This is a genomic window from Pseudomonas sp. H3_E04 (assembly GCF_054668915.1).
In genome coordinates this window covers 3400001-3456517 of the sequence record NZ_CP162797.1, presented here as the reverse complement: position 1 = coordinate 3456517, position 56517 = coordinate 3400001, and the positions used below count along the sequence as shown (strand labels likewise).

Sequence of the window (56517 nt, the reverse complement as noted above, 5' to 3'; positions counted from 1 at the left end):
GTTGCGCAGGTAGATCATGCGCTGCTTGGCGTCCGGCGCGTAGCGGCTGTTCGGGTAGCGGCTGGTCAGCTGCGCGAACTCGTTGTACGAGTCACGGGCGGCGCCCGGGTCACGCTTGGTCATGTCCAGCGGCAGGAAGCGCGCCAGCAGGCCGACGTCCTGGTCGAACGAGGTCAGACCCTTGAGGTAGTACGCGTAATCCACGTTCGGATGCTGCGGATGCAAACGAATGAAACGCTCGGCGGCAGACTTTGCAGCTTCCGGCTCGGCGTTCTTGTAGTTGGCGTAGATCAACTCCAGCTGAGCCTGATCGGCGTAGCGACCGAACGGATAACGCGACTCCAGAGCCTTCAGCTTGGCTGTGGCGCTGGTGTAGCTGTTGTTGTCCAGGTCAGTCTGAGCCTGCTGATACAGCTCGGCTTCGCTGAGGTTTTCGTCTACGACTTCCTTCGATGAGCAAGCAGCGGTCAATGCGAGGATGGCGATCAGCAGCAGGTGTTTCACTTGCATGGCGGCTTGCGTCCCTATGACGGCCGCTGTCTTGGGCGGGGCCGTCCTGTTATGATGAGCGCCCCGTTGAAAAGCCTCGGGGCAAAAGACGCCGTATTTAACCACAAGCGCGCAGCCGAAACCAAAGGCTGTGCCGACGCCCAGTCCGAGCATGTCCGATAAAATTGAACTTCGCGCAGAGGTGCCGTCCGAATTGGGCGGCCAACGCCTCGATCAAGTCGCCGCCCAACTCTTCGCTGAGCACTCACGCTCGCGCCTTTCCGCCTGGATCAAAGAAGGTCGCCTGACTGTGGACGGGGCGGTCATCCGCCCGCGTGACATTGTGCATGGCGGTGCCATCCTTGAGCTGACTGCCGAGCAGGAAGCCCAGGGCGAGTGGATCGCCCAGGACATCGAGCTCGACATCGTCTATGAAGACGACGACATCCTCGTGATCAACAAGCCTGCGGGCCTGGTGGTGCACCCGGCTGCCGGTCACGCCGATGGCACTCTGCTCAACGCTTTGTTGCACCATGTGCCGGACATCATCAATGTCCCGCGCGCCGGTATCGTGCATCGTCTGGACAAGGACACCACCGGTCTGATGGTGGTGGCCAAGACCATTCAGGCGCAGACCAAACTGGTCGCGCAATTGCAGAGCCGCAGCGTCAGCCGCATCTACGAGTGCATCGTGATCGGCGTGGTCACCGCCGGTGGCAAGATCAACGCACCGATCGGTCGTCACGGCCAGCAACGCCAGCGCATGGCGGTGATGGAAGGCGGCAAGCCAGCCGTCAGCCACTACCGCGTGCTCGAGCGTTTCCGTTCGCACACCCATGTGCGGGTGAAACTGGAAACCGGGCGGACCCACCAGATCCGCGTGCACATGGCGCACATCAACTTCCCGTTGGTCGGCGATCCGGCGTATGGCGGGCGTTTCCGCATTCCGCCAGCGGCCAACCCGACCATGGTCGAGTCGCTCAAGCACTTCCCGCGTCAGGCGCTGCACGCGCGCTTCCTTGAACTCGATCACCCGACGAGCGGTGAGCGCATGAGCTGGGAATCGCCGCTGCCGGAAGATTTCGTCTGGCTGCTGACCCTGCTCAAGCAGGATCGCGAGGCCTTCGTCGGATGAACTGGCTGACGCCGGACTGGCCTGCGCCGGCCAGCGTCAGGGCCTGTGTCACCACCCGCGAGGGTGGTGTCAGCGAGGCGCCGTTCGACAGTCTGAATCTGGGCGATCACGTCGATGACCGTCCCGATGCCGTCGCCGAGAACCGTCGACGCTTGACCGAACACTTTTCCATACAGCCTGCCTGGTTGCAGCAAGTGCACGGAATCACCGTTGCCCATGCTGATCCGGGCATTGTTGCGACGGCAGATGCCAGTTGGACGGCAACGCCGGGCATTGCCTGCACGGCGATGACCGCAGACTGTTTGCCAGCATTGTTCTGCGATCGTGCCGGCACCCGAGTAGCGGCGGCCCATGCTGGTTGGCGTGGCTTGGCGGCGGGGGTACTTGAAGCCACTCTCGATAGCCTCGATGTTGCACCTGAAGAAGTGCTGGTCTGGCTCGGTCCGGCGATTGGCCCGCAAGCCTTTGAAGTCGGCGCGGAAGTGCGCGAAGTCTTCGTCAATCAGTTGCCGGAAGCAGCGACAGCCTTCGCACCGAGCAGCAATGCCGGCAAGTTCATGGCCGACATCTATCAATTGGCGCGCCTGCGTCTGGCAGCCCGTGGTGTAGCAGCGGTTTACGGCGGCGGTTTCTGCACCGTGACCGATCCGCGCTTCTTTTCTTACCGCCGTGCGTTGCGCACCGGTCGTTTCGCCTCCCTTGTTTGGCTCACCCGCTAAACTCTCTGATCTGCATCAACCCTCTGACGCTTGAATCTTGCAGAATCGACCGCATCTACAGTGGTATCTGGCAGGTTTCTTTATTCAGGATGGTTTCTTAGGTCCGGCCTGCTCAAAAGGAAGGTGACCCATGCGTATTGACCGTTTAACCAGCAAATTACAGTTGGCCCTGTCCGACGCCCAGTCGTTGGCGGTTGGCCACGATCATCCGGCCATCGAGCCGGCGCACTTGATGCAGGCCATGCTTGAACAGCAGGGCGGTTCGATCAAGCCGTTGCTGATGCAAGTAGGCTTCGACGTCAACAGCTTGCGTAAAGAGCTGACCAAAGAGCTCGATCAACTACCGAAAATCCAGAATCCGACCGGCGACGTCAACATGTCGCAGGATCTGGCGCGCCTGCTCAATCAGGCCGACCGTCTGGCCCAGCAGAAGGGCGACCAGTTCATTTCCAGCGAACTGGTGCTGCTCGCCGCGATGGACGAGAACAGCAAGCTTGGCAAGTTGCTGCTCGGCCAAGGCGTGAGCAAGAAAGCCCTGGAAAACGCGATCAACAACCTGCGTGGTGGCGAAGCGGTAAATGACGCCAACCACGAAGAGTCGCGGCAGGCGCTGGACAAATACACCGTCGACCTGACCAAGCGCGCCGAAGACGGCAAGCTTGATCCGGTGATCGGCCGCGACGACGAAATCCGTCGCACCATTCAGGTTCTGCAACGCCGCACCAAGAACAACCCTGTGCTGATCGGTGAACCTGGCGTGGGTAAAACCGCCATCGCCGAAGGCTTGGCTCAGCGCATCATCAACGGCGAAGTCCCGGACGGCCTCAAGGGCAAACGTCTGCTGTCGCTGGACATGGGCGCGCTGATTGCCGGTGCAAAGTATCGCGGTGAGTTCGAAGAACGACTCAAAGGCCTGCTCAACGAGCTGTCGAAGCAGGAAGGGCAGATTATTCTGTTCATCGACGAGCTGCACACCATGGTCGGCGCCGGTAAGGGCGAAGGCTCGATGGATGCCGGCAACATGCTCAAGCCTGCGCTGGCTCGCGGGGAGCTGCACTGCGTTGGCGCGACCACGCTCAACGAGTACCGCCAATATATAGAGAAGGATGCGGCGCTCGAGCGGCGTTTCCAGAAAGTCCTGGTGGACGAGCCGAGTGAAGAAGACACCATCGCGATCCTGCGGGGCCTTAAAGAGCGTTACGAGGTTCACCACAAGGTGGCGATCACCGACGGCGCGATCATCGCCGCGGCCAAGCTTAGCCATCGCTACATTACCGATCGGCAACTGCCGGACAAGGCCATCGACCTGATCGACGAGGCCGCCAGCCGAATCCGCATGGAAATCGACTCCAAACCGGAAGTACTCGATCGTCTGGAGCGGCGCCTGATTCAGTTGAAGGTGGAATCCCAAGCGCTGAAGAAAGAAAGCGACGACGCGGCGAAGAAACGCCTGGAAAAACTCCAGGAAGAAATCGAGCGTCACGAGCGTGAGTATTCCGATCTGGAAGAAATCTGGAACTCGGAAAAAGCCGAGGTGCAGGGTTCTGCGCAGATCCAGCAGAAGATCGAGCAATCGCGTCAGGAGCTGGAAGCCGCGCGCCGCAAAGGCGATCTGAACCGCATGGCCGAGTTGCAGTACGGGGTGATTCCCGATCTGGAGCGCAGCCTGCAAATGGTCGACCAGCACGGCAAAAGCGAAAATCAGCTGCTGCGTAGCAAGGTGACCGAGGAAGAGATCGCCGAAGTCGTGTCGAAGTGGACCGGTATCCCGGTGTCGAAAATGCTTGAAGGCGAGCGCGACAAGCTGATGAAGATGGAGAGCCTGTTGCACAAACGGGTAATCGGTCAGGAAGAAGCGGTCGTGGCTGTGGCCAACGCCGTGCGGCGCTCCCGCGCCGGATTGTCCGACCCGAATCGTCCGAGCGGCTCGTTCATGTTCCTCGGCCCGACCGGTGTCGGTAAAACCGAGCTGTGCAAGGCGCTGGCCGAATTCCTCTTCGATACTGAAGAGGCGATGGTGCGGATCGACATGTCCGAGTTCATGGAGAAACATTCCGTGGCTCGTCTGATCGGTGCGCCACCGGGCTACGTCGGCTATGAAGAGGGCGGTTATCTGACTGAAGCGGTGCGTCGCAAGCCGTATTCGGTGATCCTTATGGACGAAGTCGAGAAGGCGCACCCGGATGTTTTCAACATCCTTCTGCAAGTGCTCGAGGATGGCCGTCTGACCGATAGCCACGGGCGCACGGTGGACTTCCGCAACACGGTGATCGTAATGACTTCGAACCTGGGGTCGATGCAGATCCAGGAACTGGTCGGTGATCGTGAGGCGCAGCGTGCTGCGGTGATGGACGCGCTGACGTCGCATTTCCGTCCGGAGTTCATCAACCGGGTCGACGAGGTGGTGATCTTCGAGCCGCTGGCGCGAGATCAGATCGCCGGGATTACCGAGATCCAGTTGGGCCGCCTGCGCAGCCGTCTGGCCGAGCGCGAGCTGAAGCTGGAGCTGAGCCCGGAAGCGATGGACAAGCTGATCGCCGTCGGTTACGACCCGGTGTATGGCGCACGTCCTTTGAAACGGGCGATCCAGCGCTGGATCGAAAACCCGCTGGCGCAGTTGATCCTGTCGGGTCATTTCATGCCGGGCGACACCGCCACCGGCAAGGTCGAGAACGACGAAATCGTTTTTGGCTAAGCCTCAGCGGCAATGAAACCGGGAAGGCCTCGCATTGCGAGGCCTTTTTTTCGCCAGGCTGTTGAACTCAAAGGAAAAGGCTTGTAAAGTGCGCCCCGCAGTCAGTCACCGGCAGCGTTTCAACCCACTGGGTTGGAAACTGAAATAAGTTGCAAATCATTAACTTGAAAGCAATTTAGGGGGTTGACAGAGGTGTTCTAGGTTGTAGAATAGCGCGCCTCAGACACACGAACGCAGCGATGCGAACGGGTGGCGAGATGCAACAAAGCTTCACCGTTGTAAATTGAAATATGTAGTTCCGTGATAGCTCAGTCGGTAGAGCAAATGACTGTTAATCATTGGGTCCCAGGTTCGAGTCCTGGTCACGGAGCCAATTTCAAACCGGGGTATAGCGCAGTCCGGTAGCGCGCCTGCTTTGGGAGCAGGATGTCAGGAGTTCGAATCCCCTTACCCCGACCATATTTGGGTCGTTAGCTCAGTTGGTAGAGCAGTTGGCTTTTAACCAATTGGTCGTAGGTTCGAATCCCACACGACCCACCATTTTTGAAACCAGTTTGCGCTGGGATCGAATCTTAAGATCAGAGGCCAAAAGCGCTGATCGAAGAAGGCGATCTTTGAAAGGTCGCCTTTTTTTTACCGGGGTATAGCGCAGTCCGGTAGCGCGCCTGCTTTGGGAGCAGGATGTCAGGAGTTCGAATCCCCTTACCCCGACCATATTAAAAATCCTCGTATCGAAAGATACGGGGATTTTTTTTGCCTGCCCAAAGGCGAATCCCTTCAAGTCGTCATACAACCTGCCGATAGCCCGCTAACACGAGGGGACTGCCAACGCTTCGCCCCTTGATCTGGCCATTACAAGAATAAGGGCGTTCGTCATGTTGCTTCGTCAGTTGAATATTGCTCCCCGGGCTGCCTTGGGATTTGCCCTGATCGCGGTGTTGGTGGCCTTGCTTGGCGTGTTTGCGCTGGGGCAGATGTCGAGCATTCGCGACAGTGAGGTGGCGGTGGAGAATCGCTGGTTGCCGAGCATCCGTGGCGGCGACGAGATCCGTGAACTGATGTTGCGCATCCGCACCATCTCCCTGCGCATGGCGCTCGATCAGGATCCGGCCAACATCGCCACCTATCGCGGCCAGATGGACACCCGTGACAAGGAGCTGAGCGAGAAGATCGCTGCCTACGACAAACTGGTCGACACTGCCGAAGGTCAGCAGCTGTATGACCAGTTCAAGAAAACCTTCGCCGCCTATCGCACCGGCATTGCCCAGTCATTCACCCTTGCCGAGCAAGGCAAGCGTGACGAGCTGACCAAATTGCTCCTGGTTGACATGAAGACCGTGGTCGACGGCTCCGGCAAGCAACTCAACGATCTCGCCGATCTGTTCGCCCGCCAGGTCGCCGCCGAAAGCGAAAAGTCCGCTGCGCATTATGAAACCTCGCGGACCATCGTGACCCTGTTCATTGCCTTGGCAGCGCTGGCCACAGTGGCGCTGGCGATGTTGCTCACGCGCAGTATCGTCCGGCCGCTGAGCAGCGCCGTAAGCGCCGCTGAAAGCGTGGCGCAGGGCGACCTCACCCGGCCGATCGAAACCCATGGCAACGACGAAGTCAGCCGCTTGCTCAAGGCCCTCGCGACGATGCAACAGAACCTGCGCGAGACCCTGCAAGGTATCAGCGGCTCAGCCACGCAACTGGCCACCGCTGCGGATGAACTGAGCGCCGTCACCGTCAACAGCACCCAGGGCCTGCAAGAGCAGAACAACGAAATCGAGCAAGCCGCCACTGCGGTCAACCAGATGACCGCTGCGGTGGAGGAAGTCGCACGCAACGCGGTGTCGACGTCCGATGCCACGCGCCAGTCCAGTCAATCGGCGCGATTGGGCCAGGAGCGCGTGAGCGAAACCGCCAGCGCGATCAATGCGCTGGCCAGCGATGTGCAGAACACCGGTGAACTGGTGCAGTCGCTGGCCAATCAGTCGCAGGACATCGGCAAGGTTCTGGACGTGATTCGCGCCATCGCTGAGCAGACCAATCTGCTGGCGCTCAACGCTGCCATCGAGGCAGCACGAGCGGGCGAAAGCGGTCGAGGTTTTGCGGTGGTAGCTGATGAGGTGCGCGCGCTGGCGTATCGCACCCAGCAATCGACGCAGGAAATCGAACAGATGGTGCAAGGCATGCGCAGCGGTTCGAGCCAGGCGCTGGAGTCAATGCAGGCCAGCGCCTCCCGCGCGGCAAGCACTTTGGTTCTGGCTGAGCGGGCGGGCGAGGCGCTGGTGACGATCACAGCGTCGGTGCACGAGATTCACGAGCGCAACCTGGTGATCGCCAGCGCCGCTGAAGAACAGGCGCAAGTGGCGCGGGAAGTGGATCGCAATCTGGTGAACATTCGCGACCTGTCGGTGCGTTCGGCTGCGGGGGCTGATCAGACCAGCGCATCGAGCCATGAACTGTCGCAACTGGCCAATGCGCTACAGGGCATGGTGCGGCGCTTCCAGCTCTGATGAACAGCGATTCATTGCAGGCCTTCGCCTACTGATTTGAGAACAGCACGCAACAATGTGGGAGCGAGCCTGCTCGCGAAGGGGCCGGATCATTCAACGACAGTGTTGACTGACCAACCGCTTTCGCGAGCAGGCTCGCTCCCACGGGTTGGCGCTTTAGTGCAGTTTCAGACGCGGCTCGGTGCCGCGACCAATCTTGCTGCCCAGCATCAGCATCGCCGTGCGGAACGGGCCGTACAGTGCCATCTGGTGCATGCGGTACAGCGACACATAGAACATCCGCGCCAGCCAGCCCTCGAGCATCACGCTGCCGGTCAGGTTACCCATCAAGTTACCCACAGCAGAAAAACGCGACAGCGAAATCAGCGAGCCGTAGTCGGTGTATTTGTACTCCGGCAGGGTCTTGCCTTCGATGCGCAGTTTCAGCGACTTGGCCAGCAATGAGGCTTGTTGATGCGCCGCTTGTGCACGCGGCGGCACGTTGCGATCAGTGCCAGGTTGCGGGCAGGCCGCGCAGTCACCGAAGGCGAAGATGTTTTCGTCGCGAGTGGTTTGCAGAGTCGGCAGCACTTGCAGCTGATTGATACGGTTGGTTTCCAGACCGTCGATGTCCTTGAGGAAACCCGGTGCGCGAATGCCGGCAGCCCAGACTTTCAGGCTGGCTTTGATCTCGTTGCCATCGGCGGTGATCAGGCTGTCCGCAGTCACTTCGCTGACTGCTGCGTTGGTCATCACATTGACCCCGAGCTTCTCCAGGGTCTTGTGCACCGGCCCGCTGATGCGTTCCGGCAGGGCCGGCAGCACCCGTGGGCCGGCTTCGATCAGCGTGATGTGCATGTTTTCCGGTTTGATCCGGTCCAGACCATACGCGGCCAGTTCATGGGCGGCGTTGTGCAGTTCGGCTGCCAGTTCGACGCCGGTGGCGCCAGCGCCGACGATCGCTACGCTGATCTGCTCGACTACGTCGGTCTGCCCGGCGTGGGCGCGCAGATAATGATTAAGCAATTGCTGGTGGAAGCGCTCGGCCTGTTTGCGCGTATCGAGGAACAGACAGTGCTGCGCTGCGCCCTGGGTGCCGAAATCGTTGGTGGTACTGCCGACGCTGATCACCAGCGAGTCATAAGCCACTTCACGCGCCGGCACCAACTCGACGCCATTTTCGTCGTAGGTTGCGGCCAGCTGGATTTTCTTCTGCGCGCGATCGAGCCCGCTCATGCGCCCGAGCTGGAACTCGAAGTGGTTCCATTTCGCCTGGGCGACATAGTTGAGTTCGTCTTCGGAGGAGTTCAGGGAACCGGCGGCCACTTCGTGCAGCAGCGGTTTCCAGATATGGGTCAGGTTCGCGTCGACCAGCATGACGCTGGCCGTGCCGCGCTTGCCCAGAGTCTTACCCAGACGGGTAGCCAACTCCAGACCGCCGGCGCCGCCGCCGACAATGACAATACGATGGGACATAGGGATTACTCGCAAGGTTTTTAAAGGAAATCTTTTTCGCCGTTACCCAAGCGAGCGCCAGGCAGCTCATAGCGTCAGATAACTGATAAATCGGCTCAACAGGCCTAGACCGATGGTCACTGCCAATACCAGCACCAGGAGCATCCATGGCCGGAAAGGCCGGCGCTCGACACGGTGTTGGGACAATTGCAGGTACTCTTCGACATGCTTTTGGTCTTCGGGGTTCAGGCGGCTGGTCATATTTGCCTCGTCAGGTAGACGTTACTGAATGAGCACAGGCTACAGCGGTTTTCAGCCCGGGTTGAACGCAGCGTAGCCGCTGTCCGGAACCGGTTCGACGCACACGCTATCGTCGATACGAATGATGCCGCTTTGTAACACCCGGGCGGTGATCCCGCCATGCCCGCGCACGGCCTGGAAAGTGCCCGGGCCCAGATTGTTCTGCAAACGTGCGCAGGGCTGACACCAGCCAGTGGTTTCGAGTATCGCCTGCCCGATGCGAAAGCGCCGCCCCTTCAGGCTAAACAAATTGATTCCGCTTATAACGAGATTGCGCCGCAGATCTTCAGGCCGGATCGGCTGGTCATCGGGACGGCCCATCAAGGCGTTGATCACCGCCAGGTGCTCCCACTGAATCAGCGTCACCTGCCGCGCATTGCGAATGCCCGGACGGGCGTGGTCGCCGGTAAGCCCGGCTTCCAGCCGCGCTTCGACCGCGTCGAGCTCGAGCATCGGCCCACGGGATTCCGGACGCACACCGATCCAGCGCACACGACCGGTTTGCGGAACCTCGGCGATCAACTGCTGCAGCGGCGTCACAGGCTGATGCCCACGTCGAACACAATGCTGCGGCCGAGGTTGCTGCGCAGAAAGTCCGGTGCGTCGGGGTGGGCGAACAGCACGCGGGCGAATGTCGGGCCGACCAGCGACAGCGAGCGCCAGCCCTGACGCAGATATTCGGTCGGTGGCGGGAAATGACTGTTGAGATCCAGCACTTCGCGCTTGAGGCTGGCGAAGGCGATGATGTCCAGCTCACCCAGATCCATGCCGCGTTCCTTATAGTTGTGCGCCTTCTTGCGCAGGGTCGGCGCCAGGCGCAGGAGAAATTCATTGGCCGGGATGCGTTTGGGCTTGGCTTCGCGGCGTACCAGTTGGCTCAGGGAAAACGCGCTGCGCCGACGCTGCAATTCGTCGCGCCACTCGTCATTGAGACGCCGGCCTTCATCGAGGACGAAAAAAACCTCGAAATTGGCATCGCGGAACAACACGTCCGGCGGCTCACCGGCCGGGGCGAACTCGTCGGCGCGGTAGGGGATGTTCAAACCTTGCAGCAGGCGCTGGCAGACCCAACGCTCACGCTCCCATTTGCGGGCATTGGACAGGAACGCATTGGCCTGCTCGGCCGCGATGGTCAGCAGGCGTAAATAATCTGAATCATCCATAAGCCCAAGCTTAGCGTCCAAATGCGACAAGCAGATAGCTTTGCATCGGCCCAGATATGAAGGTCGTGCGATTGCGCCCTTGTAGGAGCTGCCGAAGGCTGCGATCTTTTGCTCTTGTTCCTCGAAAGTCAAAAGATCGCAGCCTTCGGCAGCTCCTACAAAAAAGCGTGTCGAGTAGCAGGTGAGGGAATCATGATCGGTGCCGAACTGCTTTCAACGGCAAGCCTGACGCTCGGCTGGCTGATTTATCTGCCGGTGCTGCTCTGGGCGATCATGCGTGCGCCATGGGTCGAGCTGTTCAGCGACAGTCGCCGGCAGCACTTGCTGTTCGGCACGGTATTCGCGCTGTTTCTGCTGTGGCTGGTGCGCAGGGATTTCGACACCGGCGTGTCTTATCACTTCATCGGCATGACGGCGGTGACGCTGCTGCTCGATTGGCCGCTGGCGATCGTCGGCGGGCTGGTTGCGCAGATTGGCCTGGTGCTGTTGGGGCGTCAGGACCTGGCTGCGGTGGGCGTCAATGGCGCGTTGCTGATTCTGCTGCCAGTGCTGATCACCGAATGCGTGGCGATTCTGGTCGAGCGTGCGCAGCCACGAAATCCGTTCGTTTACATCTTCTGTTCCGGTTTCTTCGCCGCTGCGTTGTCCGGCCTGTTGTGCCTGATCCTCAGCCTGACACTGCTGTGGTACGACGGCCTCTTCGGCATGCCGGAATGGCTGGAGGATTTCGTCGGTTACTTGTGGCTGCTGCTGTTTCCCGAGGCCTTTATCAACGGCATGGTCGTCAGTGCGTTGGTGGTGTTCTGCCCGGAATGGCTGGAGACCTTCAACCGCACCCGCTACCTGTCGGCGCCGTGGAAGGACGACGATCCGAAGTCCTGATCCACTCCGAAGCGCCATCCCCGTGCGGGTTTTATGCAACCTGATCGGCGATCAGTGACGCGGATCGAAATCGCCGGAAAACAGCTCGTCTTCGGCATCCGGGGCGACCGGAATCTTGTGCTCTTCCGAGGCCCAGGCGCCGAGGTCGATCAGTTTGCAGCGATCAGAGCAGAACGGACGGAATTTGTTCGCCGGGGTGAATTCGACGGGGGCGCCGCAGGTCGGGCATTCAACGGTTGGAATCTGGCTCATGCTTGGCCTCCGGATAAAGTCAGGTAAAAGTGATGCAGACGCTCGACTTCGCTGTGCAGCCAGGCGAGGTCGCGGTCGTTGACGATGACATCGTCGGCACGGCTCACGCGATCTTCACGGCTCAATTGCGCCTTGAGGATCGCCTGCACTTGTTGTTCGCTGGTCTGGTCACGCTGCAGGGTGCGTTCGATCTGCAGTTGTTGCGGCGCATCGATGACCAGGATGCGCTGGGTCATCGCGTATTGCCCGGACTCGATCAGCAATGGTGAAACCAGAATCGCGTAAGGCGATTTTGCCTGCGCCAGATGATGAGCGATTTCTTCGCCGATCAACGGATGCAGCAGCGCTTCAAGCCAACGCCGCTGTTCAGGGTCTTCAAAAATCAGTTTGCGCAGGGCGGCACGATCCAGCGTGCCGTCGGCCTGCAACACGCCGGAGCCGAAGTGCTCGGCGATTTTCACCAGCGCCGGACGCCCCGGCTCGACTACCCAGCGCGCCGCATGATCGGCATCCACCACATGCACACCGAGATCGATGAAGTGCTGCGCCGCCGCACTTTTGCCGCTGCCGATGCCGCCGGTCAGGCCGAGAATCCAGGGTTTTTCCACAGGGGTATTCATTTCAAACCGACAGACTGCCAATAGAAGTCGGTTATTTGACCACCCCAGAGCAAGGCAATCCAGCCGGCAATTGCCAGAAAGGGTCCGAAGGGGATCGGTGTAGAGCTTTCCTGAGCGCGCAGGCGCAGCATGACCACGCCCAAAATCGCCCCCACCAACGATGACAACAGGATCGTAAGCGGCAGAATCTGCCAGCCACCCCATGCGCCGAGCAAGGCCAGCAGCTTGAAATCGCCATGACCAATGCCGTCCTTGCCGGTGAGCAGTTTGAACAGCCAGAACACCGACCACAGCGCCAGATAACCCGCAACCGCGCCCCACAACGCATCGGGCAACGCCACGAACACGCCGAAGCTGTTGACGATCAGCCCCAACCACAGCAACGGCAGCACCAGCACATCGGGCAGCAACTGATGCTCGCAGTCGATCAGACTCATCGCCAGCAAGCCCCACGTCAGCAAAATCAGCAAGCCCGCCGGCCAGCCGAAGCCCAGATGCCAGGCGATGAATGCCGAGAGCAGGCCGCAGGCCAGTTCGGTCAGCGGGTAACGTTTACTGATCGGCGCCGAGCAGGCCGAGCAGCGCCCGCGCAGCAGCAGATAACTGAGCAGCGGAATGTTTTCCCACGGGCGGATCCGGTGTCCGCAATGCGGGCACGCGGAGTGCGGCAGCATCAGGTTGTAGGTCGGCACGGGCGTTTCAGTGGGCAGGCCGAGCACATCATGGGCTTGCTGGCGCCAGTCGCGCTCGAGCATTTTCGGCAAGCGCCAGACCACAACATTGAGGAAGCTGCCGACCACCAGCCCGAGCAGCAGCGCGCTGACCACAAAGGCCAGCGGATACACGGCAAACAGTTCATCGATAGGCATGTCAGATCGCTGAGCCGAGTTGGAAGATCGGCAGGTACATGGCCACCACCAGTCCACCGACGATGACCCCCAGCACCACCATGATGAATGGCTCCATCAGGCTGGTGAGGTTGTCGACCATGTTATCGACTTCCGCTTCATAAAAACCGGCTACTTTATCGAGCATGTCATCCAGCGCTCCGGATTCCTCGCCAATGGCGGTCATCTGCACGGCCATGTTCGGAAACACACCGGTGCTGCGCATCGAGAAATTCAGCTGCATACCGGTCGAGACGTCCTGCCGAACTCGCAACACCGCGCGCTTGAACACCACGTTGCCGGTGGCGCCGGCGACCGAATCGAGCGCTTCCACCAGCGGCACGCCGGCCGCGAAAGTGGTCGACAGGGTGCGGGCAAACCGTGCGACGGCGGACTTGTACATCAAGGTGCCCACCAGCGGCAGTTTCAGCAGCCAGGCATCGCGACGGTCACGCAGGGCCTGCGATGTCTTCAACGCGTGGCGAGTGCCGAAAAACGCTGCCACCAGTGCAAGAAGAATCGCCCACCACCACTGCTGCATGAACTCCGACAGGCTGATGATCATCAGCGTAAAGCCGGGCAATTCGGCGCCGAAGCCGGAAAACACCGACTGGAACTGCGGCACCACTTTGACCAGCAGAATGCCGGTCACTACTGCCGCCACCAGCACCACGGCGGTGGGGTAGGTCATGGCTTTCTTGATCTTGGCCTTGAGCGCTTCGCTTTTTTCCTTATAGGTCGCCACACGTTCAAGCAAGGTGTCGAGGGCACCGGACTGTTCGCCGGCGTCGACCAGGTTGCAGTACAACTCGTCGAAGTATTGCGGCTTCTTGCGCAGGGCCGTGGCGAAGCTGTTGCCGGCGGCGACCTCCTGTTTGACCTCGTCGACCAGTTTGCGCATGGCCGGGTTTTCGAAGCCTTCACCGATGATGTCGAAGGACTGCAACAGCGGTACACCGGCCTTCATCATGGTCGCCATCTGCCGGGTGAACAGGGCGATGTCCTGCGGTTTGATGCGTTTGCCCAAGGTCAGCAGGGAGGCGGACTTCTTGCGCACCTTGCCCGGGTTGATCCCCTGTTTGCGCAGCTGCGCCTTGATCAGTGCGGGGTTCTGTCCGCTCAGTTCGCCGCTGACTTTACTGCCTTTGCGGTCGGTGCCTTCCCAGGCGTAAATGCTGACTTTTGCTGCCTTGACCGCCATGTTCAATCCTTGGTGACCCGGTTGATTTCCTCAAGGCTGGTGATGCCTTGCATGGCCTTGTGCAGCCCTGAGGTGCGCAGATCGGCGAAACCGTCGCGACGCATCTGGATGTCGATTTCCAGCGAATTGCCTTCGGCCATGATCAGCCGTTGCAGATCCGGTGTGTTCTTTACCACTTCATAAATCCCTACGCGTCCTTTGTAACCGCCGTTGCAGTGATCGCAACCGACCGGCTCGTAGATCGTGAAATGGCCGATGCGTTCCTCGGGGAAGCCTTCCTTGAGCAAGGTTTCATGAGGGATTTCCAGCGGCCGCTTGCAGTGCGTGCACAACTTGCGTGCCAGACGCTGGGCGATGATCAGGCTGACCGAAGTGGCAATGTTGAAACCGGGAATGCCCATGTTGTGCAGGCGCGTGAGGGTTTCCGCCGCGCTGTTGGTGTGCAGGGTCGACAGCACCAGGTGGCCGGTCTGCGCGGCCTTGATCGCGATCTCGGCGGTTTCCAGATCGCGGATCTCGCCGACCATGATTACGTCCGGGTCCTGACGCAGGAACGAACGCAGCGCTTGGGCAAAGTCCAGCCCTTGGCGGGGATTGACGTTGACCTGGTTGATGCCTTCCATGTTGATTTCCACCGGGTCTTCGGCGGTGGAAATGTTGATGTCGACGGTGTTGAGGATGTTCAGCCCGGTGTACAGCGACACGGTTTTGCCGGAGCCGGTGGGGCCGGTGACCAGAATCATCCCTTGCGGCTGTTTCAGCGCGGCCAGATACAAGGCCTTTTGTTCGGCCTCATAACCCAAAGCGTCGATGCCCATTTGCGCACTGGACGGGTCGAGAATCCGGATCACCACTTTTTCGCCCCACAGGGTCGGCAGGGTGTTGACGCGAAAATCGATGGATTTGCTTTTAGACAGGCGCATCTTGATCCGCCCGTCCTGGGGTTTGCGCCGTTCCGAAATATCCAGACTGGCCATCACCTTCAAGCGCGCGGCAATACGCCCGGCCAATTGGATTGGCGGTTTGGCCACCTCGCGCAGCATGCCGTCGGTGCGCATGCGCACCCGATAGTTTTTTTCGTAGGGTTCGAAGTGCAGGTCGGAAGAGCCGCTCTTGATCGCATCGAGCAGCATTTTGTGGACGAAGCGCACAACCGGGGCGTCGTCGGCATCGAGGCCGCCGATCACGTCCTGTTTGTTGTCATCAATGGACTCGACGTCGAGGCCGTCGAGATCGACATCGGCCATTTCCTCCAGGCCCGAAGCATGGCTGTCGAAGAACTTGTCGATGGCGTCGCTGAGCTTGTCGTCCTCGACCAGAATCGCTTCGGTGCTCAGGCCGGTGCTGAACTGGATGTCGCTGATCGCCTGCTGATTGCTCGGGTCGGAAAGGCCCACGAACAATTTGTTGCCGCGCCGCCACAAGGGCAGCGCGCAGTGCTGACGAACCAGTTTTTCACTGACCAGGCCCTTGGGCTGAGTCTCTTTGTCGAGGCAATGCAGATCGAGCAGGGCCATGCCGAAATGTTCCGAGGCGATCTCGGCAATTTGCCGGCTATTGACCAGTTTGTTGTGCACCAGGTAATTGACCAGCGACACGCGATTGCGCTGGGCCTGCGCCCAGGATTGCCGGGCACTTGTTTCCGTAAGCAGTTCGGCCTGGACCAATTGCTTGGCCAGACCGCTCAGAGCGATGTCATTCATGTGGATTCCGCACGCTTGCCGTTCATGACTTATAGCCTAGTCAAGTGACAGCGCCAAACACGGCCGGTGCAGGTGACAAAAAGTGTCAGATAGTGCGGTTGCGGGTTGTAGGAAACGGCGCAGGCGATTGCGCGCGCCCAGTAGGCGGGGCCTGAAAGGCGTTGGCATGGGCTGTGCTGAGCCATATCCAGATCATGAGATTTCGACTCATGCATGGAGCGTGTCTATGAAAAAACAACAAGGTTTCACATTGATCGAGCTGCTGATCGTCGTGGCGATCATCGGCATTCTGGCGACTATCGCCCTGCCGCAGTATTCGAAGTATCAGGCGCGGTCGAAGGTGACGGCGGGGTTGGCGGAGATTAGTGCATTGAAAGTGCCATTCGAGGACACGATCAATCAAGGCACAGCTCCAACCTTGGCCAACGTTGCCAATGGTGCGACTACTACTTCCAACTGTACGTTGGCGGTTACAGGCACAGCGGCGACTGGCGAAGGTACGCTTACCTGTACCCTGCTCAATGCACCGGGCCCGGTGTTAGGTAAAACCATTACGCTTTCTCGTTCCGGGGCGGCGACGGGGAATACCTCCGGTGTATGGACGTGTGCGACGACGGTCAACGCCGATTACTCGCCTCGGGGTTGCACGGCCAGCGGTACGTAAGGCTGAATCGAGCGAACGAAGAATGCCCCGCACTGCGGGGCATTTTCATATCCCGACCACTTAACAAAAGCTCCAATAATTTCAGCAGCTTATGAACTTTTCGAAAACCCGCAACTTGCATGCGAAGATTCAGCGAGTCATGCATTTTGCATGAAAACGAAAATTACCGTTTTTTATAACTCATTGTTTTCAAAGGGTTTTATGTGTCGGAAAAAGTTGGCACAGCGTTCGCAATATCTCCGGTAACCCTGCTGACAAGCGTTACAGCAGACTTCCAGTAAAAACAGGAGTTACTCGTATGAAGAAGTTCGCTATCACTGCCGCTGCTACCGCTCTGACCCTGACCATGGCTGGTGGCGCTTTCGCCCAGTCTGCTCAGGCTACCCAAGCGCCAATGGTTCTGGCTGCCGGTGAAGTTACCAAGGCTAAAGAAGCTACTTCCGACACCTGGATCACCACCAAAGTGAAAAGCGATCTGGTTACCGAAAAAGGTATTCCAGGCACCGACATCAAAGTCGAAACCAACAAAGGTGTAGTTTCCCTGTCGTCGACCACCGCGGTGACCGAGTCGCAGAAAGAAACCGCCGTGGCCATCGCCAAAAAAATCAAAGGCGTTAAAGCGGTATCCGCTGACGGCCTGAAAGCCGAGTAAGGCAAGACTTCTCGCCTGAACCGGGAGAAGACGCGACAGACGGGCCGAGCAATACGTCTGCCGCAACTTTAGAGTTCATGCGAACGGTCACACGGATGTGACCATTACAGGCCCCGGCACTTGTGTCGGGGCCTGTTCTATTTGGAGAATCAAAAGATCGCAGCCTTCGGCAGCTCCTACAGGGAAATGCATTCCAACTGTAGGAGCTGCCGAAGGCTGCGATCTTTTGCTCTTCTCAGTTACCGCGTTTGCTGTTGATCTGCCGCAAGCGGTTGCCTTCGAAGCGCAGGTATTGATACATGCCGTTGTTCGGCCCGTAGGTCCATTCCTCGACCTGAAACTCTTCGCGGCGATTGGCGCTGCGCTTGTAGCCGAGCACATCGCGACTGACCGGCTCGCCGCATTTTTGCAGCACTTCGCTGGCGCGGTCGCCGAGGCTGATCAACTGGCTGCCGCAGCGCAATGTATCCGACGCCGACGCGTGGCCGGCGGCGCACGTCAGCGCGAGCACAGCCAGCCAGTCACGCACGGTCATTCTGCATCCAGGTGCATTTGCGTCACCACGCGGCCATCGCTTTCGGCCTCGCCGAGGTTGGCGTCGATGAAGTACACGCGGTCATCTTCGAGCTTGCCCTTGTCGACCAGGTAATCCTTGATGGTGCTGGCGCGATCCTGGCCCAACTGTCGCAACAGCACCTCGCTGCCGCTCCAGAACGCGATCACGCCCTGGCGCATTTTCGCCGTGCGTTCTTCCTTGCCCAGGTCTTTCCATTCTGCCGGTGGCTGGGTTTTCAGGCGAGTGCGGTAGATGCCTTCGAGCAATGCGCCTTTCTCGCCTTCGGGCACTTGCAGCAGCGAGGCCTGGGCCGGGACCTTGTCGCCACGGCGCTGGAGCATCTTGTAGTAGTTGTATTGGTATTCGCGTTCCAGACGTTGCTCGGCCAGCAGTGGCCCATCGCTGCTCTTCGCGGCAGTGCCTTCGATTTCCAGGCGCAGCGCCGGACGTTCCTTGAGCGCTTGCGACAGTTTCACCAGCGCCGCTTCGGCGTCTTTGCTCAGATCGCTGGAGCCCGGCGCGAAGGACACCGTGCCGAGGTCTTCGGAGCCGCCGCCACTGACCAGCCCGCCGATCATCTTGAACGGCGCGGCGGCAGCTTTGACGATGAGGTTGCGCAGGGTCTGCCAGACGATCGGCATGACGCTGAACTGTGGATTATTCAGGTCGCCGGTCACTGGCAATTCGATGGAGATCTTGCCGTCGACGTCCTTGAGCAGGGCGATCGCCAGTTTCAGCGGCAGACTCACTGCATCAGGGCTGTCGACCTTCTCGCCCAGTTGCAGTTGCTCGACGACGACCTTGTTCTCGGCTTTCAACTGACCCTTGGTGATCAGGTAATGCAGATCAAGGTTGAGCCGGCCCTTGCGGATGCGGTAGCCGGCGAATTTGCCGGAGTAGGGCGTCAGGGTCGTCAGTTCGACGCGCTTGAAACTGGTGGCGATGTCGAGGCTGGCCATAGGGTCGAACGGATTCACCGCACCCTTGATGGTTACCGGCGCATAACGGTCGACTTTGCCTTTGATATCGACGCTGGCCGGCTTCGCCTGACGACTGTCGATGGTGCCGATCTGGCCGTTGAGCTGTTGCACGGCGGTGGCGAAGTTGGGTGTCAGACTGAAGTCGGCGAAGTTGGCCGAGCCGTCGTTGATCGCAATCGCGCCGATGTGAATGCCCAGTGGTTTGTCCTTGCCGGCCGGTTTGGCTCCGGCAGGTTTGGCGCCGCTGTCCGCCGGCTGCGGGATCAGCAGGTCGTCGACGTTGGTGGTGCGATCGTCGTTGATCATGAAGCGCACATACGGCTGCAACAGGTTGACCTTATCGATCGACAGGCTGTCGCCGTGCTGATAGTTGATGCCGTCGACCACCACCTGCTGCCATTTGAGGAAGTCGCGGGTCTTGAGCGTATCGAGGGTGTGCAGTTGATCGATCTGCGCGCGGCCGGTGACGCTGAGGGCCAGTGGTTCGGTGCTCTTCAGGTTGACCTTGAGATCACTGCCGAGCATGCCGCTGCGCAGCTCCAGACGAATGAACGGGTTGATGTAGGACTGCGCGACACGCAGGTCGACGTCCTCGGTTTTCACGTTGAGCTGGGCGTTGACCGGGGCCAGATTGACCGTGCCGTCGGCGCTGATCTTGCCTTGCTTGCCCAGGCCGCTGTCGAGCTTGAGCTTGAAGGGCGAGCCGTTGAGGCTGTCGAAATCCTGCAGATCGACGTTCAGCGGGGTGATGTCCAGCGCCACCGCCGGTTGCGCCGAGCGGTCGGCGAGATGGACCGTGTAGTTGCGCAGTTGCACATCCTTGACCAGCACCTGCCATGGCTTGCTCGGTGCGCTTGGTTCAGGTTTCGGCGAGTCGGCAGCAGCAGGTGTTCCCGCCGGTTCGGCAGCGGCTTTGGCAGCCGGTTTCGACGGTTGGCTGGCGAACAGTTTCTGCCAGTCCAGTTGGCCGTCGGCTTCCAGCGCCGCCCAGGTTTCCAGCTTGTTGCTGCGGATCTTGCCGACCACCACCTGTTGCTTGGCCAGGTCCAGCGAGGTTTCGCTGACGTCGAGACGTTCGAGCCTGGCCAGTGGGCGCCCATCCGGGGCCTTGATGGCGAATGGCGCAATGCTCACCGCGACGTTGTTCAGCAGCAGTTCGGTCTGTTTCGACAGGTTGAGTTTGTACTCGGTGCTGAGGCTGACCACGCCGTTTTCCAGCACCAGCGGCACGGCGTCACGCACGTAAGGCCAGAAGGATTTCATCTGGCCATCGGTGACTTTCAGGGTGCCTTCGGAGGTGAACGGGATCAGGCTGAAATTGCCGGTCCAGTCGATCCGCCCGCCAGCGGGGCCGATGGCGACGAGGGTCATGTCGGCGCTGTCCTCAGGCAATGTGCTGAGGTTTTTCAGCTCGAAACTGAGGTCGTCGTAAAGAAATTCGATCGGCTCACTGGGACGCATATCCTGGAAATGCACCACGCCCCCGGCCAGTTTGATGTTGTCGATGCGCAGCGGAAACGGCTTGGCGTCGGGATCGGCGGGTGTCGGCTCGCTCGGCGGCACGTTGAACAGGCCCAGCAGGTTGAGCTTGCCGTCCTTGGCGAAGAGAATTTCGCTTTTGGGTTTGTCCAGTTCGATGTCGGACAGATGCAGGGCTTTGGTCCACAGGCTATCGATCAGCAGGTTGGCATAGAGGCGATCGAAGCCGACCTGCTCCTTGCCCGGTTCGCCGATGACTAGGCCCCACAGGGTGACCTCAAAGCTGAACGGGTTCAGTTCGATGCGCTGCAGATGCGCCGGCACCGTCGCGTAGTTGGCTAGTTGCTGGTTGGCCACGCGCAAGGCAATGCCCGGCAGGATCAGAAACCCCAGCAGGCCGTAGAGGGCCAGGGCTGTCAGCAGTGCGCCAATCGCGCGAATCAATCCTTTGGGCATGTGCGGCTTCATCTGTCTGAATCGGAGTGCCTTGGAGTATGGCACGCGATTCTGGTTCCGAAGTGCTTGATGTGGGACAGGATTGTTCAGAAATTTCTGTAGGAACAGATCTCCCTTGTGGGAGCGAGCCTGCTCGCGAATGCGGTGGTTCAGTGAAAAACAAGTCGACTGACACTGCGCTTTCGCGAGCAGGCTCGCTCCCACAGGGGAATGTAATCGCTCATGCCTGAGGGATCACAGCTGCAAGATCAGCGTCTTCAACGGTGGTTGCTGGTCCTGGGAAGGGAAGTCGGCGCCCGGGGTCATCACGCTCCATTCGCGTACCGGGCGACCGGCTTTTTCGGCGCAGCGCAGCACTTGTTCGCGCCAGTCGTCCATGCTGACTTTCGCCAGGTTGTTGCAGCAGATCAGCACGCCGTCATCGGCGGTGGTCAGCAGCGCGGGTTTTAGCAGGCTCTGATAATCGCGCAGCAGATCGACGGTGCCGAACGCACTTTTGGCCCACGCCGGCGGGTCGAGCAGCACCAGATCGTATTGGCGTTGTTCGAGGCGCTGATAGCTTGGCAGCTTCTGCCCGCGCCGCTGGCTGATCGGCAGGCCGGCGAGTTGGCGGATTGCCGGGAAGTAATCGGACTGAATGAATTGCATCGGCGGCAGCTGCGGGTTGAGCAAACCATTCTCCCGACCGACCGCCAGATTGCCCTCGGCAAAGTCCAGGTTGCACACCTCGCGCGCACCGCCCGCCGCTGCACTGAGGCCAACGCCACAGGTGTAGGCGAACAGGTTGAGCACACTTTTGCCTTGCGCGTGGTCCTTGACCCAGCCACGGGTGTTGCGCAGGTCGAGGAACAGCAGCGGATCCTGCCCGGCATGACGCCCGCGCACTCGATAGTTCAGACCCCATTCATGCCCGACCAGATCGGCCAGTGCAGCGTCATCGGCTTTATAGACGCTGTCTTCGCGATCGATCCGCGAGTTGCCACGGGAACGGTCGTTGTAGACCAGCAGGCTGTCGAAGCCCAGCGTCTGGTTGACCATGGCATGCAGTTGCAGCAGGTCGTCACGTTCGAGCGTCTGGTGAAAACTCTGTACCAGCAATTGCGGACCGTAGCGGTCGATGGTCAGGCCGCCGGCGCCTTCCTGGCTGCCGTGGAACAGCCGATAGCAATCGGTGCCCTGGCTGTGCAGCACAGCGAGCAGGTCCTGGCGTTGATCGAGGGCGGCGCGCAGCGCCTGATTCAAGGAAGACATGCGGGCGCCTTGCTGAAAAAAACGCGAAGCTTAGCAGTCGCGGAGCTACAAGCGGCAAGTTTCTAGCTGCAAGCGAAAAGCGAAAAGCTGCGCGGACCGCTTTAGCTTGCAGCTTGTAGCTAGAAACTTGCAGCTCTCAAGTATTGAGCCGTTTATCAACGAGGTCTTGTACGACGCTTGGATCAGCCAGGGTGGAAGTATCGCCGAGACTGTCGAGCTCATTGCAGGCAATCTTGCGCAAAATCCGCCGCATGATCTTGCCCGAGCGGGTCTTTGGCAGCGCCGGCGCCCACTGGATCAGGTCCGGTTTGGCGAAGCTGCCGATTTCCTTGCTGACATGCGCCAGCAGGCCTTTCTTCAGCTCTTCGTTGGCCTCGGTGCCGTTCATTGGCGTGACGAACGCGTAGATGCCCTGGCCTTTGACGTCGTGGGGATAACCGACCACGGCGGCCTCGGCGATGCTGTCGTGCAGCACTAGGGCGCTTTCCACTTCGGCGGTGCCGATGCGGTGGCCGGAGACGTTGATCACATCATCGATGCGTCCGGTGATCCAGTAATCGCCGTCCTCGTCACGGCGGGCGCCGTCGCCGGTGAAGTAATAGCCGGGGTAGGGTTTGAAGTAGGTGTCGATCATCCGCTGCGGATCGCCGTAGACACTGCGGATCTGCGCCGGCCAGCTCGATTTGATCGCCAGCACGCCGCTGCCGGCGCCTTTGATTTCCTTGCCGACTTCGTCGAGCAATACCGGTTGCACGCCGAACATCGGTTGCGTCGCGCAGCCCGGTTTGATCCGTTGCGCGCTGACCAGCGGGCTGAGCATGATGCCGCCGGTTTCGGTCTGCCACCAGGTGTCGACGATCGGGCAGCGCTGTTCACCGACGGCATTGAAATACCATTCCCACGCTTCCGGGTTGATCGGCTCACCGACGCTGCCGAGCAATCTGAGGCTGGCGCGCGAAGTTTCCTTCAATGGTCCGGCGCCTTCGCGCATCAACGCGCGCAGGGCGGTGGGTGCGGTGTAGAAAATGTTGACCTTGTGCTTGTCGATGACCTGCCAGAAGCGCGAACTGCTCGGGTAGCTCGGCACGCCTTCGAACATCAGGGTGGTCGCACCGTTGGCCAGCGGCCCGTAGACGATGTAACTGTGGCCAGTGACCCAGCCGACGTCGGCGGTGCACCAGAATACTTCGCCGTCGCGGTAATCGAGCACGTACTTGAAGGTCATCGCCGCTTGCAGCAGGTAGCCGCCGGTGGTGTGCAGCACGCCTTTGGGTTTGCCGGTACTGCCGGAGGTGTAGAGGATGAACAGCGGATCTTCGGCGTCCATCGGTTCCGGCGGGCAATCGTCGTCGACTTCGCGTACGGCCTGGTGATACCAGAGGTCGCGGCCTTCGACCCAGTCGACCTGGCCCTGCGTGCGCTCGACCACCACCACGGTGCTGACGTTCGGGCAACTTTGCAGTGCTTTGTCGACGTTGTTTTTCAGCGGCACAAAGCGGCCGCCGCGCACGCCTTCATCGGCGGTGATCACGGTACGACAGTCGGCGTCGAGAATTCGATCACGCAGGGAATCCGGAGAGAACCCGCCAAACACTACCGAATGGATCGCACCGATTCGCGCGCAGGCGAGCATGGCATAGGCGGCTTCGGGGATCATCGGCATGTAGATGCACACCCGGTCGCCTTTCTTCACGCCACGGCTTTTCAACACGTTGGCCAGGCGGCAGACGTGGTGATGGAGTTTGTTGTAAGTGATCTGCGCCGATTCGGCTGGGTCGTCGCCTTCCCAGAGCAGCGCGGTCTGTTCGCCACGTTGGTCGAGGTGGCGGTCGATGCAGTTGTAGCTGACGTTGAGCTTGCCGCCAGCAAACCAGGCCGCTTCACCGGTTTTCAGGTCATAGCGCTGCACGGTCTGCCACGGCGTGCTCCAGTCGAGAAAACGCGTGGCCTGCTCGGCCCAGAAGGCGCTGGGGTGTTCAATCGATTCGCGGTACAGGCGCCGATACTCGTCCTGGCTCAACTGCGCGGCCTGGCGCACGGCATCGGCTTTGGGGAACGTGCTGATATCGAACATGACGGTTCCTTATTCTTGTGGTGCGACACGAATAAAGATGCGCCGAGCGCTGCGCAGGTTCAAGTCATGCGCCAAAACAACTGTGGGAGCGAGCCTGCTCGCGAAGGTGGCGGATCAGTCAACACAGTGTTGAATGACGCACCGATTTCGCGAGCAGGCTCGCTCCCACAGGGAACAGCGTTATGCCCGGAGGCTTTTATCAGCCGCGATGACGCCCGCGGAAGTAGTTGATCAGGCCCTGAGTCGAGGCATCGTCAGCCACAGTCTCGTCGCTGCCGACCAGGCGGTTGTAGACGCCTTTGCCCAGTTCCTTGCCCAGTTCCACACCCCACTGGTCGAAGGCGTTGATGCCCCAGACCACGCTTTGCACGAACACTTTGTGCTCATACATCGCAACCAGCGCGCCGAGGCGACGCGGGCTGATGCGTTCGACTACCAGGGTGTTGCTCGGACGATTGCCCGGGATCACCTTGTGCGGCGCCAGTTTGCGCACGTCGTCTTCGCCCATGCCTTTGTCGCGCAGTTCGGCTTCGGCTTCCGGCAGGGTCTTGCCGAGCATCAGCGCCTGGCTCTGCGACAGGCAGTTGGCGTACAGCCACTGGTGGTGGTCGGAAACCGGGTTGAAGCTGACGATCGGCACGATGAAGTCGGCCGGGATCAGTTGGGTGCCCTGATGCAGCAACTGGTGGTAGGCGTGCTGACCGTTGCAGCCGACGCCACCCCAGATCACCGGGCCGGTATCGGTCGACACCGAGGTGCCGTCCTGACGCACGCTCTTGCCGTTGGACTCCATGTCCAGCTGTTGCAAGTGCTTGGTGATGTTACGCAGGTAGTGGTCGTACGGCAGGATCGCGTGACTCTGCGCACCCCAGAAGTTGCCGTACCAGACGCCGAGCAGTGCCAGCAGCACCGGCATGTTCTGTTCGAACGGCGCGGTCTGGAAATGCTGGTCCATGGTGTAGGCACCGGACAGCAGTTCCTTGAAGTTGGACATGCCGATCGCCAGGGCGATCGGCAAACCGATCGCCGACCACAGCGAATAACGGCCGCCGACCCAGTCCCACATCGGGAAGATGTTTTCTTCGCGGATCCCGAAGGCCACCGCAGCGGCGTTGTTGCTCGATACAGCGATGAAGTGGCGATACAGCTCGGCTTCCGAGCCGCCCTGTGCCAGGTACCAGGCGCGTGCAGCCTGAGCATTCTTCAGGGTTTCGAGGGTGTTGAACGACTTCGACGAAACAATGAACAGCGTGGTCTCGGCGCGCAGTTTCTGCGTCAGCTCGTGGAATTCACTGCCGTCGATGTTCGCCAGATAATGGCAACGCACGCCTTTCTGCGCGTAGGACAGCAGTGCTTCGGAGACCAGCTCAGGACCGAGGAACGAACCACCGATACCGATATTGACCACGTCGGTGATCGGCTTCTCGGTGTAGCCACGCCACAAGCCATCGTGAATGCGGCCGACCAGATCGGTGATCTGGTTCAGCACCTTGTGCACTTCCGGCATCACGTTGACGCCGTTGACCGACAATTTGTCGCCAACCGGGCGGCGCAGGGCGGTGTGCAGTGCCGGGCGGCCTTCGGAAGCGTTGACGATTTCGCCGTCGAACAGCGCTTTGATCGCGCCCTTCAGATCGACTTCGTTGGCCAGACCCACCAGCAGGTTGCGGGTCTCGGCGTTGATCAAATTCTTCGAATAATCGAGAAACAGGCCGCAGCTGCTGAGGGTGAATTGATTGAAACGCTGCGGATCGGCGTTGAAGGCTTCGCGCATGCTGAAATCCTGCATGGCTTGGCGGTGATCTTTCAACGCTTGCCAGGCGGGCAGAGCGGTAACGTCGTGAGGAGTGCGGTAGTACGCCATCGCTGCGGTTTTCCTTTTTACTTGAACGGCCTTTTGAACACGGTTCAGATCAGCCATGCCCTTTTAATGCATGGGATCAACTGCGTCGACACGAGATCTGGACACAGGGCGAATACAGTAAACCTCGCGCTGCAATCTGTCTTGACTTTGTCTGACCAGATCCCTGTACTTTTTTAACATCCGCAGAGGAATTTGGCCGACAAACGGAGGTGCCCGGAAGAGTTTCGCCCAACCGGCATGCCCCGAAAACACCTGTGGGAGCGAGCCGGCTCGCTCCCACAGGGAAATTCGTTGCTGCTTAAATCGGGCTATCGAGATTCAGGTGCAGGTTGTCGATCAGCCGCGTAGTGCCGAGGAACGCCGCCGCGAGAATCACCAGATCGCGGTCGTCCGCCGTCGCCGGACGCAAGGTCAGGCCATGACGGATTTCCAGATAATCCGGACGCAGCCCCGCCGATTCCAGCACCTGCAACTGCGCAGCGATCAGCGCTGGGTAATCGCGCTCACCTTGCTTGATCGCTTCGGCAATGCTGCTCAGCACGCGATACACCACCGGCGCCACGGCGCGCTGGTCTTCATTGAGGAAACCGTTGCGCGACGACAGCGCCAGACCGTCCGCTGCACGCACGGTCGGCTCGCCGATGATCTGGATCGGCATGTTCAGGTCGTGCACCAGTGCGCGGATCACCGCCAGTTGCTGGTAATCCTTCTGGCCGAAGATCGCCAGATCCGGCTGGACCATGTTGAACAGCTTGCTGACCACCGTCGCAACACCTTCGAAGTGCCCCGGACGGCTGGCGCCACACAGTCCTTCGGACAATTGCGGCACGCTGACCCGGGTTTGTCCGGCCATGCCGTCCGGGTACATCTCTTCAACCGTCGGCGCGAACAGCAGGTCGCAACCGGCCTCGAGGAGCTTTTCCTGATCGGCGGCGAGGGTGCGCGGATATTTGTCGAGGTCTTCGCCGGCGCCGAATTGCAGCGGGTTGACGAAAATACTCGCGACGACGAAATCGACTCGCTGGGTAGCTTTGGTGATCAGTGCGACGTGGCCGCTGTGCAGGTTGCCCATGGTCGGCACGAAGCCGATGCGCTTGCCTTCACTGCGCGCGCGGGCGACGGCGGCGCGCAGTTCGCGTACGGTTTTGACGGTGTTCATGCAGAGAATCCGTGTTCGATGCCGGGGAACGTGGTGGCTTTGACTTCGCTGACGTAAGCCTTCAGCGCGGACTGGATGCTGTCCTGACCCTGCATGAAGTTCTTGACGAATTTGGGTACGCGGCCGGTGATCGACAGGCCGAGCATGTCGTGCAGCACGAGCACCTGGCCGTCGGTGGCGTTGCCGGCACCGATACCGATCACCGGAATGCCCACGGCCTGGCTGATTTCCGCCGCCAGTTCGCTCGGTACGCACTCGAGCAACAGCATGGCCGCACCGGCCTGCTCCAGCGCGATCGCATCGGCACGCATCTGCCGCGCCTGGTTCTCGTTGCGGCCCTGCACTTTATAGCCGCCGAGGAGGTTCACCGCTTGCGGGGTCAGGCCCATGTGTGCGCACACCGGCACACCGCGCTCGGCGAGCAGGCGGATCGACTCCGCCAGCCACAGTTGACCTTCGACCTTGACCATGTGTGCACCGGCCTGCATCAGCATGGCGCTGTTGGTCATGGTCTGTTCGAGGGTGGCATTGGCCATGAACGGCAGGTCGGCGAGGATCAGGGCATCACCATTGCCACGCTTGACGCTGGCGACGTGGTAGGCCATTTCCGCCGTGGTCACTGGCAGGGTGCTGTCGTGACCCTGCAGGACCATACCGAGGGAGTCGCCGACCAGCAGCACTTCGACACCGGCCTCGTTGCAGGCATGGGCGAAGGTCGCGTCATAGCAGGTCAGCATGGTGATTTTTTCACCTTTCTGCTTGAGGCTCTGGAGCGTCGTCAGGGTGATGGCTGGCATGTAAAAAATCCTCGTTCAGGCGCTCTGGAAACTGCTGCGAGTCACGCGCGTGATTCTTCATCTACTCAGGCGCACGGTCTTGTGTCGTGCTTTGAAAGGCCTGGATTGCGCCCGTATGTGCCGGGTTGGCGGCAGCGGGACGCCTATAGTCGTGATGAGCCAACAGGAAGTCAATTGCGTGTGTTACCGCATTGTTACGCGGGCGGTGTTACCGGCGTTACTGATGCGATTCAGCGGCGCGGCGGGCCTGATTCGGGGGGTTTTTGTCTGACAATAACCGTGAATATCACCCGATCAACTGTAGGAGCTGTCGAGTGAAACGAGGCTGCGATCTTTTGATCTTTAGAATCAAGATCAAAAAATCGCAGCGTTCCGCAGCTCCTACAGTGGAATTTGTGTCAGGGCTGGGAGATGCGCTCAAGACCGACGAACGGGCAGGCGGCCAGCAGGTCTGTCAGCGTGCGGCCATCGGCGAAACGCAGATCCTGTGGCGCCAGTTCAGCCAGGGGATAGAGCACAAAGGCCCGCTCCTGAATCTGATAATGCGGAACTTTGAGCCGTGGCTCATCGATCAGGCGATCGCCGAACAGCAGAACATCCAGATCCAGCGTACGTGGCCCCCAACGCTCCAGACGCTCGCGGCCCTGCTCATTCTCGATTGCCTGCAAGGCGTCGAGCAGCTCTAACGGTGCGAGCGCGCTGTCGAGGGCGACCACAGCATTGGTGTAACGCGGCTGGCCCGGCAACAGCGAATCGCTTTGATAAAAGGCTGAGACGCCGCAGAGGGTGGTCTGCGGCAATCGCCCCAGCGCCGCGACGGCGCTGCGCAATTGTCCGGCCGGGTCAGCGAGGTTGCTGCCCAGGCCGATGTAGATGCGTTCCATCGCTTACTCGCCCGTCGCGCTCGAAGCACCGGCGCGCTTGCGCTTGGAACCGCCGCTGCGGCGACGCTTGCGTGGCGCGCCGCTGGCATCGTCACCCTTGCCGCTGAGGTCGCGGATCATGTCGCGACGCTCGCTGTCGTTGGCGTCCTGATAATCGGTCCACCATTCGCCGAGACCGTCGGTCTCCTCGCCGGCGCTTTCACGCAGCAGGAGGAAATCGTAACCGGCACGGAAGCGCGGGTTGTCCAGCAACAGATCGGCGCGTTTGCCACTGCGCCGTGGCAGGCGTTCCTGCATGTCCCAGATTTCGCGGATCGGCATGGTGAAGCGCTTCGGAATCGCGATGCGCTGGCACTGTTCGGCGATCAACTCATGAGCCGCTTCCTGCATCGCCGGGATTGGCGGCATGCCACGTTCCTGCAGTCGCAACACGCGTGCCGGCAGCGCCGGCCACAACAGCGCAGCGAAGAGGAACGCCGGGGTCACCGGTTTGTTCTGCTTGATGCGCAGGTCGGTGTTGGTCAGCGCTTCGCTGATCAGCGTGTGGGTGTATTCGGGGTTGTATTCCAGCGCCTCGGCACTGGCCGGGAACAGTGGCGCGAACAGCTGCAGATCGACCAGCATTTCAAAGGTGATCGCGCCGTGGCCGGAGAGGAACAGCTTGAGCACTTCTTCGAACAGCCGCGCCGAGGGAATCTCGCGCAGCATCGGCGCCAGCTCACGGATCGGCTGCACGGTGTGCTTCTCGATGCCGAAGTTGAGCTTGGCGGCGAAACGCACGGCGCGCAGCATGCGCACCGGGTCTTCCTGGTAACGCTGCTTCGGGTCGCCGATCAGGCGGATCAGGTGATTGCGGATGTCGTGCACGCCATTGGCGTAATCGAGAATGCGCTCACTGACCGGATCGTAATACAGGGCGTTGATGGTGAAGTCGCGACGTTGCGCGTCTTCTTCCAGAGTGCCGTAGACGTTGTCGCGCAGAATGCGCCCGCTCTCGTTGCGCGAAGACTGGTTGCTGTCTTCGTCGTCTTCGTTGACCGGGTGATTGGCGCGGAAGGTCGCGACTTCAATGATTTCGCGACCGAAATGGATGTGCACCAGCTTGAACCGGCGGCCAATGATTCGCGCATTGCGGAATTCGGCACGGACCTGCTCGGGGGTGGCGCTGGTGGCGACGTCGAAATCCTTGGGCGTGATGCCCAACAGCATGTCACGCACGCAACCGCCGACCAGATAAGCCTGGTAACCGGCACCTTGCAGGCGTTCGACAATGTTCACCGCATAGCGGCTGAACTGCGTTTTCTGCAGCGAATGTTGGCCGCTGTTGAGCACTTCAGGGGTGCTGCGGATGTGTTGCGTACGACGCACGGGAGTTCGGAATGACTGGAACAGCTTCTTCAGCATGGGATGCACTGTTTGAAGGAATGTTCGGCCATACCAAAAGAATGACCGCATGATGGGCGCAGATTCTAGCATTTAGTCGGGGGATGGTGTAGGACGCAGCAGATATGAGCTGCAAGCCGCAAGCTGCAAGGGTCGAGCGAGGAAAACAGGGGGTTTCGGTGCGGGAGAAACTACAAGGGGAGCCGAAGCTCCCCAAGAAGTAGTTGCGTGCTCTTTTTATTATTGATTCGGGCTTCTTGTTTTTGTTGAGTGCCCTCGCCACGAAGTGTTTTCTTCGTGACCCTCCCAATCGGGAGCCAAGAGCAAACGGATTGCTTTGGTCGCTGAATTGCAGTGATCTGTCGATCCAACCAGTACAGGCTCTGTCTTAGAACAGTTTTTGTTGTTCTCGGCCTGGTCGTGGGGCAAGCCCCAAATACAACGCCTCTCCAAAAGAATCAGTTAGCTGCGCCTCTCGCCGTCTTGTTTTTATTGTGCGTGAGTCGATTCGTCTTATTTTTATTGTCTTGTGCATTGCTTGTTATTGTTCTTGTACCAAACATATAGCAGGGTGCGTGCCAACTTTTGTCCCGTCCAGTAAAACAAGGGGTTAGGTCGATATAAGCGTTTTGCAGGGGCGAAAAAAAGCCGGGGTTTCGTTACCGATAACCCCGGCTTCTGTTACGTGAATCGACTGCGGTAACAGTTTTTTCACATTGTCATGCGTTACCCGCGCACGCGGTGGGTAACGCTCAGCTCTCGCTGGCGACCCCGGTCTTGCGTCGCGGAATGCCCAGACGCTGGCGGCGTTCCCACAGACATTTGCGGCTGACGCCCAGTTTGCGTGCCAGTTCGGTCTCGGTCATGTGGTCCTGATGCTCGAGGACGAAGTGCTGGAAGTAATCCTCCAGCGACAGATCCTCGGTCGGCTCATGGCTGCTGTTGCTGGCGTTACCGCCGGTTTGCGGCGGCAGACCGATGAACTCGTCGTCCTCCAGATCGCTCAGCTCGATGTCGATGCCCAGCAGGTCGGCCGAAATCTCCGGGCTTTCGCTGAGAATCACCGCGCGCTCAACTGCGTTTTCCAGCTCACGGACGTTACCCGGCCAGGAATAGTGCCGGATCGCCTGTTCGGCATCGGCGGCAAATTTCAGGTCGTTGCGATTGATCCGCGCGCTCTGGCGAGCGAGGAAGGCATTGGCGATTTCGTTGACGTCGGCGCCACGCTCGCGCAGCGGCGGCAGCTTCAGGGCAATCACGTGCAGACGGTAATAAAGGTCTTCACGGAACTGACCGATTTTCGCCAGGCTCTTCAGATCGCGGTGAGTTGCAGCGATCAGGCGCACATCGACCTTCTGCGACTGCACGGAACCTACGCGGCGAATCTCGCCTTCCTGCAACACACGCAGCAGGCGAGCCTGAGCTTCAAGTGGCAGTTCGCCGATCTCATCGAGGAACAAGGTGCCGCCGTCCGCCGCTTCGACCAGACCGGCGCGACCGGCGCTGGCCCCGGTGAACGCGCCTTTCTCGTGGCCGAACAGTTCGGATTCGATCAGGCTTTCAGGAATTGCTGCGCAGTTCACCGAAATCATCGGCGCCTTGGCGCGTTTCGACAGATTGTGCAGGGCGCGGGCCACCAGTTCTTTACCGGTGCCGGACTCACCCTGAATCAACACGTTGGAGTCGGTTGGCGCGACTTTGCGGATCTTGCTGTACAGGTCCTGCATCGGTGGGCAGGAGCCGATGATGCCAATTTCACCATTGCTGTTATCCACAGCAGCTTTGCCATTGCCAGCGGCAGGCTTGCTCGCGGTGGCTTCGCCGGCAGCCGGCGCCGACTGGCGATCGCGCAGGATCCGCGCAACGGCCTGAAGCATTTCATCGTGGTCGAACGGCTTGGCGATGTAATCGACCGCGCCCATTTTCATCGAGTCGACCGCCGAGCGCAGGCTGGCGTAACTGGTCATGATCAGCACCGGTGTGCCCTGGCCGAGCTTGATCAGCTCGGTGCCCGGAGCGCCCGGCAGGCGCAGGTCGCTGACGATCAGATCGAACGTAGGAATGGTGAAGCGTTCTTGTGCTTCCTGCACTGATCCGGCTTCGCTGACCTGGTACTGGTTGCGTTCCAGCAGGCGGCGCAAGGCGGAGCGGATAATGGTTTCGTCTTCGACGATCAAAATGTGCGGCATTGATTCGATACTCTCGACGGTCTCAGTTCACAGCGGACGTCGCTTCGACATGACGCGGTAAGGTCACCCGGATACGGGTGCCGCGTTGGCTTTGTACATCAGCCGGGCTGTCGATGGTGATTTGTCCATAATGCTCTTCAACGATGGAATAGACCAGTGCAAGGCCCAGACCGGTGCCTTCACCCGGATCCTTGGTGGTGAAGAAAGGTTCGAACAATCGGTCCATGATGCTCGACGGAATACCGCTGCCTTCGTCTTCGACGATCAGATCGACCGTGTGTTCGCCGGCTTCGCTCTTGACCCGTACCGCACTGTGCGGCGGCGAGGCGTCGCGGGCGTTGGAGAGCAGATTGATCAATACCTGGGCAAGCCGTTGCGGGTCGCCTTCGACCCAATGGTCGGGATCGCACAGGTTGTAGAACTGCACTTCGAAATTGCGTCGGTTCAGCGCCAGCAGGCCGATGGCATCCTGCGCGACTTCGGCCAGGCACACCGGTTCGTCGCTGTGCTGATGGCTGCCGGCATGGGCGAAGCTCATCAGCGACTGGACGATGCGCGAGACGCGTTTGGTCTGCTCGAGAATCTGCCCGCTGATTTCCGTCAGCTCGCCGTCGTCTTCGCGCTCTTCGCGCAGGTTTTGCGCCAGACAGGCGATGCCGGTGATCGGGTTGCCGATCTCGTGGGCTACACCCGCTGCGAGTCGACCGATGCTGGCCAGCCGTTCGGAATGCACCAGTTTATCTTCGAGCATCTGCGTTTCGGTCAGATCCTCGACGAGTAACACCAGGCCACTGTTACCCGGGGCCAACGGCTCGTCGATCGCCGCTTTGTGCAGATTCAGCCAGCGGGTCTGACCATCGAGGGCCAGGTGCTGTTTGTGCAAATGCTCGTCGGGCAGGTTGATGAAGCCTTGCAGCAGTTCTTTCCACGGGTTGGCGATGGTGCTCAGGCGCGAACCGACCACCCGCTGCGCGGCGATGCCGGTCAGCTCTTCCATGGCCTTGTTCCACATCAGGATTTCCTGATCCTTGGCCAGCGAGCAGACGCCCATCGGCAGTTCCTGCAAGGTCTGGCGGTGGTAGCGGCGCAGGGCGTCGAGTTCGGCGGCCAGGCCGGTGAGGCGCGAATGGTAATCCTCGAGCCGGCTTTCAATAAAGTGAATGTCTTCGGTGACGTAGTTTTCGCCGCCAGCCTTATAAGGCAGGAAGGTTTCCACCATGTCCTGCGCGACGCTCGGGCCCATCAGGCCGGACAGGTTGGCCTCGATGCGGTCGCGCAACCGGCGCAAGGCATACGGCCGGCGTTCATCGAAGGGCAGATACAGATCGCGCAGCGCTTGCTCGACCTCTTTCTGCGCAGCCTTGGCACCGAGCGGCTTGGCCAGTTGCGTGGCAAATTCCTGCGGCGAAGCGGCGTGCAGTTCGCGGCGCTGAGGGCGGCGCACGTTATCCACGGCGCAGGCTTCGGCGGCACTGGCTTCTTCCGGGCTGGCGTTGGTGAACAGTGAGATCAGGGTGAACATCAACACGTTGGCCGCCAGCGAGGCGATGGCCGCCATGTGCCAACTGGTGTCGTCGAGCACATAGATCATGTTCAGCAGCGGGATATAGAAACCCTGCAGATTGCCGACCAGCGGCAGCAACATGGTCACCACCCAGACCGTGATCCCCGCCAACAGACCGGCAATGAACCCACGGCGGTTGGCGGTCGGCCAGTACAACACCGACAACACCCCGGGCAGAAATTGCAAAGTCGCAACGAACGCGACGATGCCGAGGTTGGCCAGATCCTGCTCGACGCCGAGCATCAGGTAGAAACCGAAGCCGGCCATGATGATCGCCACGATCAACGCCCGGCGCGTCCATTTCAGCCAGCGGTAGATGTTGCCTTCGGCCGGGGGTTGATAGAGCGGCAGCACCAGGTGGTTCAGCGCCATGCCCGACAAGGCCAGAGTAGTGACGATGATCAAACCACTGGCGGCGGACAGGCCACCGACGTAGGCAAGCAACGCCAGCGGTTTGCTGTTGGCGGCAATGCCGATGCCGAGGGTGAAATATTCCGGGTCGGTGGTAGCACCGAGTTTCAGCCCGGCCCAGAGTATCAGCGGCACAGCGAGACTCATCAGTAGCAGAAACAGCGGCAGGCCCCAGCTGGCGCTGACCAGCGAGCGCGGATTGAGGTTTTCCGTAAAGGTCATGTGATACATGTGCGGCATTACGATCGCCGAGGCGAAGAACACCAGCAGCAACGTGCGCCACGGGCCTTCCTGTAACGGCGTGTGCAGGGCGGCGAGGGCGGTCTGGTTTTGCAGCAGCCACAGTTCGAGCTGTTGCGGGCCGTCGAACACGCCATACAGCGCGTACAGGCCAACACCGCCGAGGGCGATCAATTTGATGATCGACTCAAAAGCGATCGCGAACACCAGCCCTTCATGTTTCTCGCGCGTGGCGATGTGCCGGGAACCGAAGAAAATCGTGAACAGAATGATCAGCGCACAAAACGCCAGCGCCACGCGGCTCTGCACACGTTCGCCGGTGAGAATACTGATCGAGTCGGCCACTGCCTGGATCTGCAGGGCCAGCAACGGCAGCACGCCAATCAGCATGAAAATCGTGGTCAGCGCACCGGCCCAGGTGCTGCGGAAGCGGAAGGCAAACAGGTCGGCCAGCGACGACAGTTGATAGGTGCGGGTGATCTTCAGGATCGGATAGAGCAGCACCGGCGCCAGCAGAAACGCACCGGACACGCCGAGATAACTGGACAGAAAGCCGTAACCGTACTGATAGGCCAGGCCCACCGTGCCGTAGAACGCCCAGGCACTGGCGTAAACCCCCAGCGACAGGGTGTAGGTCAGCGGATGGCGAATGATCGCGCGCGGGATCATGCCCCGTTCACTGACCCAGGCCACGCCGAACAGCGCCGCCAGGTACGCGGCGCTGATCAGGATCATCTGGGTCAGGCTAAAGCTCATCGGCATCTTTTTGGCTCTGCAGGATGAAGGTCACGACAATCAGGATCAGCCAGAGCAGATAGGGGCGATACCAGGCGCCCGTCGCGTCGATCCACCAATCCATGATGGCGGGGGAGAACAGGTAGATCCCGACGACCAGAAGCAGGACCAAGCGATAGATGTACATCCCGGCCTCTCTTTTTTATGCGCGTGCCCGAAAACGTGCGGCGATGGTAACGGATGGGCGCGCGACTGCAAGTGTCGTCATTGCAGTTGCGCTTCGGGCAAGGTCAGTGTGCGCGGGATCTTGGCAGCATCCCACTGTGCGCAGCCCCAAGCGAGCAGTTCGCCCGGCGAAGCGTGTGCCAGTTCGGTGCCGGGATTCTGCCCCAATGCGCGCAAGGCTCGCAGCAGCAATGGTGTGGCTTGATCGGCTTCGAGTGGCGGCGAACGGTAGGACTTGCCGAGCTTGTTGCCGTCCGGCTGGGTGATCAGCGGCAGGTGCAGATAGCGCGGCTGTTTCAGGCCGAGCAGTTCTTGCAGGTACAGCTGGCGCGGTGTCGAATCGAGCAGATCGGCGCCGCGCACAATATCGCTAATGCCTTGCCAGGCATCGTCGAGCACCACCGCAAGTTGATAGGCATAGAGGCCATCGCGACGACGGATGACGAAGTCGCCGACGTCGCGGCCCAGGTGCTGGCGGTATTCGCCCTGCACGCGATCGATGAAGTGGTATTCCAGCTCCGGCACGCGCAGGCGGATCGCGGCGTCGTGCTGATCATGCCCGGCATTGCGGCAAAACCCCGGATAAATGCCGTGATACGGCTCCAGTTGTTTGCGCGAGCAGGTGCAGGCGTAGGCAAGGCCATGGTTGAACAGACTGTTGAGCACTTCGGCGTAGGCAGCGTGCCGATCGCTCTGGCGGACCATTTCGCCGTCCCATTCGAAGCCGTAGCTTTCCAGCGCCTTGAGAATCGCCGCTTGCGCACCTGGCTCTTCGCGCGGCGGGTCGAGATCTTCCATGCGCACCAGCCAGCGCCCGCCAACCGAGCGGGCATCGAGATAGGACGCCAGCGCAGCGACCAGCGAACCGAAGTGCAGGTGGCCACTGGGCGTAGGGGCGAAGCGGCCGATGTAGGCGGGGGATTTGGCAGTCATGGAGGCGATAAAGCTATTCAGAATTAAGCAGGTTACCCCTGTGGGAGCGGGCCTGCTCGCGAAAGCGTCGGTTCAGACAACCTGGATGTTGAATGACACACCGCGTTCGGGAGCAAGCCCATTCCCACAAAAGCAGGAACCGCACAAACAAAAACGGAGCGTTCGCACGCTCCGTTTTCCGTTCAGGTGGAAGTTACTTGCCGACCTGCTTTTCCTTGATTTCCGCCAGGGTCTTGCAGTCGATGCACAGATCCGCTGTCGGGCGGGCTTCGAGGCGCTTGACGCCGATCTCGATGCCGCAGGACTCGCACCAGCCGTACTCTTCGTCTTCGATCAGTTGCAGGGTCTTGTCGATTTTCTTGATCAGCTTGCGCTCGCGGTCGCGGGCGCGCAGTTCGAGGGCGAACTCTTCTTCCTGGCTGGCACGGTCGGCCGGGTCAGGGAAGTTGGCCGCTTCGTCTTTCATGTGATCAACCGTACGGTCGACTTCCTGCATCAAGTCCAGTTTCCACTTGTTCAGGATCTTGGTGAAGTGCGCGCGCATCGGAGCGCCCATGTACTCTTCACCCGCCTTCGAAACGTAAGGTTCGAAGCCGCTGATCGTCGCTTGCTGCTGTTGCTTTGCCTGGGTGGACATGAAATAGACCGCCTCTACTCTTGTAATCCATTGCGCAGGATTGCTCCATCACCGACACCTGCCGGCCCTGCGGCTGCAAGCGGGCGAACTTACCAGATCAAATCAGCCTGCGCTACTCCCGGATGTCGAGCCCCCGGCGGGTGGCGCTTGCAGATGTCTGACAAGCCGTGTCTGTGGGAATGAAGACCTGTTCAATCACTGATTTTAGTCAATCCTGGAGCGTACGTTCAGATCGTTACAGTCCAGCGTTCTTGAGGCTGTGACCTTCACGGGTTCTCGCTCGTTCCGGCAGACAGGTAGAATCGTCTCTTTTTTCCGTCGAAGGCATTCCAATGGGCCCCTACAGTGCGCGCAGTCGTGCGATCGAACCGTTCCATGTGATGGCGCTGCTGGCGCGGGCCAATGAATTGCAGGCCGAAGGCCACGACGTGATCCACCTGGAAATCGGCGAACCGGACTTCACCACCGCCGAACCGATCATCCGCGCCGGGCAAGCCGCGTTGACCGCAGGCAAGACCCGCTACACCGCCGCCCGTGGGATTCCCGAACTGCGCGAGGAGATCGCCGGGTTTTACCAGTCGCGCTACGGCCTGCATATCGATCCACGGCGGATTCTGATCACGCCGGGCGGCTCCGGTGCGCTGTTGCTGGCCAGTGCTTTGCTGGTCGACCCGGGTAAACACTGGCTGCTGGCGGACCCGGGTTACCCGTGCAACCGACACTTTTTGCGTCTGGTCGAAGGCGCTGCGCAACTGGTGCCGGTCGGGCCGGAAGTGCGTTATCAACTGACTCCGGATCTGATCGAGCGGCATTGGGACCACGACAGTGTCGGCGCCCTTGTCGCTTCGCCGGCAAACCCGACCGGCACTTTGCTGACCCGCGATGAGCTGGCCGGGTTATCCACAGCGATCAAGGCCAGGCACGGGCACCTGGTGGTGGATGAGATCTACCACGGCCTGACCTACGGCACTGATGCCGCCAGTGTGCTGGAAGTCGATGACAACGCTTTTGTCCTCAACAGTTTCTCCAAGTATTTCGGCATGACCGGTTGGCGCCTGGGCTGGCTGGTGGCGCCAGAGGCGGCGGTCAGCGAACTGGAAAAACTCGCGCAGAACCTCTACATCAGCGCGCCGAGCATGGCGCAATACGCTGCGCTGGCCTGTTTCGAGCCAGCCACCATTGCGATTCTCGAAGAGCGCCGCGCCGAATTTGCGCGCCGTCGCGACTTCCTCCTGCCAGCGCTGCGTGAACTGGGTTTCAACATTGCCGTTGAGCCTGAAGGTGCGTTTTATCTGTACGCCGATATCAGCCGTTTCGGCGGTGATGCCTTCGCGTTCTGCCGGCATTTCCTCGAAACCGAGCACGTTGCCTTCACCCCGGGACTGGATTTCGGTCGTTATCAGGCCGGCCATCACGTGCGTTTCGCTTACACACAAAACCTCGCACGTTTGCAGGAAGCGGTGGAGCGCATCGCGCGCGGCTTGAAGAGCTGGCAAGGCTGATGCGCTTTTATCCTGCTCTGGAAGAGGCGCGGCTGATTCGTCGTTACAAGCGTTTTCTTGCCGATATCGAAACCGTTAGCGGCGAGTTGCTGACTATTCACTGTCCAAACACCGGGTCGATGCTCAATTGTCAGGTCGAGGGCGGGCAGGTCTGGTTCAGTCGCTCCAATGACCCGAAACGCAAATTGCCCGGCACTTGGGAAATTGGCGAAACCCCGCAGGGCCGGCTGTTTTGCGTCAACACCGGGCGCGCCAACGGCTTGGTTGAGGAAGCCTTGCAGGCGGGCGTGATCACCGAGTTGGACGGCTTTACCGCGTTGAAGCGTGAGGTTGCGTACGGACAGGAAAAAAGCCGCATCGACTTCCGCCTCGAATACCCCAGCGGCCCAGCGTATGTCGAAGTGAAAAGCGTCACCCTCGGCTTCGACGGCACGGCGGTGGCGGCGTTTCCGGATGCGGTCACCCAACGCGGCGCCAAGCACCTGCGTGAACTTGCGCATCTGGCGCGCGACGGTATCCGGGCAGTGCAGTTGTACTGTGTGAACCTCACCGGCATCGATGCGGTGCGCCCAGCCGAGGAGATCGATTGGGCGTACGCCGAGGCGCTGCGTGAAGCGGTTGCTTGCGGTGTGGAGGTGTTGGCGTATGGCGTGCGCCTTGACCCTGAAGAGATGATCATCGACCGCCGGCTCGATGTCTTGCTCAACGGTTAAACGTCGACCCATACGCCTTGTGTATCTTCCTGGCATTCAATCGCCGTCAGCGACTGCCCGGCGCAAGGTCCGGCAACGCATTCGCCGTCCTCGATCAGAAACAGTGCGCCATGGGTGGCGCACTGGATCAGGCTGTTGCTCGGGTCGAGAAACTGGTCGGGCTGCCATTCCAGCCCGACGCCCCGATGCGGGCAGCGATTGAGATAGACATAAGCCTGCCCGCCGCGACGCACGGCGAACAGTTTCTTGCCTTCGATTTCGAAACCGCGACTGCCGGCTTCGGCCAGATCGCTGCCGGCGCAGAGAAACTTCATGGCTATCCTCTAGTGTCCGCTCGTGTCTGGATATGTCCGAGCTTGACGTTCAAATGCAAACAATTATCAAATGGCGACCCTCTCCCACTGGGAGTCTGGCCGTTGTCGAGAATACTTGGCTCGCTGCGCCGATGCCCGGGAAACCTTGTTCAAGGAAGCTGTGTATGCGCCTGAAAACCCGCGTTGCCGTGCTTTGCACCGGCCTTTTGCTCTGCCATCAGGCGGCCGCAGCTGATTTACCGCAACGCTGGGTCAGCGCCGGCGGTGCGCTGTCGGAATGGGTCAGCGCGTTGGGTGGCGAGTCGAAACTGGTGGGGGTCGACACCACCAGTCAGCATCCGCAGACATTGAAAGCGCTGCCGAGCATTGGCTATCAGCGCAGCCTGTCGGCGGAAGGCATCTTGAGCCTGCGTCCGGACATTCTGATCGGCACCGAAGAAATGGGCCCGCCGCCGGTTCTGGCGCAAGTCAAAGCGGCGAAGGTCAAGGTCGAGTTGTTTTCAGCCCAGCCTGATCTGCCGACGCTGGAAAAGAATGTCACTCATCTGGGCCAGTTGCTCGGCGCACAAAGCCAGGCGGCGCAGCTGCTGCAGAGTTATCAACAGCAACTCCAGGCGCAGAAAACGCGCGTTGCCCACGTGCAGACCACGCACAAAGCCCCCGGCGTGTTGCTGCTGCTCGGGCATGCGGGCGGCAAGCCGCTGATCGCCGGCAAGGACACGGCCGCCGATTGGCTGCTGCAACAGGCCGGCGGGTACAACCTTGCGACGCATACTGGATACAAACCGTTTTCTGTCGAATCCCTCGCCAGCCTCGATCCCGAAGTGCTGGTGTTCGCCGACCGTGCGCTGACCGGCGAAGCGGCAAAAGCCGCGTTGTTCAAGGAAAACCCCATCCTCAATTCCAGCCGTGCGGCCAAGAGCGGGCGGGTCATGGAGCTGGATCCGACGCTGCTGGTTGGCGGCCTCGGGCCGCGTCTGCCAGCTGCTTTGCAAACCCTGACTGACGGTTTCTACCCGGCCAAGGATGGCCAATGACCACAATGGTCAAACCCCGTGGCTTGTTTATCGGCCTGACATTGCTGTGTCTGTTGGCGATCTGGCTGTCGCTGGCGCTGGGGCCGGTGAGTCTGCCATTGTTCGACACCTTGCGGGCGGCGCTGCGTCTGATCGGCGTGCCGTTGGCGCCTGAAGGGTTGGAGCAGGCTGAGCTGATTCTCGGTCAGATCCGCCTGCCGCGAACTTTGCTCGGCTTGGCGGTCGGCGGCGTGCTGGCGCTGTCCGGAGTGGCGATGCAGGGCCTGTTTCGTAATCCGCTGGCCGATCCGGGGCTGGTCGGGGTGTCCAGTGGCGCGGCACTCGGCGCGGCGATTGCGATTGTCGGCGGATCGTTCTTTGGCGGCCTGCCGGAGTGGTTCGGCCCCTATCTGTTGTCGGTGTGTGCGTTTCTTGGCGGGCTCGGGGTGACGGCGCTGGTCTATCGGCTGGGCCGGCGCAACGGTCAGACGCATGTGGCGACCATGTTGCTGGCAGGTATCGCTTTGACGGCGCTGGCCAGTTCGGCAGTCGGTCTGTTCACTTATCTGGCCGATGACGCAACGCTGCGCACCCTGACATTCTGGAACCTCGGCAGCCTCAACGGCGCCAGTTACGCGCGGCTGTGGCCCTTGCTGATCATCACCATCGGCGTGGCGTTGTGGCTGCCGCGCAGAGCCAAGGCATTGAATGCCTTGTTGCTCGGTGAATCCGAGGCCGGTCATCTGGGCATCGATGTCGAACGGCTAAAACGCGAACTGGTGTTCTGCACCGCGCTGGGGGTTGGCGCGGCGGTGGCGGCGGCGGGCATGATCGGTTTTGTCGGGCTGGTGGTGCCGCATCTGGTGCGCCTGCTGGCCGGCCCCGATCATAAATTGCTGTTGCCAGCGTCGGTCCTGGCGGGTGCGAGCCTGTTATTGCTCGCTGATCTGGTGGCGCGCCTGGCGCTGGCGCCGGCGGAGTTGCCGATCGGCATTGTCACCGCGTTTATCGGTGCGCCGTTTTTTCTTTATCTGCTGTTGCGAGGGCGTGCCTGATGTTGTCTGCGCACAATCTGCATGTCCGCCGTGGCCACAAGGCTGTGCTCAGCGGGGTCACGCTGCAACTCGAGCCCGGTGAAGTGCTTGGCGTGCTGGGACCGAACGGCGCCGGGAAAAGCACATTGCTCGGCGCCTTGTGTGGCGAATTGCTCGCCAGTGACGGCAACGTTACGCTCGATGGTCAGGCGTTGAGTCAGTGGAGCGGAACGCAGCGGGCGCAACGAATGGCGGTGTTGCCGCAGGTGTCGACACTGGATTTTGCCTTCGCCGTGGAAGAGGTCGTCGGCATGGGCCGCTTGCCGTACCAGACCGGGCGCGTGCGCGATGATGAAATCGTCGCGGCAGCGCTGGCCGCCGCCGATGCCGGGCACCTGAGCGGGCGCAGCTATCTGGCATTGTCCGGTGGGGAGCGTCAGCGTGTGCATCTGGCGCGGGTGCTGGCGCAACTCTGGCCGGGTCAGGCCGGGCAAACCTTATTGCTCGACGAACCGACATCGATGCTTGACCCGCTGCATCAGCACACCACCTTGCAGGCGGTGCGTGAGTTCGCCGATCGCGGCGCGGCGGTGCTGGTGATCCTGCATGATCTGAATCTGGCGGCGCGCTATTGTGATCGCGTGCTGTTGCTGGAGCAGGGGCGCCCGGTTGCGCTGGATACTCCGCAACAGGTGCTGCGCCCGGAAACCCTCAAAGCCGTTTTCGGTCTTGAAGTATTGGTGCAACCGCACCCGGAGCGTGGGCATCCGCTGATCATCGCCCGCTGATCAATCATCGAGGTGTCGCATGCGTGGATTGTGGTTGTGGGCGCTGGTGTTGCTGGCAGGCTGTCAGCACGTGGTGGCTCCGCCGCTGAGCGGTGAAATCCGCGATCTGCGCAGCGGCGAGGTACTTGGCGTACAGCAACTGCTGGCGCGTCTCGCTGAGCCTGAGCGTTTGATCATCGGTGAGCAGCACGACAACGCCGATCACCATGCTGCGCAATTGTGGCTGTTGCAGGCGCTCGGCGAACAACGGGCGCAAGGCAGTCTGCTGCTGGAAATGCTCACGCCGAATCAACAAGCGAAAGTCGATGCGGCGCGCCAGGCGAAATCCGGTCCGGCTGATCTGCCTTTGGCATTGGCCTGGCAGGAGGGCTGGGACTGGAATCTTTACGGGCCGATCGTGCGCTTCGCCCTGACGCAGCCCTATCCGCTGCTGGCGGCCAATCTGGATGACAGCGAAATCCGCGCGTTCTACCGAAATCCACCGGCTCTCGTTGGTCCGCGCAGTAATGCGCAGGCGGTGAGAACCACGTTGCTCGGACAAGTCAGTGAATCTCACTGTGGCTTGTTGCCCGAATCACAGATGCCGGCGATGTTGGCGATTCAGCAGCAGCGTGATCGGCGTATGGCCGAACGCATGCTGGCGGCGCCGCCGCCTACGATCCTGCTGGCCGGTGCCTGGCATGCGCGCAAGGATGTTGGCGTGCCGCTGCATCTGCTGGATCTCGGCGCTGGGAAGGCGCCGACCGTTTTGATGCTGGCCGAGCAGGGGGATGCGGTCACGCCGGCGATGGCCGATTACGTCTGGTACACGCCTGCCACACCGAAGCCGGATTACTGCGAACAGATGCGCCAGCAATTCGCCAAATGACTTTTCCACAGGCAAAAAAAGACCCGGTAAAAACCGGGTCAAATAACCGTGATTAGCCTGATGAGGAGATAATCTGAGAGTCCGAACCAAGGGCTTTTCAGAATATCGACTGATCTCGCGATCAGTTGTGATAATCATAGCGATTCTCATTACCGCGTCAACCGCTGATTTTGCAAATCTGTAATTTAGTTTTGCAAGCGGTCGTGAAGCCCTGTGAATAAAGGGCTTTGCGCTAGGTCTGATGCATCGTCAATTGCGTGATCTGTCGATTCAACTGACCGATGCGTCGAGCCATGCCTTCAATCAGGCTGTGCGCGATCTTCGGGTTGCTGCGGGTCATGCTCAAAAATTGATCACCGGGAATCAACATTATCGTGCTCGGCTCGGACGTCATCACCGTGGCGTTGCGTGGCTCGCCGGTGAACAACGCCATGGCACCGAAAATCTCGTCCTTGGGCACGTCGCCAACCTTGTGCCCGTCAACAAATGCCTCGGCGTGCCCGTCGATGATCACGAAGACATGATCCGCTGCATCGCCCTGTTGAATCAGCACGGCGCCAGCCCCGACCCGTTTGAAGCCGTTGGTGCTGCGAAACTCGCGCGGTTTCAGCTCGGCCACGGCGTGGGCGAGCAGCGCCATTTGCCCGAGCAGATAGCTCAGGAGCTGCTCCGCTCGATCAGGGTCGGCATACAAATGCTGCAAAACCTCAGCGCGCCCATAGGGCAGCAGGCGCACAGCGCTGTCGCTGCACACGCGGCAGTCGCTCCAGTGCTCGGCGCGCTGCAGACCGAGCAGGTCACCCTCCTGCCAATAGAACAGCGCTCGGCCTGCAATACAGCCATGCACCACGCCCTCGCTCAGCACAAACAGCTGATCATCCGGCAACTGCGCAAACAAATCATCCGTGGCTTCCAGTTCGATAACAGGCGCGCATGGCGATAAATCCTGTAGCCATTGCCCGGGAAGATTCTGCAAGCGATTGATCAATGCGTCGGCGTAGGCCGATTGTTCCCCCAGTAAATACATGGTCCGCGCCTGTTCAGTTCTTGTGGCGCGCGGAAATGGCTTCGAGCTGCTTGTTCAGGGCGTCCTTGCGCTCGGCGGGGATGTCGTTCCAGTGCACGTCCATCAACGCGCCCTCGATCGCATACAACAACACCTTCGATGCTCGAAACCCCCGAGTACGCACGGCCCGGTAGGCATCCACTGCACCGAGGCGACGCAAGTCCGAGGCGCTGTGGATGCCCACGGCATGCAGCCACTGCGCCGACGTCTTGCCAAGATTTTTCAAGTGTTGCAGTTCATCATTCATCAAGCCTCCTTGCGACGGCCGAATGGTGCGTGGGCGAGCTTCTCAGGAGTGTAGCCATCAGTAGGAAAAGCGTGGTTGTTTGGTCGGATTCGACGCAAAAGCTTCTAAGAAAGGGTAGTGAAAGGCCTGCGAACGCAGGAAGACGGGCGCAAATGCAGAAACAAATGTGGGAGCGGGCTTGCTCGCGAAGACGTCGGGTCAGTCACCAGAAGTGTCGACTGTCCCTACGTCTTCGCGAGCAAGCCCGCTCCCACAGGGAAAAGGCGTGGTGTCAGGAAGATTTCCAGATATCAGCGTGTGCGATAGCGCAACCGCGTGCCGAAATTCATCGACATCAGGATCTCGTCGGCACTCAGCTCCGGCGGAAAGTACGCCCCGGAGATTTGCGCATGGGCCAGGCTGGCGCCTTCGAGCGAGGCGTTGCGGAAGTCGATGCCGCGCAGATCGGCGGAGCGGAAGTACGCATCGCGGAAATCTACGCCGTCGGCGTTCAGTTCGCGCAGGTCGAGGCCACGGAAATCGCCGCCGACCATGTCGATCGGGCCATCCTGTGGGCGTTCCTTGTTGAAGCCTGCAACGTCATCTTTGTGCAGCAGGGCGTAAAGCGGAGTGTCGAGCAGTTTTGGCTGGCTCATGTCAGATCACCTGTTGGTTTTATGACGCCAGTATAGTGCCACTATTTGACGGCCGTGAAGCGAGCGAGGGCTTCACGGCCGAAATAGTTTTTTACAGACCCGGCAGGCGCTGACGGATCTGCGCGACCACGGTGTCCAGCGTGCCGGATTCATTGGTCTGCACGCGTTTGCTGCGCAGGATTTCTTCCGGCGTCAACGCTTCGCGGTTGGCCTGCTGCGCTTCGATTACTGCCAGGGTGGCGTCGGACGGATCCTTCTGATCGGCCTGACGCATCGCCAGCCAGCTCTCGATCACTGCCTGCGGGGCGTTGCAGTCGAGGATCAGGAACGGCGTGCCAGTGGCTTCGGCAATCTTCGCCGCGTTGTCGCGCTGCTCGCGCTTGAGGTAAGTCGCGTCGATCACCACCGGGAAACCGGCATGCAGGATCACCTCGGCGATTTCATGCAGGCGTGCGTAAGTCGCGGAACTGGCGTCGGCGCTGTAAATGCCGGCCTGCACATCGTTGGCAACGGTCTGCTCGCCGAACAGGCGCTTGCGCTCGACATCCGAACGCAGGCGAATCGCGCCCAGCGCTTCGACCAGACGCATGGCCACATGGCTCTTGCCGACAGCGGAAACGCCGTGGGTAATGGCCATGAAGCGCGAAGGAATGGTGCTGTAGCTTTCCGCCAGATTGGCGTAGTTGCGGTACTGACGCAGGGTGGTAGCGCGCTGCACGGCAGTGGCGTCCGCCGGCATGCTGAACAGCGCCACCTTGGCCCGTACCAGCGCGCGGTAGGCTTTATAGAAGTTCAACACTTCCAGGCCCTGATAGTCGCCGGTCAGTTCCAGGTATTGGCTGATGAGGCGACGCGCCAGCGATTTCAGGCCACGGTCTTCCAGGTCCATGGCGAGGAAACCGGTGTCGGCCCAGACGTCAGTGAAGCGGAATGGCTCGTTGAACTCGATGCAGTCGAAGATCACCACGTTGCCGTCGATGACCGTAGCGTTGCCCAGGTGAATGTCGCCGTGGCATTCACGGGTGAAACCTTGCGCCTTGCGCTGGGCGAACAGGGGCTTGAGGCGTTCGAAGCTGCTTTCGGCCCAGGCTTTCAGGGCGTCGAGTTGCAGCAAATCGTTCTTGTCGCTGAGGAACGGCAGGATCTGCTCGAAATTTTGTGCGACCGGTGCCATCACGCTGTCCGGGGTGCCGGCGTCGTGTTCGGCCGGGACCTTCGGTGCATTGAGGTGGAAGTGCGCGATCTGCTCGGCCAGTGCATCGATGTGCTGAGTGGTCAGCTCGCCATTGGCTTGCAGGGTGCTGAGCAGCCCGCCCTGCGGGAACTGGCGCATTTTCAGCACGTATTCGATAGCCGGGCCGTCGCCGCCGAGTTGCGGTGCTTCGACGCTGCCGGTGACCGGCAACACGTCCAGATACAAATCAGCGGTCAGACGCTGGTTCAGGCGCAGCTCTTCAGCGCAGAAATGTGCACGTGCGTCGAGACTGGTGAAGTCGAGGAAGCCGAAATTCACCGGCTTCTTCACTTTATAAGCAAAGGGCCCGGTGAGAATCACCCACGAGATGTGAGTTTCGATAACCTGAAACCCTTCGACGGGATGCGGGTAGAGGGCCGGGTTTTGCAGGGCAGCGATCAGGGACTGGCTCACGGGCGATCCTTCAGAGACGGGGGAATTCGAGGCGGCCATTATGGCTGCTTGCCCGCCTGACGCAAACCTCCGCGCGCGCCTGTTGAGGATCGATAAAGTGCGTATAATCCGCCGCCATGACTCGATCCCGATCCCCCCGTACCAAGAAAAAACCACCAGCCAAGGGCCTCAGCCCATGGTTGAGCTGGGCCATTAAACTCAGCCTGGTCGGCCTTGTAGTGCTGGCCGGCTTCGCCGTTTACCTCGATGCCGTGGTGCAGGAGAAGTTCTCCGGCAAGCGCTGGACCATCCCGGCCAAGGTGTACGCGCGCCCGCTTGAGCTGTTCGTCGGACAGAAGCTCAGCAAGGACGATTTCCTCACCGAACTCGATGCCCTCGGCTATCGCCGCGAGGCCGTAAGCAACGGCCCTGGCGCCGCCGCCGTCAGCGGCAATACGGTTGACCTGAACACCCGTGGCTTCCAGTTCTATGAAGGGCTGGAGAAACCGCAGCCAGTGCGCGTGCGCTTCTCCGGCGATTACGTCGCCGAGCTGTCCGCGACCAACGGCTCGAAGCTGTCGGTGGTGCGCCTCGAGCCGCTGATGATCGGCGGCATTTACCCGAAAAATCTCGAAGACCGCATCCTGATCAAACTCGATCAGGTGCCGCCGTACCTGCTCGAAACCCTGATTGCCGTGGAAGACCGCGATTTCTACAGCCACTGGGGCGTGTCGCCGAAATCGATCGCCCGCGCAGTATGGATCAACACCTCCGGCGGCAAGATGACCCAGGGCGGCAGTACGCTGACCCAGCAGTTGGTGAAGAACTTCTACCTGACCAGCGAACGCAGCCTGACCCGCAAGCTCACCGAAGCGATGATGGCGTTGCTGCTCGAACTGCATTACGACAAAAAGGAAATTCTTGAGGCCTACCTCAACGAAGTCTTCGTCGGTCAGGACGGTCAGCGTGCGGTGCACGGTTTCGGTCTGGCCAGCCAGTTCTTCTTCGGCCAGCCGTTGTCCGAGCTGAAACTGCATCAGGTGGCGTTGCTGGTCGGCATGGTCAAGGGGCCGTCCTACTACAACCCGCGTCGCAACCCGGAACGCGCGCTGGAGCGGCGCAATCTGGTCCTCGACGTGCTGGCGCAGCAAGGCGTGGCAACCCCCGAACAGGTCGAAGCGGCGAAGAAAATGCCGCTCGGCGTGACGACTCGCGGCAAGCTCGCCGACAGCTCGTTCCCGGGCTTTATCGATCTGGTCAAACGTCAGTTGCGCGAAGACTACCGTGACGAAGACTTGACCGAAGAAGGTCTGCGCATCTTCACCAGTTTCGATCCGATCCTGCAGATGAAAGCCGAAGCCTCGGTCAACGACACGTTCAAACGTCTGGCCGGGCGCAAGGGTTCCGATGATGTGGAAGCGGCGATGGTCGTGACCAACCCGGAAACCGGCGAAGTCCAGGCGATGATCGGCAGCCGTCAGGCCAGTTACGCCGGTTTCAACCGTGCACTGGATGCGGTACGCCCGATCGGCTCGCTGATCAAGCCGGCGGTCTACCTGACCGCGCTGGAGAAACCGAGCCAGTACACGCTGACCAGTTGGCTGTCGGACGATCCGTTGTCGGTCAAAGGCGCCAACGGTCAGGTGTGGAAGCCGCAGAACTATGATCGCCGCTCCCACGGCACGGTGTTCCTCTATCAGGGCCTGGCGCATTCCTACAACCTGTCGACCTCGCGTCTGGGCCTGGAAGTTGGCGTGCCGAATGTGCTCAAGACTCTCGGTCGCCTGGGCGTTACCCGTGAATTCCCGGCGTTCCCGTCGATGTTGCTCGGTGCCGGCGGCATGACGCCGATTGAAGTGGCGACCATGTACCAGACGCTGGCCAACGGTGGTTTCAATACACCGATGCGCGGTATTCGCAGCGTGCTGACCGCCGAGGGCGAGCCGCTCAAGCGTTATCCGTTCCAGATCGAGCAGCGTTTCGATCCGGCCTCGATTTACTTGATCCAGAACGCCATGCAGCGGGTGATGCGTGAAGGTACCGGCAGTTCGGTTTATAACGTGCTGCCCAAGACCCTGACGCTGGCGGGCAAGACCGGTACCAGTAACGATTCGCGCGACAGCTGGTTCGCCGGCTTCAGTCAGGATCTGCTGGCAGTGGTCTGGCTCGGTCGCGACGACAACGGCAAGACGCCGTTCACCGGGGCAACCGGTGCGTTGCAGGTCTGGACCAGTTTCATGCGCAAGGCCGATCCGCTACCGCTGGACATGCCGCAGCCGGACAACGTCGTGCAGGCCTGGGTCGATTCGCGCACCGGTCAGGGTTCGGATGCCAACTGCCCCGGCGCGGTGCAGATGCCGTATATTCGCGGCAGCGAACCGCCACCCGGCGCCGCGTGTGCAAGCGAAACACCTGCCTCGCCGGAGTCGGTGATGGACTGGGTCAAGGGCTGGATGAATTAAGCAAAGAGGGTTTCAAGTGAACAAGTGGTTGATTCCAGCGGTGACCGCCGTGGCTTTGCTCAGCGGCTGCTCCACCGTACAGCGTGGTTCGATTCCCGTGGTGGATTCGGGTACCGCCGTGTCCAACAGCGAGCGCATCGGCGCCAATGGCGGTTTCCGCCAGACCACGGTCAAGCGCCCAGCGCAGGGCCAGACTCAGGCGATTCCGCAAGGCGATACCGGCGTGGTGGTGATGGTGCCGGGCGGCGGTGCTGCGGTGTCGACACCGATCAGTTCTTCACCGATCGTCCCGGGTCCGGCATCCGGCGGCATTACTTCGGGGCCGTACAACCCATCGGCCGTTGAATCGGCGCCGATCAATTCCGGCACCTACAACATGCCGTCGACGCCCAGTGGCATTCCTTCGGCCAGCAGTGGCGGCGGTCTGTCGGCGGATGAGCAACTGGACGGTCCGGTACTCGCCTTGCTGACTACCGCGCAACAACAGCAGGCCGGCGGCGACCTCAACGGTGCGTCCTCCAGTCTGGAGCGGGCGCAACGTGTCGCCCCGCGCGAGCCACAAGTGCTTTACCGTTTGGCGCAAGTGCGCATGGCCCAGGGCGATGCGCCGCAAGCCGAGCAGTTCGCCCGTCGCGCGCTGACCATGGCCAACGGTCGCCCGGATCTGCAAGCCAGCCTGTGGGAAATCATCGCTCAGTCTCGTGAGAAACAAGGCGATTCCGCCGGCGCCGCACTGGCCCGTCAGAAGGCCAAGGTTTCCCTGTGATGGATGTGCGCTTCCCGAAAATCGCCGATCAGCTGTTGCTGATCGAACGCGAGCTGCGCACCCAGGGTTGGTGGGATGAGGCTCAGCCGTCCGCCGAAGCCCTGAGCAGTGTCGAGCCGTTTTCCGTCGACACGCTGGACTTCGAGCAATGGCTGCAATGGATCTTCCTGCCGCGCATGAAGATGATCCTCGAACAGGATCTGCCGCTGCCGAACGCCTCGGGCATTCAGGAAATGGCGGAAATGGTCTTCGCCCAGCGCAACCTTGGCGGCAAGGATCGGCAGTTGCAGGTGCTGCTCAAAGAGTTTGACCTGCTGATCACTGCATCCCGCTGAACGCGGTTGTGTAGGAGCTTTGTAGGAGCTGCCGAAGGCTGCGATCTTTTGATCTTGCTCTTCCAACAAGTCAAAAGATCGAGCCTTCGGCAGCTCCTACACATCCTTCCAAACGATTACGAACAATTCTCCTTAATCTGCTTCTTCGCTTCGACGATGCGTTCCTGACGCTGTGTATCGTCGAGCCTGCGCACATCCCCCTCAACCTCCTCACGCAAACGTGGATTGTTCTGCAGTTGCGCCAGGTTTGTGCGTGCCTGCTCGCAAAATGCCTTGAGCTGCGCCTGCTGGTCGGCGACCTGTTTCTTCACCTTGGCATCAATGGCTTTCTGATCGCCAAGGACGCCACCGCCCGGCATCGGCGCAGCTTTCGGCGCGGGTGAGGAGGGCGTCTGTACGGTCGTCGACGGTTGGCCCTGCGGCGGTTGTGCATCGAAATGCGTGACACCTTGGGCATCGACCCATTTGTAGATTTGAGCGGCCGAGCACCATGGGCTGAGGCCGATCAGTAGAGTGAGGAGGAGCGTTCGCATGCTGATTCCTTGGCAAAAATGCGCAATTGACGCTAACAGAGTAGCGCTTTTCAGGTTTTTTCTTGCGTTCTCATGTGCTTACCCACAATTAACTCCACAGACGACTTGACTTGCAGAGGGCGAAACAGAAGAATCCAAAGTCCGCTGTAGAGGGACTGCCAGAAGCAGACCCACTCGGTAGATCATGAGGCGCACATCCGCGCCGACCTGTTACACCCGCAACGCGTTACCTCGCGCTGGGTGGGAAAGGCCCGCAACACTTGGGACGATCCCAATACTTGCTCAGTCAGTGCTGACGTAGTCGGCGACCACCGTCGCTCATGCTCTGCCGAGAAGTAAACCTATTAAGACCCGCCCCTTTTTTGTGGACGGTATTCTGGCGTTTTAGAGGTGAACAACGTGGAGCTTTTATCTGGCGGTGAGATGCTCGTCCGCTTTTTGCGTGACGAAGGCGTCAAATATATCTACGGGTACCCGGGTGGTGCTCTCCTGCATGTTTACGATGCCCTGTTCAAAGAACCGGAAGTGACCCACATCCTAGTTCGTCACGAACAAGCGGCGACCCATATGGCTGACGGCTACGCCCGTGCCACCGGTAAAGCCGGCGTGGTATTGGTGACTTCCGGTCCAGGCGCCACAAACGCCATCACCGGTATCGCCACCGCCTATATGGACTCGATTCCGATGGTGATCATTTCCGGCCAGGTGCCAAGCACCATGGTCGGCACCGACGCGTTCCAGGAAACCGACATGATCGGTATCTCCCGGCCGATCGTGAAGCACAGCTTCATGATCAAGCACGCCTCGGAAATCCCGGAAGTCATGAAGAAGGCCTTCTACCTGGCGCAATCCGGTCGTCCGGGCCCGGTCGTGGTCGACATCCCGAAAGACATGACCAACCCGGCCGAAAAGTTCGAATACGTTTTTCCGAAAAAAGCCAAGCTGCGCTCCTACAGCCCGGCCGTTCGCGGTCACTCCGGGCAGATCCGCAAAGCAGCCGAAATGTTGTTGGCGGCCAAGCGCCCGGTGCTGTACTCCGGCGGCGGTGTAATCCTCGGCAACGGTTCCGCGCAACTGACCGAACTGGCGAAAATGCTCAACCTGCCGGTGACCAACACCTTGATGGGGCTGGGCGCTTTCCCTGGCACTGACCGTCAGTTCATCGGCATGCTCGGCATGCACGGCAGCTACACCGCCAACCTGGCGATGCACCATGCCGACGTGATCCTTGCAGTGGGCGCACGCTTCGACGATCGGGTGATCAACGGCCCGGCAAAGTTCTGCCCGAACGCCAAGATCATCCATATCGACATCGACCCGGCGTCGATCTCCAAGACCATCAAGGCCGACGTGCCAATCGTTGGCCCGGTCGAAAGTGTCCTGACCGAAATGGTCGCGATCCTCAAGGAAATCGGCGAGACCCCGAACAAAGAGTCCGTAGCCAGCTGGTGGAAGCAGGTCGATGAATGGCGTGGCGATCGCGGCCTGTTCCCTTATGAAAAGGGTGACGGCAGCAAGATCAAGCCGCAGACCGTGATCGAAACCCTCTGCGAAGTGACCAAGGGCGACGCCTTTGTGACCTCCGACGTCGGTCAGCACCAGATGTTCGCTGCGCAGTACTACACGTTCAACAAGCCTAACCGCTGGATCAACTCCGGTGGTCTGGGCACGATGGGCTTCGGTCTGCCAGCAGCGATGGGCATCAAACTGAGCTTCCCGGACGACGACGTTGCCTGCGTCACCGGCGAAGGCAGTATCCAGATGAACATCCAGGAGCTGTCGACCTGCCTGCAATACGGCTTGCCGGTAAAGATCGTCATCCTCAACAACGGTGTGCTGGGCATGGTTCGCCAGTGGCAGGACATGAGCTACGGCAGCCGTCACTCGCACTCCTACATGGAATCGCTGCCCGACTTCATCAAGCTGGCTGAAGCCTACGGCCACGTTGGCGTACGCATCACCGAATCGAAAGATTTGAAGTCGAAGATGGCTGAAGCGTTCGCCATGAAGGATCGCCTGGTGATCATCGATGTTGCGGTCGACACCAGCGAGCACGTCTACCCGATGCAGATCAAAGACGGCTCCATGCGCGATATGTGGCTGAGCAAGACGGAGCGTACTTAATCATGCGGCACATTATTTCCCTGCTTCTGGAAAACGAACCCGGCGCTCTGTCTCGCGTAGTCGGCCTGTTCTCGCAGCGCAACTACAACATCGAAAGCCTGACCGTGGCCCCGACCGAAGACCCGACCCTGTCGCGTCTGACGCTGACCACCGTGGGTCACGATGAAGTGATCGAGCAGATCACCAAAAACCTGAACAAGCTGATCGAAGTGGTCAAGCTGGTGGACCTGTCGGAAAGCGCTCACATCGAGCGCGAGCTGATGCTGGTCAAGGTCAAGGCCACTGGCGCCCAGCGCGCCGAGATCAAACGCACCACCGATATCTACCGTGGACAGATCGTCGACGTCAGCGCCAGCGTGTATACCGTTCAGTTGACCGGTACCAGCGACAAGCTCGACAGCTTCATTCAGTCCATCGGCACCGCATCGATTCTGGAGACCGTCCGCAGCGGCGTGACCGGTATTGCTCGCGGCGACAAAGTACTCAGCATCTAAACCAAATTAGCGCATGGCCTGAATGGCCGGATATAAGGGGAAATTCATGAAAGTTTTCTACGATAAAGACTGCGACCTGTCGATCATCCAGGGCAAGAAAGTTGCCATCATCGGTTACGGCTCCCAGGGCCACGCTCAAGCGTGCAACCTGAAAGATTCCGGTGTCGACGTAACTGTCGGTCTGCGTAAAGGTTCGGCCACCGTTGCCAAAGCCGAAGCTCACGGCCTGAAAGTGACCGACGTCGCTTCCGCTGTTGCTGCTGCCGACCTGGTCATGATCCTGACCCCGGACGAGTTCCAGTCCTCACTGTACAAGAACGAAATCGAGCCGAACATCAAGAAAGGCGCTACCCTGGCCTTCTCCCACGGCTTCGCGATTCACTACAACCAGGTTGTTCCGCGTGCTGACCTCGACGTGATCATGATCGCGCCGAAAGCCCCGGGCCACACCGTACGTTCCGAGTTCGTCAAAGGCGGCGGTATCCCTGACCTGATCGCGATCTACCAGGACGCTTCGGGCAATGCCAAAAACGTAGCGCTGTCCTACGCCGCTGGCGTTGGTGGCGGTCGTACCGGCATCATCGAAACCACCTTCAAGGACGAAACCGAAACCGACCTGTTCGGCGAACAAGCCGTTCTGTGCGGCGGTACCGTTGAACTGGTAAAAGCCGGTTTCGAAACCCTGGTTGAAGCTGGCTACGCGCCGGAAATGGCCTACTTCGAGTGCCTGCACGAACTGAAACTGATCGTTGACCTCATGTACGAAGGCGGTATCGCCAACATGAACTACTCGATCTCCAACAACGCTGAGTACGGCGAGTACGTGACTGGTCCGGAAGTGATCAACGCCGAATCCCGTCAGGCTATGCGCAATGCCCTGAAACGTATTCAGGACGGCGAATACGCCAAAATGTTCATCAGCGAAGGCGCAACCGGCTACCCTTCGATGACCGCCAAGCGTCGTAACAACGCCGCTCACGGTATCGAAATCATCGGCGAGCAACTGCGCTCAATGATGCCGTGGATCGGTGCCAACAAGATCGTCGACAAAGCCAAAAACTAAGTCGTCGTCCCTTGTACGAAAAACGCGGCCTCGGCCGCGTTTTTTCGTTTGGGCCGGTGCTTCTGGTATAAAGCTGCATCGTTTGTGGCCGAACTGTCGTCCTCAAGCTTCTGTCGAATTTTTTCCAAACCGTTGCAAGGTAATGTCCATGAGCGAACGTCCCGAAGAGCCGAACAAGGCTTCCGACGCCGAAAGCCTGCTGCCCATCGATGAGCACATCGAAGAAGGGCACGACGCTGAAGGTCGTAAAGTCCGGCATCGTGGTATCTATCTGCTGCCGAACCTGTTCACCACTGCCAACCTGTTCGCAGGCTTCTATTCCATCATCAACTCGATGAGCGCGCAGGCCGCGTTGAGCGCCGGCGACTCGGTGAATGCGAGCAAGTACTTCGCCTTCGCTGCGATCGCGATTTTCGTCGCGATGGTGCTTGACGGCCTCGATGGTCGCGTGGCGCGCATGACCAATACGCAAAGTGCCTTCGGCGCCGAGTACGACTCGCTGTCGGACATGGTCGCCTTCGGTGTCGCGCCAGCATTGCTGGCGTTCGGCTGGGCGCTGGGCGATATGGGCAAGGTCGGCTGGATGGTCGCCTTCATTTATGTAGCGGGTGCAGCGTTGCGTCTGGCGCGTTTCAACACCCAGGTCGGCACGGCGGACAAACGCTACTTCATTGGTCTGGCCAGCCCGGCGGCGGCAGGGGTGGTGGCCGGTATTGTCTGGGCGTTCAGCGATTACGGCATCCAGGGTTCGAAGATGTCGTTCCTGGTGGCCTTGATGGTGGCGGCGGCCGGCATGCTGATGGTCAGCAACATCAAGTACAACAGCTTCAAGGAGCTGGATCTCAAAGGGCGCGTGCCGTTCGTGGCGATCCTGGCGGTGGTGTTGGTATTCGCTGTCGTGTTCAGCGATCCGCCGCGCATTCTGCTGCTGGTGTTCCTCGCCTATGCAGCATCCGGCCCGGTGCAATATCTGTTGCGGCTTCGTCGTCACAAAAACGCCGAGTGATGTAATTTCCCGCATACTCCGCAGTCTATGGGTGCACCTGTCCTCCAAAGCTGCGGAGTTGTCATGTTGATCAAGATCCCCAAAGCATCCGACTGCCATGAGTCGGATGTCACGCCTGAAGCCATTTATCTCTCCCGTCGCCAATTGCTCGGCGCCACTGCTGCCGGTATCGCCGTGAGCAGCCTGCCACGCTGGGCCAGTGCAGCTGATGCCCCGCGCTACTCTGACGTCGAATCCGGCAAGGCTCCGGCCTGGTTTGCCGAAAAGCTTCCTTCTACTCAATGGGGTGCGGTCAACGTCAAAGACGAGGCGATCACGCCTTATAAAGACGCCACGCATTACAACAACTTTTATGAGTTCGGTACCGGCAAGGGCGATCCGGCTTCGAATGCTGGCGACCTGAAAACCGAACCCTGGAGCGTGGTGATAGACGGGGAGGTGGGTAAGCCGGGGCGTTACGCGCTGGAAGACTTCATGAAGCCGTATCAGCTGGAGGAGCGCATCTATCGTCTGCGCTGCGTCGAGGCATGGTCGATGGTCATTCCCTGGATCGGCTTTCCCATCTCGGCCTTGCTCAAGCAGGTCGAGCCGACTTCCAAGGCCAAGTACATCCGCTTCGAAACGCTGCAGGATCCCAAGAGCATGCCCGGCCAGCGTTCCGGTTTTGCCCTGATCGACTGGCCGTATGTCGAAGGCTTGCGTCTGGACGAGGCGATGAATCCTTTGGCGATCCTCGCGGTGGGCATGTATGGCCGCGAACTGCCGAACCAGAACGGCGCGCCGTTGCGTCTGGTGGTGCCATGGAAGTAC

At 60.2% G+C, this 56517-nt stretch carries 51 protein-coding genes and 4 tRNA genes (2 of these 55 only partly in view); 25 read left to right on the top strand and 30 right to left on the bottom strand.

Translation table 11 applies throughout. The annotated features are described in order from the left end of the window. On the bottom strand, positions 1-510 hold the 5' portion of the coding sequence (locus tag AB4N53_RS15560) for an outer membrane protein assembly factor BamD (RefSeq protein WP_016773139.1). The gene continues 507 nt to the left of window position 1, outside the view; 510 of the gene's 1017 nt are visible here — the first part of the coding sequence; it begins with the start codon at positions 508-510; its stop codon lies beyond the left edge, outside the window. Positions 511-661: 151 nt separating this feature from the next. On the opposite strand from AB4N53_RS15560, the gene rluD reads away from it, so the two are divergent. From rluD to AB4N53_RS15520, 8 genes are all read left to right on the top strand, one after another. Beyond that, the gene (gene rluD, locus AB4N53_RS15555) at positions 662-1624 is read left to right on the top strand and encodes a 23S rRNA pseudouridine(1911/1915/1917) synthase RluD (protein ID WP_042610487.1); all 963 of its coding nucleotides are present in this window, start codon (positions 662-664) and stop codon (positions 1622-1624) included. Continuing rightward, positions 1621-2343, top strand: a complete 723-nt coding sequence (gene pgeF, locus AB4N53_RS15550; protein ID WP_460121531.1) for a peptidoglycan editing factor PgeF — start codon at positions 1621-1623, stop codon at positions 2341-2343. Before rluD ends, pgeF begins: the two co-directional genes overlap by 4 nt. Before the next feature lie 130 nt (positions 2344-2473). Beyond that, complete coding sequence (clpB, locus tag AB4N53_RS15545) at positions 2474-5038, top strand: ATP-dependent chaperone ClpB (protein ID WP_016773142.1); 2565 nt, start codon at positions 2474-2476, stop codon at positions 5036-5038. 297 nt (positions 5039-5335) lie between these two features. Further along, a tRNA-Asn gene (locus tag AB4N53_RS15540) sits at positions 5336-5411 on the top strand. Between the two features lie 9 nt (positions 5412-5420). Next, positions 5421-5497, top strand: a tRNA-Pro gene (locus AB4N53_RS15535). Between the two features lie 5 nt (positions 5498-5502). Then, positions 5503-5578, top strand: a tRNA-Lys gene (locus tag AB4N53_RS15530). A 97-nt stretch (positions 5579-5675) separates the two neighbouring features. After that, positions 5676-5752, top strand: a tRNA-Pro gene (locus AB4N53_RS15525). A gap of 161 nt (positions 5753-5913) precedes the next feature. Continuing rightward, entirely contained in the window at positions 5914-7539 is a 1626-nt protein-coding gene (locus tag AB4N53_RS15520; protein WP_460121529.1) for a methyl-accepting chemotaxis protein, read from the top strand. Between the two features lie 156 nt (positions 7540-7695). Here AB4N53_RS15520 and AB4N53_RS15515 read toward each other — a convergent pair whose 3' ends face one another. From AB4N53_RS15515 to AB4N53_RS15500, 4 genes are all read right to left on the bottom strand, one after another. Next, complete coding sequence (locus AB4N53_RS15515; RefSeq protein ID WP_016773144.1) at positions 7696-8994, bottom strand: NAD(P)/FAD-dependent oxidoreductase; 1299 nt, start codon at positions 8992-8994, stop codon at positions 7696-7698. A gap of 66 nt (positions 8995-9060) precedes the next feature. Beyond that, positions 9061-9234: a DUF3094 domain-containing protein gene (locus tag AB4N53_RS15510; protein WP_007909875.1), complete on the bottom strand. Its 174-nt coding sequence runs from the start codon at positions 9232-9234 to the stop codon at positions 9061-9063. A 51-nt stretch (positions 9235-9285) separates the two neighbouring features. After that, a complete protein-coding gene (locus tag AB4N53_RS15505) occupies positions 9286-9813 on the bottom strand; it encodes an MOSC domain-containing protein (protein ID WP_460121527.1) in 528 nt (175 codons plus the stop codon). After that, entirely contained in the window at positions 9810-10436 is a 627-nt protein-coding gene (locus AB4N53_RS15500; protein ID WP_007909887.1) for a DUF1780 domain-containing protein, read from the bottom strand. The genes AB4N53_RS15505 and AB4N53_RS15500 overlap by 4 nt, the downstream gene beginning before the upstream one ends. Positions 10437-10628: 192 nt before the next feature. On the opposite strand from AB4N53_RS15500, the gene AB4N53_RS15495 reads away from it, so the two are divergent. Next, positions 10629-11318, top strand: a complete 690-nt coding sequence (locus AB4N53_RS15495; protein ID WP_460121525.1) for an energy-coupling factor ABC transporter permease — start codon at positions 10629-10631, stop codon at positions 11316-11318. A 51-nt stretch (positions 11319-11369) separates the two neighbouring features. On the opposite strand, the gene yacG is transcribed toward AB4N53_RS15495, so the two are convergent. Genes yacG through pilB form a run of 5 tightly spaced genes read right to left on the bottom strand, consistent with a single transcriptional unit; the run spans position 11370 to position 15981 of the window. After that, positions 11370-11570, bottom strand: coding sequence for a DNA gyrase inhibitor YacG (yacG, locus tag AB4N53_RS15490; protein ID WP_016773149.1), 201 nt, complete (start codon positions 11568-11570; stop codon positions 11370-11372). Next, positions 11567-12190 (bottom strand): dephospho-CoA kinase, encoded by a 624-nt coding sequence (coaE, locus tag AB4N53_RS15485; protein WP_460121523.1) that lies wholly within the window; start codon positions 12188-12190, stop codon positions 11567-11569. The genes yacG and coaE overlap by 4 nt, the downstream gene beginning before the upstream one ends. Continuing rightward, complete coding sequence (locus tag AB4N53_RS15480; protein WP_460121521.1) at positions 12187-13059, bottom strand: prepilin peptidase; 873 nt, start codon at positions 13057-13059, stop codon at positions 12187-12189. The genes coaE and AB4N53_RS15480 overlap by 4 nt, the downstream gene beginning before the upstream one ends. A 1-nt stretch (position 13060) precedes the next feature. Further along, on the bottom strand, positions 13061-14278 hold the full coding sequence (locus AB4N53_RS15475; RefSeq protein ID WP_460121519.1) for a type II secretion system F family protein: 1218 nt from the start codon (positions 14276-14278) through the stop codon (positions 13061-13063). A gap of 2 nt (positions 14279-14280) precedes the next feature. Next, the gene (gene pilB / locus AB4N53_RS15470; protein WP_460121517.1) at positions 14281-15981 is read right to left on the bottom strand and encodes a type IV-A pilus assembly ATPase PilB; all 1701 of its coding nucleotides are present in this window, start codon (positions 15979-15981) and stop codon (positions 14281-14283) included. Positions 15982-16207: 226 nt separating this feature from the next. On the opposite strand from pilB, the gene AB4N53_RS15465 reads away from it, so the two are divergent. Both AB4N53_RS15465 and AB4N53_RS15460 read left to right on the top strand, forming a co-directional pair. Then, the gene (locus tag AB4N53_RS15465) at positions 16208-16645 is read left to right on the top strand and encodes a pilin (RefSeq protein WP_039761637.1); all 438 of its coding nucleotides are present in this window, start codon (positions 16208-16210) and stop codon (positions 16643-16645) included. 298 nt (positions 16646-16943) lie between these two features. Further along, a complete protein-coding gene (locus tag AB4N53_RS15460; protein WP_460121515.1) occupies positions 16944-17297 on the top strand; it encodes a BON domain-containing protein in 354 nt (117 codons plus the stop codon). A 235-nt stretch (positions 17298-17532) separates the two neighbouring features. On the opposite strand, the gene AB4N53_RS15455 is transcribed toward AB4N53_RS15460, so the two are convergent. The 14 genes from AB4N53_RS15455 to dksA all read right to left on the bottom strand — a co-directional run bounded on the left by AB4N53_RS15455 (position 17533) and on the right by dksA (position 37114). Further along, the gene (locus tag AB4N53_RS15455; protein WP_460121513.1) at positions 17533-17832 is read right to left on the bottom strand and encodes a DUF2845 domain-containing protein; all 300 of its coding nucleotides are present in this window, start codon (positions 17830-17832) and stop codon (positions 17533-17535) included. Next, positions 17829-20780 (bottom strand): DUF748 domain-containing protein, encoded by a 2952-nt coding sequence (locus AB4N53_RS15450; RefSeq protein WP_460121511.1) that lies wholly within the window; start codon positions 20778-20780, stop codon positions 17829-17831. Before AB4N53_RS15450 ends, AB4N53_RS15455 begins: the two co-directional genes overlap by 4 nt. Positions 20781-21002: 222 nt before the next feature. Continuing rightward, positions 21003-22019: a class I SAM-dependent rRNA methyltransferase gene (locus tag AB4N53_RS15445; protein WP_434766755.1), complete on the bottom strand. Its 1017-nt coding sequence runs from the start codon at positions 22017-22019 to the stop codon at positions 21003-21005. A gap of 136 nt (positions 22020-22155) precedes the next feature. Continuing rightward, positions 22156-24093, bottom strand: coding sequence for an acetate--CoA ligase (gene acs, locus AB4N53_RS15440; protein ID WP_460121509.1), 1938 nt, complete (start codon positions 24091-24093; stop codon positions 22156-22158). Between the two features lie 199 nt (positions 24094-24292). Continuing rightward, the gene (pgi, locus tag AB4N53_RS15435) at positions 24293-25957 is read right to left on the bottom strand and encodes a glucose-6-phosphate isomerase (protein ID WP_016773160.1); all 1665 of its coding nucleotides are present in this window, start codon (positions 25955-25957) and stop codon (positions 24293-24295) included. 298 nt (positions 25958-26255) lie between these two features. Then, entirely contained in the window at positions 26256-27116 is an 861-nt protein-coding gene (panC, locus tag AB4N53_RS15430) for a pantoate--beta-alanine ligase (RefSeq protein ID WP_460121507.1), read from the bottom strand. Next, complete coding sequence (panB, locus tag AB4N53_RS15425) at positions 27113-27913, bottom strand: 3-methyl-2-oxobutanoate hydroxymethyltransferase (RefSeq protein ID WP_460121505.1); 801 nt, start codon at positions 27911-27913, stop codon at positions 27113-27115. The genes panC and panB overlap by 4 nt, the downstream gene beginning before the upstream one ends. 398 nt (positions 27914-28311) lie before the next feature. Next, complete coding sequence (gene folK, locus AB4N53_RS15420) at positions 28312-28797, bottom strand: 2-amino-4-hydroxy-6-hydroxymethyldihydropteridine diphosphokinase (RefSeq protein ID WP_460121502.1); 486 nt, start codon at positions 28795-28797, stop codon at positions 28312-28314. Positions 28798-28800: 3 nt separating this feature from the next. After that, positions 28801-30201 (bottom strand): polynucleotide adenylyltransferase PcnB, encoded by a 1401-nt coding sequence (locus tag AB4N53_RS15415; protein WP_016773164.1) that lies wholly within the window; start codon positions 30199-30201, stop codon positions 28801-28803. Between the two features lie 731 nt (positions 30202-30932). Beyond that, entirely contained in the window at positions 30933-32369 is a 1437-nt protein-coding gene (locus AB4N53_RS15410) for a sigma-54-dependent transcriptional regulator (protein ID WP_460121500.1), read from the bottom strand. A gap of 22 nt (positions 32370-32391) precedes the next feature. Then, the gene (locus AB4N53_RS15405) at positions 32392-35346 is read right to left on the bottom strand and encodes a sensor histidine kinase (protein ID WP_460121498.1); all 2955 of its coding nucleotides are present in this window, start codon (positions 35344-35346) and stop codon (positions 32392-32394) included. Next, positions 35330-35506: a hypothetical protein gene (locus AB4N53_RS15400; RefSeq protein WP_003176118.1), complete on the bottom strand. Its 177-nt coding sequence runs from the start codon at positions 35504-35506 to the stop codon at positions 35330-35332. The genes AB4N53_RS15405 and AB4N53_RS15400 overlap by 17 nt, the downstream gene beginning before the upstream one ends. Positions 35507-35583: 77 nt before the next feature. Then, positions 35584-36477: a tRNA glutamyl-Q(34) synthetase GluQRS gene (gene gluQRS / locus AB4N53_RS15395; RefSeq protein ID WP_460121496.1), complete on the bottom strand. Its 894-nt coding sequence runs from the start codon at positions 36475-36477 to the stop codon at positions 35584-35586. A gap of 193 nt (positions 36478-36670) precedes the next feature. After that, a complete protein-coding gene (dksA, locus tag AB4N53_RS15390; protein WP_042610464.1) occupies positions 36671-37114 on the bottom strand; it encodes an RNA polymerase-binding protein DksA in 444 nt (147 codons plus the stop codon). 332 nt (positions 37115-37446) lie between these two features. On the opposite strand from dksA, the gene AB4N53_RS15385 reads away from it, so the two are divergent. Together AB4N53_RS15385 and sfsA are read left to right on the top strand one after the other, a co-directional pair. Beyond that, positions 37447-38616, top strand: coding sequence for a pyridoxal phosphate-dependent aminotransferase (locus AB4N53_RS15385; RefSeq protein ID WP_217865213.1), 1170 nt, complete (start codon positions 37447-37449; stop codon positions 38614-38616). Next, the gene (gene sfsA, locus AB4N53_RS15380) at positions 38616-39329 is read left to right on the top strand and encodes a DNA/RNA nuclease SfsA (protein ID WP_460121493.1); all 714 of its coding nucleotides are present in this window, start codon (positions 38616-38618) and stop codon (positions 39327-39329) included. The genes AB4N53_RS15385 and sfsA overlap by 1 nt, the downstream gene beginning before the upstream one ends. Here sfsA and AB4N53_RS15375 read toward each other — a convergent pair. Further along, positions 39326-39643 (bottom strand): Rieske (2Fe-2S) protein, encoded by a 318-nt coding sequence (locus AB4N53_RS15375; RefSeq protein ID WP_460121491.1) that lies wholly within the window; start codon positions 39641-39643, stop codon positions 39326-39328. The two genes, sfsA and AB4N53_RS15375, sit on opposite strands and share 4 nt — an antisense overlap. A gap of 164 nt (positions 39644-39807) precedes the next feature. On the opposite strand from AB4N53_RS15375, the gene AB4N53_RS15370 reads away from it, so the two are divergent. Genes AB4N53_RS15370 through AB4N53_RS15355 form a run of 4 tightly spaced genes read left to right on the top strand, consistent with a single transcriptional unit; the run spans position 39808 to position 43349 of the window. Continuing rightward, positions 39808-40680: a heme/hemin ABC transporter substrate-binding protein gene (locus tag AB4N53_RS15370; protein ID WP_460121489.1), complete on the top strand. Its 873-nt coding sequence runs from the start codon at positions 39808-39810 to the stop codon at positions 40678-40680. Between the two features lie 50 nt (positions 40681-40730). Then, positions 40731-41714: a FecCD family ABC transporter permease gene (locus tag AB4N53_RS15365; protein WP_460125166.1), complete on the top strand. Its 984-nt coding sequence runs from the start codon at positions 40731-40733 to the stop codon at positions 41712-41714. Further along, positions 41714-42481: a heme ABC transporter ATP-binding protein gene (locus AB4N53_RS15360; RefSeq protein WP_460121487.1), complete on the top strand. Its 768-nt coding sequence runs from the start codon at positions 41714-41716 to the stop codon at positions 42479-42481. Before AB4N53_RS15365 ends, AB4N53_RS15360 begins: the two co-directional genes overlap by 1 nt. Positions 42482-42500: 19 nt before the next feature. Further along, positions 42501-43349, top strand: a complete 849-nt coding sequence (locus tag AB4N53_RS15355; RefSeq protein WP_460121485.1) for a ChaN family lipoprotein — start codon at positions 42501-42503, stop codon at positions 43347-43349. 232 nt (positions 43350-43581) lie between these two features. Here the strand turns inward: AB4N53_RS15355 and AB4N53_RS15350 are convergent, their stop codons facing one another. The 4 genes from AB4N53_RS15350 to AB4N53_RS15335 form a co-directional block, all read right to left on the bottom strand. Further along, positions 43582-44376 carry a Crp/Fnr family transcriptional regulator gene (locus tag AB4N53_RS15350; RefSeq protein ID WP_460121483.1) on the bottom strand — a complete coding sequence of 265 codons (795 nt, stop codon included), beginning with the start codon at positions 44374-44376 and terminating at the stop codon, positions 43582-43584. A 13-nt stretch (positions 44377-44389) separates the two neighbouring features. Further along, positions 44390-44662: a TfoX/Sxy family protein gene (locus tag AB4N53_RS15345; protein ID WP_016773175.1), complete on the bottom strand. Its 273-nt coding sequence runs from the start codon at positions 44660-44662 to the stop codon at positions 44390-44392. Positions 44663-44952: 290 nt separating this feature from the next. Further along, entirely contained in the window at positions 44953-45297 is a 345-nt protein-coding gene (locus AB4N53_RS15340) for a pentapeptide repeat-containing protein (protein ID WP_460121481.1), read from the bottom strand. 91 nt (positions 45298-45388) lie between these two features. Then, positions 45389-46945, bottom strand: coding sequence for a bifunctional aminoglycoside phosphotransferase/ATP-binding protein (locus AB4N53_RS15335; protein WP_460121479.1), 1557 nt, complete (start codon positions 46943-46945; stop codon positions 45389-45391). 116 nt (positions 46946-47061) lie between these two features. Between AB4N53_RS15335 and mrcB the strand changes: the two genes are divergently transcribed. The 3 genes from mrcB to AB4N53_RS15320 are packed head-to-tail and all read left to right on the top strand — an operon-like array spanning position 47062 to position 50487. Next, on the top strand, positions 47062-49386 hold the full coding sequence (gene mrcB, locus AB4N53_RS15330; RefSeq protein ID WP_434766739.1) for a penicillin-binding protein 1B: 2325 nt from the start codon (positions 47062-47064) through the stop codon (positions 49384-49386). A gap of 16 nt (positions 49387-49402) precedes the next feature. Then, a complete protein-coding gene (locus AB4N53_RS15325; RefSeq protein WP_460121477.1) occupies positions 49403-50152 on the top strand; it encodes a tetratricopeptide repeat protein in 750 nt (249 codons plus the stop codon). Further along, positions 50152-50487, top strand: coding sequence for a YqcC family protein (locus AB4N53_RS15320; protein ID WP_460121475.1), 336 nt, complete (start codon positions 50152-50154; stop codon positions 50485-50487). The genes AB4N53_RS15325 and AB4N53_RS15320 overlap by 1 nt, the downstream gene beginning before the upstream one ends. A 116-nt stretch (positions 50488-50603) precedes the next feature. Here the strand turns inward: AB4N53_RS15320 and AB4N53_RS15315 are convergent, their stop codons facing one another. After that, on the bottom strand, positions 50604-51020 hold the full coding sequence (locus AB4N53_RS15315; protein WP_460121473.1) for a DUF4124 domain-containing protein: 417 nt from the start codon (positions 51018-51020) through the stop codon (positions 50604-50606). Positions 51021-51419: 399 nt separating this feature from the next. On the opposite strand from AB4N53_RS15315, the gene AB4N53_RS15310 reads away from it, so the two are divergent. From AB4N53_RS15310 to msrP, 5 genes are all read left to right on the top strand, one after another. Further along, positions 51420-53144: an acetolactate synthase 3 large subunit gene (locus AB4N53_RS15310; RefSeq protein ID WP_039761986.1), complete on the top strand. Its 1725-nt coding sequence runs from the start codon at positions 51420-51422 to the stop codon at positions 53142-53144. A gap of 2 nt (positions 53145-53146) precedes the next feature. Then, complete coding sequence (gene ilvN / locus AB4N53_RS15305; protein ID WP_003176102.1) at positions 53147-53638, top strand: acetolactate synthase small subunit; 492 nt, start codon at positions 53147-53149, stop codon at positions 53636-53638. A gap of 46 nt (positions 53639-53684) precedes the next feature. Next, on the top strand, positions 53685-54701 hold the full coding sequence (gene ilvC / locus AB4N53_RS15300; protein WP_003228216.1) for a ketol-acid reductoisomerase: 1017 nt from the start codon (positions 53685-53687) through the stop codon (positions 54699-54701). Positions 54702-54849: 148 nt separating this feature from the next. After that, positions 54850-55707 (top strand): CDP-diacylglycerol--serine O-phosphatidyltransferase, encoded by an 858-nt coding sequence (pssA, locus tag AB4N53_RS15295; RefSeq protein WP_016773182.1) that lies wholly within the window; start codon positions 54850-54852, stop codon positions 55705-55707. Between the two features lie 63 nt (positions 55708-55770). After that, a protein-coding gene (msrP, locus tag AB4N53_RS15290; RefSeq protein WP_460121471.1) for a protein-methionine-sulfoxide reductase catalytic subunit MsrP crosses the window boundary here: on the top strand, positions 55771-56517 show its 5' portion. Its footprint extends 267 nt past the window's final position; the window shows 747 of its 1014 coding nt (coding positions 1-747); it begins with the start codon at positions 55771-55773; the stop codon falls past the right edge of the window.

Bases quoted from the DNA above. Each gene is read 5' to 3' on its own strand.
- pgi (WP_016773160.1), bottom strand. From the start codon at position 25,957: ATGGCGTACTACCGCACTCCTCACGACGTTACCGCTCTGCCCGCCTGG.
- AB4N53_RS15315 (WP_460121473.1), bottom strand. From the start codon at position 51,020: ATGCGAACGCTCCTCCTCACTCTACTGATCGGCCTCAGCCCATGGTGC.
- AB4N53_RS15355 (WP_460121485.1), top strand. From the start codon at position 42,501: ATGCGTGGATTGTGGTTGTGGGCGCTGGTGTTGCTGGCAGGCTGTCAG.
- clpB (WP_016773142.1), top strand. From the start codon at position 2,474: ATGCGTATTGACCGTTTAACCAGCAAATTACAGTTGGCCCTGTCCGAC.
- AB4N53_RS15345 (WP_016773175.1), bottom strand. From the start codon at position 44,662: ATGAATGATGAACTGCAACACTTGAAAAATCTTGGCAAGACGTCGGCG.
- AB4N53_RS15410 (WP_460121500.1), bottom strand. From the start codon at position 32,369: ATGCCGCACATTTTGATCGTCGAAGACGAAACCATTATCCGCTCCGCC.
- AB4N53_RS15520 (WP_460121529.1), top strand. From the start codon at position 5,914: ATGTTGCTTCGTCAGTTGAATATTGCTCCCCGGGCTGCCTTGGGATTT.
- AB4N53_RS15340 (WP_460121481.1), bottom strand. From the start codon at position 45,297: ATGAGCCAGCCAAAACTGCTCGACACTCCGCTTTACGCCCTGCTGCAC.
- AB4N53_RS15375 (WP_460121491.1), bottom strand. From the start codon at position 39,643: ATGAAGTTTCTCTGCGCCGGCAGCGATCTGGCCGAAGCCGGCAGTCGC.
- AB4N53_RS15450 (WP_460121511.1), bottom strand. From the start codon at position 20,780: ATGAAGCCGCACATGCCCAAAGGATTGATTCGCGCGATTGGCGCACTG.
- AB4N53_RS15320 (WP_460121475.1), top strand. From the start codon at position 50,152: ATGGATGTGCGCTTCCCGAAAATCGCCGATCAGCTGTTGCTGATCGAA.
- AB4N53_RS15475 (WP_460121519.1), bottom strand. From the start codon at position 14,278: ATGGCGGTCAAGGCAGCAAAAGTCAGCATTTACGCCTGGGAAGGCACC.
- AB4N53_RS15495 (WP_460121525.1), top strand. From the start codon at position 10,629: ATGATCGGTGCCGAACTGCTTTCAACGGCAAGCCTGACGCTCGGCTGG.
- pilB (WP_460121517.1), bottom strand. From the start codon at position 15,981: ATGAATGACATCGCTCTGAGCGGTCTGGCCAAGCAATTGGTCCAGGCC.
- acs (WP_460121509.1), bottom strand. From the start codon at position 24,093: ATGTTCGATATCAGCACGTTCCCCAAAGCCGATGCCGTGCGCCAGGCC.
- AB4N53_RS15360 (WP_460121487.1), top strand. From the start codon at position 41,714: ATGTTGTCTGCGCACAATCTGCATGTCCGCCGTGGCCACAAGGCTGTG.
- ilvC (WP_003228216.1), top strand. From the start codon at position 53,685: ATGAAAGTTTTCTACGATAAAGACTGCGACCTGTCGATCATCCAGGGC.
- AB4N53_RS15460 (WP_460121515.1), top strand. From the start codon at position 16,944: ATGAAGAAGTTCGCTATCACTGCCGCTGCTACCGCTCTGACCCTGACC.
- pssA (WP_016773182.1), top strand. From the start codon at position 54,850: ATGAGCGAACGTCCCGAAGAGCCGAACAAGGCTTCCGACGCCGAAAGC.
- ilvN (WP_003176102.1), top strand. From the start codon at position 53,147: ATGCGGCACATTATTTCCCTGCTTCTGGAAAACGAACCCGGCGCTCTG.
- yacG (WP_016773149.1), bottom strand. From the start codon at position 11,570: ATGAGCCAGATTCCAACCGTTGAATGCCCGACCTGCGGCGCCCCCGTC.
- coaE (WP_460121523.1), bottom strand. From the start codon at position 12,190: ATGAATACCCCTGTGGAAAAACCCTGGATTCTCGGCCTGACCGGCGGC.
- folK (WP_460121502.1), bottom strand. From the start codon at position 28,797: ATGGAACGCATCTACATCGGCCTGGGCAGCAACCTCGCTGACCCGGCC.
- AB4N53_RS15385 (WP_217865213.1), top strand. From the start codon at position 37,447: ATGGGCCCCTACAGTGCGCGCAGTCGTGCGATCGAACCGTTCCATGTG.
- gluQRS (WP_460121496.1), bottom strand. From the start codon at position 36,477: ATGACTGCCAAATCCCCCGCCTACATCGGCCGCTTCGCCCCTACGCCC.
- pgeF (WP_460121531.1), top strand. From the start codon at position 1,621: ATGAACTGGCTGACGCCGGACTGGCCTGCGCCGGCCAGCGTCAGGGCC.
- AB4N53_RS15500 (WP_007909887.1), bottom strand. From the start codon at position 10,436: ATGGATGATTCAGATTATTTACGCCTGCTGACCATCGCGGCCGAGCAG.
- AB4N53_RS15515 (WP_016773144.1), bottom strand. From the start codon at position 8,994: ATGTCCCATCGTATTGTCATTGTCGGCGGCGGCGCCGGCGGTCTGGAG.
- AB4N53_RS15415 (WP_016773164.1), bottom strand. From the start codon at position 30,201: ATGCTGAAGAAGCTGTTCCAGTCATTCCGAACTCCCGTGCGTCGTACG.
- mrcB (WP_434766739.1), top strand. From the start codon at position 47,062: ATGACTCGATCCCGATCCCCCCGTACCAAGAAAAAACCACCAGCCAAG.
- AB4N53_RS15405 (WP_460121498.1), bottom strand. From the start codon at position 35,346: ATGCCGATGAGCTTTAGCCTGACCCAGATGATCCTGATCAGCGCCGCG.
- panC (WP_460121507.1), bottom strand. From the start codon at position 27,116: ATGAACACCGTCAAAACCGTACGCGAACTGCGCGCCGCCGTCGCCCGC.
- panB (WP_460121505.1), bottom strand. From the start codon at position 27,913: ATGCCAGCCATCACCCTGACGACGCTCCAGAGCCTCAAGCAGAAAGGT.
- sfsA (WP_460121493.1), top strand. From the start codon at position 38,616: ATGCGCTTTTATCCTGCTCTGGAAGAGGCGCGGCTGATTCGTCGTTAC.
- AB4N53_RS15465 (WP_039761637.1), top strand. From the start codon at position 16,208: ATGAAAAAACAACAAGGTTTCACATTGATCGAGCTGCTGATCGTCGTG.
- AB4N53_RS15400 (WP_003176118.1), bottom strand. From the start codon at position 35,506: ATGTACATCTATCGCTTGGTCCTGCTTCTGGTCGTCGGGATCTACCTG.
- AB4N53_RS15445 (WP_434766755.1), bottom strand. From the start codon at position 22,019: ATGTCTTCCTTGAATCAGGCGCTGCGCGCCGCCCTCGATCAACGCCAG.
- rluD (WP_042610487.1), top strand. From the start codon at position 662: ATGTCCGATAAAATTGAACTTCGCGCAGAGGTGCCGTCCGAATTGGGC.
- AB4N53_RS15510 (WP_007909875.1), bottom strand. From the start codon at position 9,234: ATGACCAGCCGCCTGAACCCCGAAGACCAAAAGCATGTCGAAGAGTAC.
- AB4N53_RS15455 (WP_460121513.1), bottom strand. From the start codon at position 17,832: ATGACCGTGCGTGACTGGCTGGCTGTGCTCGCGCTGACGTGCGCCGCC.
- AB4N53_RS15350 (WP_460121483.1), bottom strand. From the start codon at position 44,376: ATGTATTTACTGGGGGAACAATCGGCCTACGCCGACGCATTGATCAAT.
- AB4N53_RS15370 (WP_460121489.1), top strand. From the start codon at position 39,808: ATGCGCCTGAAAACCCGCGTTGCCGTGCTTTGCACCGGCCTTTTGCTC.
- AB4N53_RS15480 (WP_460121521.1), bottom strand. From the start codon at position 13,059: ATGCCTATCGATGAACTGTTTGCCGTGTATCCGCTGGCCTTTGTGGTC.
- dksA (WP_042610464.1), bottom strand. From the start codon at position 37,114: ATGTCCACCCAGGCAAAGCAACAGCAGCAAGCGACGATCAGCGGCTTC.